Source organism: Streptomyces sp. WAC 01529 (assembly GCF_003945545.1).
Lineage (GTDB): Bacteria > Actinomycetota > Actinomycetes > Streptomycetales > Streptomycetaceae > Streptomyces > Streptomyces anatolicus.
In genome coordinates, this window is record NZ_CP029617.1 from 1,907,533 (window position 1) to 1,965,079 (window position 57,547).

47 protein-coding genes, 1 tRNA gene and 1 pseudogene (2 of these 49 running past the window's edge) are annotated in these 57,547 nt (G+C 70.7%); 20 read left to right on the plus strand and 29 right to left on the minus strand.

Annotation, left to right across the window (positions count from 1 at the left end; translation table 11 throughout):
- Positions 1-605, minus strand: partial view of a M20/M25/M40 family metallo-hydrolase gene (locus tag DMA15_RS08655; RefSeq protein WP_125512149.1) — the start only. Its footprint begins 754 nt before the window's first position; only the first 605 of its 1,359 coding nucleotides appear in the window; its start codon is at positions 603-605; its stop codon lies beyond the left edge, outside the window.
- 143 nt (positions 606-748) lie between these two features.
- Between DMA15_RS08655 and DMA15_RS08660 the strand changes: the two genes are divergently transcribed.
- On the plus strand, positions 749-1,234 hold the full coding sequence (locus DMA15_RS08660) for an RNA-binding S4 domain-containing protein (protein WP_125512151.1): 486 nt from the start codon (positions 749-751) through the stop codon (positions 1,232-1,234).
- A gap of 40 nt (positions 1,235-1,274) precedes the next feature.
- Here the strand turns inward: DMA15_RS08660 and DMA15_RS08665 are convergent, their stop codons facing one another.
- The 3 genes from DMA15_RS08665 to DMA15_RS08675 all read right to left on the minus strand — a co-directional run bounded on the left by DMA15_RS08665 (position 1,275) and on the right by DMA15_RS08675 (position 3,565).
- A complete protein-coding gene (locus DMA15_RS08665; protein ID WP_125512153.1) occupies positions 1,275-1,721 on the minus strand; it encodes a DoxX family protein in 447 nt (148 codons plus the stop codon).
- 137 nt (positions 1,722-1,858) lie between these two features.
- Positions 1,859-2,563: a class I SAM-dependent methyltransferase gene (locus DMA15_RS08670; RefSeq protein ID WP_240659717.1), complete on the minus strand. Its 705-nt coding sequence runs from the start codon at positions 2,561-2,563 to the stop codon at positions 1,859-1,861.
- Positions 2,564-2,620: 57 nt separating this feature from the next.
- Positions 2,621-3,565 (minus strand): acyltransferase domain-containing protein, encoded by a 945-nt coding sequence (locus tag DMA15_RS08675; protein WP_125517472.1) that lies wholly within the window; start codon positions 3,563-3,565, stop codon positions 2,621-2,623.
- Between the two features lie 149 nt (positions 3,566-3,714).
- Between DMA15_RS08675 and DMA15_RS08680 the strand changes: the two genes are divergently transcribed.
- Positions 3,715-3,975 (plus strand): DUF6343 family protein, encoded by a 261-nt coding sequence (locus tag DMA15_RS08680; RefSeq protein ID WP_125517475.1) that lies wholly within the window; start codon positions 3,715-3,717, stop codon positions 3,973-3,975.
- 50 nt (positions 3,976-4,025) lie between these two features.
- On the opposite strand, the gene DMA15_RS08685 is transcribed toward DMA15_RS08680, so the two are convergent.
- Genes DMA15_RS08685 through DMA15_RS08695 form a run of 3 tightly spaced genes read right to left on the minus strand, consistent with a single transcriptional unit; the run spans position 4,026 to position 6,013 of the window.
- Positions 4,026-4,394 carry a tetratricopeptide repeat protein gene (locus DMA15_RS08685; protein WP_125512154.1) on the minus strand — a complete coding sequence of 123 codons (369 nt, stop codon included), beginning with the start codon at positions 4,392-4,394 and terminating at the stop codon, positions 4,026-4,028.
- A gap of 50 nt (positions 4,395-4,444) precedes the next feature.
- Positions 4,445-5,050: a dephospho-CoA kinase gene (gene coaE, locus DMA15_RS08690; protein WP_125512156.1), complete on the minus strand. Its 606-nt coding sequence runs from the start codon at positions 5,048-5,050 to the stop codon at positions 4,445-4,447.
- A 24-nt stretch (positions 5,051-5,074) separates the two neighbouring features.
- Entirely contained in the window at positions 5,075-6,013 is a 939-nt protein-coding gene (locus tag DMA15_RS08695; RefSeq protein ID WP_125512158.1) for a PAC2 family protein, read from the minus strand.
- A gap of 197 nt (positions 6,014-6,210) precedes the next feature.
- Here DMA15_RS08695 and DMA15_RS08700 point away from each other — a divergent pair, with 197 nt between their 5' ends.
- The gene (locus DMA15_RS08700) at positions 6,211-7,173 is read left to right on the plus strand and encodes a right-handed parallel beta-helix repeat-containing protein (RefSeq protein ID WP_125512160.1); all 963 of its coding nucleotides are present in this window, start codon (positions 6,211-6,213) and stop codon (positions 7,171-7,173) included.
- A 150-nt stretch (positions 7,174-7,323) separates the two neighbouring features.
- On the opposite strand, the gene rpsA is transcribed toward DMA15_RS08700, so the two are convergent.
- Positions 7,324-8,838: a 30S ribosomal protein S1 gene (gene rpsA, locus DMA15_RS08705; RefSeq protein ID WP_125512162.1), complete on the minus strand. Its 1,515-nt coding sequence runs from the start codon at positions 8,836-8,838 to the stop codon at positions 7,324-7,326.
- A gap of 382 nt (positions 8,839-9,220) precedes the next feature.
- On the opposite strand from rpsA, the gene DMA15_RS08710 reads away from it, so the two are divergent.
- Together DMA15_RS08710 and DMA15_RS08715 are read left to right on the plus strand one after the other, a co-directional pair.
- Positions 9,221-10,045, plus strand: coding sequence for a class I SAM-dependent methyltransferase (locus DMA15_RS08710; RefSeq protein WP_125512163.1), 825 nt, complete (start codon positions 9,221-9,223; stop codon positions 10,043-10,045).
- A gap of 4 nt (positions 10,046-10,049) precedes the next feature.
- On the plus strand, positions 10,050-12,908 hold the full coding sequence (locus DMA15_RS08715; RefSeq protein ID WP_125512165.1) for an ATP-dependent helicase C-terminal domain-containing protein: 2,859 nt from the start codon (positions 10,050-10,052) through the stop codon (positions 12,906-12,908).
- Here DMA15_RS08715 and DMA15_RS08720 read toward each other — a convergent pair.
- The 5 genes from DMA15_RS08720 to polA form a co-directional block, all read right to left on the minus strand.
- A complete protein-coding gene (locus DMA15_RS08720) occupies positions 12,905-13,930 on the minus strand; it encodes a DUF3068 domain-containing protein (protein WP_125512167.1) in 1,026 nt (341 codons plus the stop codon). The genes DMA15_RS08715 and DMA15_RS08720 overlap by 4 nt on opposite strands.
- Positions 13,931-13,950: 20 nt before the next feature.
- Positions 13,951-14,085 carry an SPW_0924 family protein gene (locus DMA15_RS08725; protein ID WP_125512169.1) on the minus strand — a complete coding sequence of 45 codons (135 nt, stop codon included), beginning with the start codon at positions 14,083-14,085 and terminating at the stop codon, positions 13,951-13,953.
- Between the two features lie 157 nt (positions 14,086-14,242).
- Entirely contained in the window at positions 14,243-16,000 is a 1,758-nt protein-coding gene (locus tag DMA15_RS08730; RefSeq protein WP_125512171.1) for a lytic transglycosylase domain-containing protein, read from the minus strand.
- Positions 16,001-16,180: 180 nt separating this feature from the next.
- Positions 16,181-17,215: a serine hydrolase gene (locus tag DMA15_RS08735; RefSeq protein WP_125512173.1), complete on the minus strand. Its 1,035-nt coding sequence runs from the start codon at positions 17,213-17,215 to the stop codon at positions 16,181-16,183.
- A 407-nt stretch (positions 17,216-17,622) separates the two neighbouring features.
- On the minus strand, positions 17,623-20,376 hold the full coding sequence (polA, locus tag DMA15_RS08740; RefSeq protein WP_125512175.1) for a DNA polymerase I: 2,754 nt from the start codon (positions 20,374-20,376) through the stop codon (positions 17,623-17,625).
- Positions 20,377-20,500: 124 nt separating this feature from the next.
- Between polA and DMA15_RS08745 the strand changes: the two genes are divergently transcribed.
- Entirely contained in the window at positions 20,501-22,780 is a 2,280-nt protein-coding gene (locus DMA15_RS08745; RefSeq protein WP_125512177.1) for an FdhF/YdeP family oxidoreductase, read from the plus strand.
- 50 nt (positions 22,781-22,830) lie between these two features.
- Complete coding sequence (locus DMA15_RS08750) at positions 22,831-23,304, plus strand: hotdog fold thioesterase (protein ID WP_125512178.1); 474 nt, start codon at positions 22,831-22,833, stop codon at positions 23,302-23,304.
- Between the two features lie 273 nt (positions 23,305-23,577).
- Here the strand turns inward: DMA15_RS08750 and DMA15_RS38120 are convergent, their stop codons facing one another.
- Positions 23,578-23,802, minus strand: coding sequence for a hypothetical protein (locus tag DMA15_RS38120; RefSeq protein ID WP_206302690.1), 225 nt, complete (start codon positions 23,800-23,802; stop codon positions 23,578-23,580).
- Positions 23,803-24,305: 503 nt separating this feature from the next.
- On the opposite strand from DMA15_RS38120, the gene DMA15_RS08760 reads away from it, so the two are divergent.
- The 5 genes from DMA15_RS08760 to DMA15_RS08780 all read left to right on the plus strand — a co-directional run bounded on the left by DMA15_RS08760 (position 24,306) and on the right by DMA15_RS08780 (position 30,011).
- Positions 24,306-25,553, plus strand: a complete 1,248-nt coding sequence (locus DMA15_RS08760) for a branched-chain amino acid ABC transporter substrate-binding protein (RefSeq protein WP_125512181.1) — start codon at positions 24,306-24,308, stop codon at positions 25,551-25,553.
- 138 nt (positions 25,554-25,691) lie between these two features.
- The gene (locus DMA15_RS08765; RefSeq protein ID WP_125512183.1) at positions 25,692-26,621 is read left to right on the plus strand and encodes a branched-chain amino acid ABC transporter permease; all 930 of its coding nucleotides are present in this window, start codon (positions 25,692-25,694) and stop codon (positions 26,619-26,621) included.
- A 5-nt stretch (positions 26,622-26,626) separates the two neighbouring features.
- Positions 26,627-28,471, plus strand: coding sequence for a branched-chain amino acid ABC transporter permease (locus DMA15_RS08770; RefSeq protein ID WP_125512185.1), 1,845 nt, complete (start codon positions 26,627-26,629; stop codon positions 28,469-28,471).
- Positions 28,472-28,473: 2 nt separating this feature from the next.
- Complete coding sequence (locus DMA15_RS08775; RefSeq protein ID WP_240659718.1) at positions 28,474-29,295, plus strand: ABC transporter ATP-binding protein; 822 nt, start codon at positions 28,474-28,476, stop codon at positions 29,293-29,295.
- On the plus strand, positions 29,295-30,011 hold the full coding sequence (locus DMA15_RS08780; protein WP_125512186.1) for an ABC transporter ATP-binding protein: 717 nt from the start codon (positions 29,295-29,297) through the stop codon (positions 30,009-30,011). The genes DMA15_RS08775 and DMA15_RS08780 overlap by 1 nt, the downstream gene beginning before the upstream one ends.
- 90 nt (positions 30,012-30,101) lie before the next feature.
- On the opposite strand, the gene DMA15_RS08785 is transcribed toward DMA15_RS08780, so the two are convergent.
- Positions 30,102-30,761, minus strand: a complete 660-nt coding sequence (locus DMA15_RS08785) for a response regulator (protein ID WP_125512188.1) — start codon at positions 30,759-30,761, stop codon at positions 30,102-30,104.
- Positions 30,762-30,852: 91 nt separating this feature from the next.
- Here DMA15_RS08785 and DMA15_RS08790 point away from each other — a divergent pair.
- Together DMA15_RS08790 and DMA15_RS08795 are read left to right on the plus strand one after the other, a co-directional pair.
- A tRNA-Leu gene (locus tag DMA15_RS08790) sits at positions 30,853-30,935 on the plus strand.
- 85 nt (positions 30,936-31,020) lie between these two features.
- A complete protein-coding gene (locus DMA15_RS08795; RefSeq protein WP_125512189.1) occupies positions 31,021-31,809 on the plus strand; it encodes a helix-turn-helix domain-containing protein in 789 nt (262 codons plus the stop codon).
- 15 nt (positions 31,810-31,824) lie between these two features.
- On the opposite strand, the gene pyk is transcribed toward DMA15_RS08795, so the two are convergent.
- Both pyk and DMA15_RS08805 read right to left on the minus strand, forming a co-directional pair.
- Entirely contained in the window at positions 31,825-33,261 is a 1,437-nt protein-coding gene (gene pyk / locus DMA15_RS08800) for a pyruvate kinase (protein WP_125512191.1), read from the minus strand.
- 135 nt (positions 33,262-33,396) lie between these two features.
- Positions 33,397-34,257 carry a helix-turn-helix transcriptional regulator gene (locus DMA15_RS08805; protein ID WP_125512193.1) on the minus strand — a complete coding sequence of 287 codons (861 nt, stop codon included), beginning with the start codon at positions 34,255-34,257 and terminating at the stop codon, positions 33,397-33,399.
- A gap of 171 nt (positions 34,258-34,428) precedes the next feature.
- Here DMA15_RS08805 and DMA15_RS08810 point away from each other — a divergent pair, with 171 nt between their 5' ends.
- Positions 34,429-35,220 (plus strand): glucose 1-dehydrogenase, encoded by a 792-nt coding sequence (locus DMA15_RS08810; protein WP_240660181.1) that lies wholly within the window; start codon positions 34,429-34,431, stop codon positions 35,218-35,220.
- A gap of 39 nt (positions 35,221-35,259) precedes the next feature.
- Here the strand turns inward: DMA15_RS08810 and DMA15_RS08815 are convergent, their stop codons facing one another.
- Complete coding sequence (locus DMA15_RS08815; protein WP_125512197.1) at positions 35,260-35,991, minus strand: SIMPL domain-containing protein; 732 nt, start codon at positions 35,989-35,991, stop codon at positions 35,260-35,262.
- Positions 35,992-36,119: 128 nt separating this feature from the next.
- Here DMA15_RS08815 and DMA15_RS08820 point away from each other — a divergent pair, with 128 nt between their 5' ends.
- The 3 genes from DMA15_RS08820 (at position 36,120) to DMA15_RS08835 (ending at position 42,831) form a co-directional block, all read left to right on the plus strand.
- Entirely contained in the window at positions 36,120-37,937 is a 1,818-nt protein-coding gene (locus tag DMA15_RS08820) for a 5'-nucleotidase C-terminal domain-containing protein (RefSeq protein WP_125512199.1), read from the plus strand.
- An 863-nt stretch (positions 37,938-38,800) separates the two neighbouring features.
- Positions 38,801-40,816 carry a serine/threonine-protein kinase gene (locus tag DMA15_RS08830; protein ID WP_125512200.1) on the plus strand — a complete coding sequence of 672 codons (2,016 nt, stop codon included), beginning with the start codon at positions 38,801-38,803 and terminating at the stop codon, positions 40,814-40,816.
- A 32-nt stretch (positions 40,817-40,848) separates the two neighbouring features.
- Positions 40,849-42,831 (plus strand): serine/threonine-protein kinase, encoded by a 1,983-nt coding sequence (locus tag DMA15_RS08835; RefSeq protein ID WP_125512202.1) that lies wholly within the window; start codon positions 40,849-40,851, stop codon positions 42,829-42,831.
- A gap of 86 nt (positions 42,832-42,917) precedes the next feature.
- On the opposite strand, the gene DMA15_RS37955 is transcribed toward DMA15_RS08835, so the two are convergent.
- Positions 42,918-44,099, minus strand: a complete 1,182-nt coding sequence (locus DMA15_RS37955; RefSeq protein ID WP_125512204.1) for a GDSL-type esterase/lipase family protein — start codon at positions 44,097-44,099, stop codon at positions 42,918-42,920.
- Between the two features lie 104 nt (positions 44,100-44,203).
- Here DMA15_RS37955 and DMA15_RS08845 point away from each other — a divergent pair, with 104 nt between their 5' ends.
- Positions 44,204-44,596, plus strand: coding sequence for a hypothetical protein (locus DMA15_RS08845; protein WP_125512206.1), 393 nt, complete (start codon positions 44,204-44,206; stop codon positions 44,594-44,596).
- 27 nt (positions 44,597-44,623) lie between these two features.
- On the opposite strand, the gene DMA15_RS08850 is transcribed toward DMA15_RS08845, so the two are convergent.
- From DMA15_RS08850 to DMA15_RS08890, 9 genes and pseudogenes are all read right to left on the minus strand, one after another.
- Positions 44,624-46,090, minus strand: coding sequence for a SidA/IucD/PvdA family monooxygenase (locus DMA15_RS08850; RefSeq protein WP_125512208.1), 1,467 nt, complete (start codon positions 46,088-46,090; stop codon positions 44,624-44,626).
- On the minus strand, positions 46,090-47,502 hold the full coding sequence (locus tag DMA15_RS08855; protein WP_125512209.1) for an aminotransferase class V-fold PLP-dependent enzyme: 1,413 nt from the start codon (positions 47,500-47,502) through the stop codon (positions 46,090-46,092). The genes DMA15_RS08850 and DMA15_RS08855 overlap by 1 nt, the downstream gene beginning before the upstream one ends.
- A 137-nt stretch (positions 47,503-47,639) precedes the next feature.
- Complete coding sequence (locus tag DMA15_RS08860; protein ID WP_125512211.1) at positions 47,640-48,233, minus strand: DUF3995 domain-containing protein; 594 nt, start codon at positions 48,231-48,233, stop codon at positions 47,640-47,642.
- Positions 48,230-48,586, minus strand: coding sequence for a DUF6191 domain-containing protein (locus tag DMA15_RS08865; RefSeq protein WP_125512213.1), 357 nt, complete (start codon positions 48,584-48,586; stop codon positions 48,230-48,232). Before DMA15_RS08865 ends, DMA15_RS08860 begins: the two co-directional genes overlap by 4 nt.
- A gap of 147 nt (positions 48,587-48,733) precedes the next feature.
- Complete coding sequence (locus DMA15_RS08870; protein WP_125512215.1) at positions 48,734-49,588, minus strand: NAD(P)H-binding protein; 855 nt, start codon at positions 49,586-49,588, stop codon at positions 48,734-48,736.
- A gap of 157 nt (positions 49,589-49,745) precedes the next feature.
- Positions 49,746-52,285: pseudogene (gene pepN / locus DMA15_RS08875) on the minus strand (aminopeptidase N).
- A 79-nt stretch (positions 52,286-52,364) separates the two neighbouring features.
- Positions 52,365-52,724, minus strand: a complete 360-nt coding sequence (locus DMA15_RS08880) for a chorismate mutase (protein WP_240659719.1) — start codon at positions 52,722-52,724, stop codon at positions 52,365-52,367.
- 11 nt (positions 52,725-52,735) lie between these two features.
- Positions 52,736-53,644 (minus strand): AraC family transcriptional regulator, encoded by a 909-nt coding sequence (locus DMA15_RS08885; RefSeq protein WP_125512217.1) that lies wholly within the window; start codon positions 53,642-53,644, stop codon positions 52,736-52,738.
- Positions 53,645-53,765: 121 nt separating this feature from the next.
- Entirely contained in the window at positions 53,766-54,641 is an 876-nt protein-coding gene (locus DMA15_RS08890; protein ID WP_125512218.1) for an alpha/beta hydrolase, read from the minus strand.
- Between the two features lie 109 nt (positions 54,642-54,750).
- Between DMA15_RS08890 and DMA15_RS08895 the strand changes: the two genes are divergently transcribed.
- Positions 54,751-56,580: a beta-galactosidase gene (locus DMA15_RS08895; protein WP_125512219.1), complete on the plus strand. Its 1,830-nt coding sequence runs from the start codon at positions 54,751-54,753 to the stop codon at positions 56,578-56,580.
- 18 nt (positions 56,581-56,598) lie between these two features.
- Here DMA15_RS08895 and DMA15_RS08900 read toward each other — a convergent pair whose 3' ends face one another.
- A protein-coding gene (locus DMA15_RS08900; protein ID WP_125512221.1) for an endo-alpha-N-acetylgalactosaminidase family protein crosses the window boundary here: on the minus strand, positions 56,599-57,547 show its final stretch. The gene runs 2,156 nt beyond the window's last position; the window shows 949 of its 3,105 coding nt (coding positions 2,157-3,105); its start codon lies beyond the right edge, outside the window — the gene reads right to left on this strand; it ends in the stop codon at positions 56,599-56,601.

Consider the following 57,547-nt stretch of genomic DNA (forward strand, 5'->3'; position numbering starts at 1 on the left):
TCCACCACCAGCTCGCAGGCGCCGCGCAGGCCGGTGGTGAGGGTGGGGGTGCCCGGGCGGAGGTTGCCGAGGTCGGCGATGACCATGGCGTCGCAGGCGAACCGCTCCGGATCGGTGGGCGGATAGTCGTCGAAGACGCTGCCGTACTCCTCCTGCCCCTCGATGACGATCTTGACGCCGACCGGCGGCCGCCCCGCGAAGGCCCGCACCATCCCGAGGTGCGCGATGACGTTGCCCTTGTCGTCCGCGATGCCCCGGGCGCGCAGGCCGCCCTCCACGGGGGTCGGCTCGAAGGGCGGCGATGCCCACAGTGCCTCGTCGCCCGGGGGCTGCACGTCGTAGTGGGCGTAGAGCAGGACGGTCGGCGCGCCGGTCACCGGGGCCGGGATCTCGCCGTAGACCACGGGGGCGGTCCCCGGCAGGTCGAGCCGCTCGACGCGCGGGACACCGGCGTCCCGGAGCAGCCCGGCCACCAGGTCGTGGGCCTGCTCGACCGGCGCGGCCGGGAACCCGGGGAAGGCGATCGAGGGGATCGCGGCGAGCCGTTCGAGATCGGCCCGCAACCCGCCCATCAAACCGTCGACGGTGGCTTCGAAAGACGTCATGGGCAGCACCCCTGGGAGTCGTACGACACGTGCGGACCGGTTTGTTGCGATAGATCCGGATTATCGACGGCGGGGGTCAGCGGATTCCGGACGGCTCGCCGGGAGGCGGGCACGGCGCGCCGGAGCCGGACTATGGTCGGGGCATGGCTTCGGAGACTTCAGGAGGCGGCACGGTCCGCACGGCGGGCGGCGCTCCGGCGGGCGGTGCGTCGGCGGGCGGCGCTCCGGCGGGCAACGCCGGTGCGGGGAACGCCGGCGAGGGCTCGGTGCGTGTCGACAGCTGGATCTGGTCGGTCCGCCTCGTCAAGACGCGCTCGATGGGCGCCGCCGCCTGCAAGGGCGGCCATGTGCGGGTCAACGGCGTGCGCGTCAAGCCCGCGCACGGTGTGCGCGTGGGCGACGAGGTGCGTCTGCGGGAGGCGGGCGGCCGGGAGCGGATCGTCATCGTCAAGCGTGTGATCCGCAAGCGCGTCGGCGCGCCGGTCGCCGTCGAGGCGTATGTCGACAACAGCCCGCCGCCCCCGCCGCGCGAGGCCGTGGCCCCGGCGGGCATCCGCGACCGGGGCGCGGGCCGCCCCACGAAGCGGGACCGCCGCGAGATGGAACGCCTGCGGGGCATGGAGGGCTAGCGAGCCGGGCCCCGGAGGCCGTTCCCCGAGGAGCCGGGTCTCACCCCCGGAGGCGGGCGATCAGCTTCGTCGTCTCGTCGCGCCGCGCCCACGCGATCCAGGCCAGCGGCACGATCAGGATCAGCGGCGTCGCCGCGTTCTCCCCGCCGAACTGGGTGACCGTCACGATGAACGCGCCGGCCATCAGACCGATGAACGCCGTCGCGGCGACCGAGGACAGCAGCGGCACCAACAGCGCGATCGCGCCGAGCAGTTCCAGCGCGCCGATGGTGTACATGCCGGGCGCGCCCCAGCCGAGCTTGTCGAAGGACTCCGCGGCGGTGGGGTGCGCGATCAGCTTGGGCACCCCGCTCGCGACGGCGAAGAACACGCCGAGGAAGACCTGGAGGGTGCGCAGCGCTATGCGGGCGCCGCGGCCACGGGGGCCGGTGCGGGCGGTGGTGGCCGCGGCGACGGTGGCGGGAGCGGTGGCGGCGGGCGCGGTCATGGTGTCTCCTCGGTGAGCGGGGCGCGCGGGCCGGCACCCTGGGGTTCTCCGGTCTGCCGCGCTGCTGTGCTGTCACCGGTATAGACAGGCCCGCGCCACGAAACTCATCGCGTCGCCCCGGCCTTTTCCCGCCCAGTTCAGCCCATGGGCACCGCCCGTACCCAAGTGCCGTCGTCCGTCAGGTACTTGTCGACCTTCAGGCCCGCCTCCGCGAGCGCGTCCTCGAACTGGGACCGGGTGAGCGGCCGGGCGCGGAACGTCTGCGTCCATACGGCGTCCGGGAAGACGTACTCCGCACGGACCTCGTTCACCCCGTCCCCGACGGGCTCCGAGGAGACGATGCGGATGGTGCAGCCGCCGGAATCGACGCGCTCCCTCGGCACGTTCGTGTGGTAATCCTCGCTCTGCCGCTGGATCAGCACGCAGCCGCCGTCCGTGACATGGCTCCGGCAGACCCGCAGCATCCCGCGCCGCACCGCCGCGTCCCCGGTGTGCACGAGGAACGAGGCGAGCATCACCACGGCGAACTTCTCGTCCAGGTCGAGCCGTTCGATCGGGCTCCGCACCGTGCGCACCCCGCCGTCGAGCGCGGCGACCTTCTCCAGCATCTCGGCGGACTCGTCGACGGCCGTCACGCGGAAGCCCCGCTCCAGGAGCGGCCGCGTCACCCGGCCCACCCCGCTGCCCAGTTCGAGGATGTGCGCCCCGGGCGGCACCGCCCCGGCGATGACGTCGGGCTCGTCCCCCACCGCCAGGCGCGCGTACATGTCGACCGCGCAGCCGTCCGGCGTGATCGCGCCGGGTCCCGTCCCCTCGTACCCCTCACGCATCTCCACACTCATGCCCCGCCAACGAAGCGTGACCCGGCGCCGTTCCAGGCCGCGCCCGCGGCTCCCCTCCTACAGCGGGAACCAGCCATGCCCTCCGTACCAGTGGCCGCCCGCCCGCAGATGGTCGCCGATCGCCCTCTCCACCTTGGTGCGCCTGGGCAGTTCGGCGACGGGGAGGTCCGGGTCGCCGAAGACGAACCGGACGGGGTCGCCGTCGTCCGGCTCGTCCCCGTAGCCGTCCGCCAGGCGGAAACGCTCCTGGAAGCGGACGATGTTCGAATCCGTGGGCAGATACTCCCTCAGCTGCGGATCGAGCAGCCAGGAGTGGCAGACAGCTGTCTCATATCGCTCCTCGGGGAAGTGGCGGGCGAAGAACTCCTTCGCCAGTTCGATCGACCGGTCGCAGGCGCGGGGCGTCAGCGGCCCCCGGAAGTCGTTGATGTGGAGGTTCAGACAGGGGTCGCCGGGGCCCGCGGTGTGCCCGGCGGCGGCCGTCGCGCCGCCCATGCGGTCGCCGAGGACGGCGCGCTGGAACTGCAGCCGTCCCAGCTGGTACAGCTCGCCCCGGAAGTGCAGGCCGTTCCAGCCCGGCACGGTCAGGCCGGTGCTGCCCCGCACCTTGCGGTGGACCGCCATGTGCCGCCCGAGGTCGGCGAGGGTGCGGCGCGAGATGTCGTCGGGGATGCCCAGGTCGCGGTGGTGGGCCCGCGCGCTCGGCAGCGCCGCCACATACACGTACACGAAGAAGCAGCGTCCCAGCTCGCCCCACTCCTCGGGGAGCGCCGGGACCCTGCCGCCCCTTCCGACGGTCCCCGTGTCGCGTACGAGCGCGTCGACGCAGCGGTCGAGCAGCCACCGTGCCTCCGGGTCCGCCCAGAGCCGGTCGCGCAGCGCCACGAGACCGTTGATGTCCTCGTGCGGCACGGCGAGGTCGAGCAGTACCTCCGGCAGCTCGTCGGCCTCGGGAAGCCACGCGCGCGTGGGCGGCTCGCCCGCGCGCTCCAGCTCCTCCAGCCAGGCGGCCTGCTCGCCGCCGGCCGCCCTGAGCGCGTCCAGCACGTTCCCACCCTCTTCGTCGTGGATCCCGTCAGGGATCTCGTCGCTGATTTACGTCGGGAATCCGGTCCGGAATCTACCCTGGGAGGAGGAGATGACTTCCGATGATGCGCACAGGCAGTGAACCGTTGACGGCACGCAGTCCCCTGCGGATGCGCTTCTGGTTCAGCGTATGGGGCCTGGTCTGGGCCGCCTTCGGCACGACCGCCTTCGCGCTCACCGGACGGACGGCCTGGGCGGTGGTGTGCGGGGCGCTGCTGCTGGTGGTCGCGGCCGACCTGGCGTGGGTGGTGCACCGCATGCGTCAGGGCCCGCACTTCCAGCCGGGCCGTGATATCCCGCCGTACGACCCGCCGGACCCGCCCTGAATCCGGAACGGGAACCCGGAACGGCGCCCCCGGGCTCGCGTCGGGAGGGGTCAGTCGTCCTTGTCGAAGCGGGCCGCCGCCAGATACTCGGGCTGCGGATCGAGGGCGGCCGCGAGGCGGAAGTGGCGCCGCGCCTGGTCGGGCCGGGCGCCGCGCTCGTAGGTACGGGCGAGGGCGAAGTGCGCGAACGCGTTGTCCGGCTCGCGCTCCAGGACGATGCTGAACTCCAGCTCGGCGGCGCGCAGTTGCGCGGAGGCGAAGAAGGCGCGCGCCCGCAGCAGCCGGGCCGCGGTGTTCTCGGGGTGGGCGGCGATGACCGTGTCGAGCAGCTTCACCGCGCCTCGGGGATCCCGCGCGGCAAGGAGCTGCTCCGCCGCACGGAAGTCGATGACGTGAGTCTCCGGAGTAATTTCGGGCACGCTGGACACCTTCCCTCGCTCCCCTGGGTCAACGCCCCCCGCGCCCGTCCCTATTCCGCGTCCCGGGCCGTGCGCGCCAGCTCCGCCCACACCTCGGCGACCCGCTCACGGAGCCCCTCCAGGGGGCCGTCGTTGTCGATCACGATGTCCGCGATCTCCAGGCGCTGCTCGCGGGTGGCCTGCGCGGCCATACGCGCGCGGGCGTCCTCCTCGCTCATGCCGCGCAGCCGCACCAGGCGGTCCAGCTGGGTCTCGGGGCTCGCGTCGACGACGATCACCACGTCGTACATCGGCGCGAGGCCGTTCTCGGTGAGCAGGGGTACGTCGTGGACGACCACCGCGTCGCCGGACGCGGACTCGGCCAGCTCGGCGGAGCGGGCGCCGACCAGCGGGTGCACGATCGAGTTGAGCGCGGCCAGCTTCTCGGCGTCGGCGAAGACGATCGCACCGAGCCGCGGCCGGTCCAGGGAGCCGTCCGGGGCCAGGATCTCCTGCCCGAAGGCCTCGACGACGGCCGCGAGTCCGGGCGTTCCCGGCGCCACCACCTCGCGCGCGATCCTGTCGGCGTCGATCAGGACGGCACCGGACGCGACAAGCAGTCGCGAGACTTCACTCTTGCCGGCGCCGATTCCGCCGGTCAGGCCCACTGTCAGCATGACCGGCAGCTTAGGGCCCCGCGATCACGCGTCGCCCTCCCGCTCCGCGAGGAAGCGTTCGAATTCCCGGCCGATCTCGTCGGCGGACGGGATGTCGGCCGGCTCGGCGAGCATGTTGCCCCGCTCCTGTGAGCCCGCCGCCGCGTCGTACTGGTGCTCCAGCCCCTGGACGAGCGCGACCAGTTCCTCGTCACCCTCCTGGATCTGCCGGTCGATCTCGGTCTGCGTGCGGTGCGCCTCGGTGCGCAGTCCGTGCGCGACGCCGGGCAGCACCAGACCGGTGGCGGCGGTGATCGCCTCCAGGACCGTGAGGGCCGCGTCCGGGTAGGCGGAGCGCGCGATGTAGTGCGGGACGTGCGCGGCGACGCCCAGCACGTCGTGACCGGCCTCCAGGAGGCGGTACTCGACGAGGGAGGCCGCGCTGCCCGGCACCTGCGCCTCGTCGAAGGGGCTGCGGTGGCCCGGCACCAGGTCGGTGCGGTTGCCGTGCGGCGTGAGGCCGACGGGACGGGTGTGCGGCACGCCCATGGGGATGCCGTGGAAGTTCACCGAGAGGCGCACGCCAAGCCGCTCCACGATCTGCTGGACGGCGACCGCGAACCGCTCCCACTCGACGTCCGGCTCGGGCCCGGAGAGCAGCAGGAAGGGCGCGCCGGTGGCGTCCTGGACGAGGCGGACGTCGAGCGTCGGCACCTCGTAGTCGCTCCAGCGGTCGCGGCGGAAGGTGAGCAGCGGGCGGCGGGCGCGGTAGTCGACGAGCCGGTCGTGGTCGAACCTCGCCACCACCTGCCCGGGAAGGCTGTCCGTGAGCCGTTCGACGATCTGGTCGCCGGTTTCGCCCGCGTCGATGTATCCGTCGAAGTGGTAGAGCATGACCAGTCCGGCCGACTCCTGGGCGAGCGCCATGTCTACGACGGCGAGGCCCTTCGGCTCCCATGCGTACAAACCCTGCGGATCAAGCACTGTTACCGCTCCTCCTCGTGTTCGTAACGGAGAACGCACGCTGGGCCACGGGCATTCCCGCGTTCAAACTCCTTCGCGTCCCGCCTGGTCCATACCTTGACGCGGACATGCCTCGCCTCTACGTTCAGCAACGTTCATATGAACGCCCTGTGTTCACGTACGAGAACCTCTGCTCTCGACGGGAAGGTCACCCCCACATGCGCTCCCGATACGCCCTCCTCGCGGCCCTGTTCACGGCGACGGCCGCTTCCGCCACCCCGGCCGCGACCGCCTCCGCCGTCTCCCCCGCGCGGACCATCGAGGTCTCCACCGCCGCCCAGCTCAAGGCGGCGCTCACCGCCGCCTCCCCCGGCGACACGGTCCACCTCGCCGACGGGACGTACTCCGGGAACTTCAAGACCTCCGTGGCGGCGGGCGCCAACTCCCGCATCACGCTGACCGGTTCCCCGAAGGCGGTGCTCAAGGCCGGCGGCGGCTACGGCCTGCACCTGGACGGGGCCGCCTACTGGACGGTCAAGGGCATCACCGTGACCGGCGGACAGAAGGGCATCATGATCGACTCCGCCCGGGGTGTCGTCGTGGACTCCGTCACGGTCCACGGCCTCGACATGGAGGGCGTCCACTTCCGCAGGTCGAGCCGCGACGGCGTGATCAAGAATTCACGCGTCCACGACACGGGGAACGACGGCCGCGGCATGGGAGAGGGCATCTACGTGGGCAGCGCCAACACGCTCTCCGACAAGAGCGACAACGTACAGATCCTCGGGAACACGATCGGCCCCGGCGTCGGCGGCGAGGCGATCGACCTCAAGGAGGGCACCACCGGCGGCAGGGTCGCGGGCAACACGTTCGACGGGCGGGGCCTGACCGGCAACCACTACGACGACTCGTGGATCGACGTGAAGGGCAACGACTACGTCATCGAGAACAACACCGGCGAGAACACCCTGAACAACGGCTACGAGACCCACACCCAGCAGCCCGGCTGGGGCTGCGGCACGGTCTTCCGCGGCAACAGGTCCACCCTGACGGGCGCGACGGGCGACAAGCGGCTCGCCATCAACGTCACCAACTACAGCGACACCTGTAGGACGACGGTCCACGCAAGCAACACGGTGACGGGCGGCCGGGGCCTGACGAACATCCCGGTAACACCGTAAGAGAGGCGGCACTCGGAGCGCCCCGAAGGGGCGCGGGGAACTGCGCGACCAGCCCCCACCGAACCCGCAGAGGAAAACAGAACCGCGGGCCCGCACCCCCGAAGGAGTGCGGGCCCGCAGCTTTCAGCTACAACCGCCTAGAGGCGAGCCTCAGCTCTGGCCACCCGCGAGCTTCTCGCGAAGCGCGGCAAGCGCCTCGTCCGAAGCCAGGGCGCCGGAGTTGTCGTCCGACTCCGAGGAGTACGAACCGCCGCCGCCACCACCGGTGGACGCGGCCGGAGCGGCGCCGGCCGGAGCCGCCGCACCCTCGGCCTCGGCCTGGGCGTCGGCCTCGCGCGACTTGATGACCTGAGCCTGGTGCTGCTCGAAGCGCGTCTGCGCCTCGGCGTACTGGGTCTCCCAGGCCTCGCGCTGGGTCTCGTAGCCCTCGAGCCAGTCGTTGGTCTCGGGGTCGAAGCCCTCGGGGTAGATGTAGTTGCCCTGGTCGTCGTAGGACGCGGCCATGCCGTACAGGGTCGGGTCGAACTCGACGGCCGACGGGTCGGCGCCGAAGGACTCGTTGGCCTGCTTCAGCGAGAGCGAGATCCGGCGACGCTCGAGGTCGATGTCGATGACCTTGACGAAGATCTCGTCGTTGACCTGGACGACCTGCTCCGGGATCTCCACGTGGCGCTCGGCCAGCTCGGAGATGTGGACCAGGCCCTCGATGCCCTCGTCGACGCGCACGAACGCACCGAACGGAACGAGCTTGGTGACCTTACCGGGAACGACCTGCCCGATCTGGTGCGTGCGGGCGAACTGCTGCCACGGGTCTTCCTGCGTCGCCTTGAGCGAGAGGGAGACACGCTCGCGGTCCATGTCCACGTCGAGAACCTCGACGGTGACTTCCTGGCCGACCTCGACAACCTCGGAGGGGTGGTCGATGTGCTTCCAGGAGAGCTCGGAGACGTGGACGAGACCGTCGACGCCACCGAGGTCCACGAACGCACCGAAGTTGACGATCGAGGAAACGACGCCGGAGCGGACCTGGCCCTTCTGCAGGGTCGTGAGGAAGGTCTGGCGGACCTCGCTCTGGGTCTGCTCGAGCCAGGCACGGCGGGACAGGACCACGTTGTTGCGGTTCTTGTCCAGCTCGATGATCTTGGCCTCGAGCTCCTTGCCCACGTAGGGCTGGAGGTCGCGGACGCGGCGCATCTCGACGAGGGAGGCCGGCAGGAAGCCACGGAGGCCGATGTCGAGGATGAGACCACCCTTGACGACCTCGATGACGGTACCGGTGACGATGCCGTCTTCTTCCTTGATCTTCTCGATCGTGCCCCAGGCACGCTCGTACTGAGCGCGCTTCTTGGACAGGATCAGACGGCCTTCCTTGTCCTCCTTCTGGAGAACCAGGGCCTCGATCTCGTCGCCGACCTTGACGACCTCGTTCGGGTCGACGTCGTGCTTGATCGAGAGCTCGCGGCTCGGAATGACGCCTTCGGTCTTGTAACCGATGTCGAGCAGGACCTCGTCCCGGTCGACCTTCACGATGACGCCGTCGACGATGTCGCCGTCGTTGAAGTACTTGATCGTCTCGTCGATCGCGGCGAGGAAGGCTTCCTCGTTACCGATGTCGTTGACCGCTACCTGCGGGGTGGTGGCGGTGGTCTCGGTGCTGCTCGTCATGTGGGTTAGGGCTCCGGTACGGACATTGAAGTCGTAGGTACTGCAACGCCGGGAGCCGATTTCGCTCTGCAGAAGCCGGACAGCCTAGGAAGCGCGGCTTCCGGCAAGGGAAGGCGCCTCGACAACCGAGGGGACATACAACAGACGCGAGCGCAGCCTGCTATGTCTGAGGAGCGCAGGCTCGCAGCGCAACTTGTAGCATACGGGGGCAGCCGGACAGGGTCAATGCGCGAAGGCGTACACCCGGGGCGGAACGCCGCATACCCGGCACAAAACCTGTCGCCTGAGGCCACACGGGCCGCACCGCGCCCCCTTCGCGCCGAGATTTCGGCGCGATCCGCAGTAGGCGCCGAAGACGCAGAAGATACGGAAGATTACGACGATGGAGCCCATCATCCAAGAGTCCGAACTGCCGCCCGAGCCCGAGGCCACCCGCCGTGACGCGAATGTCACGGAGAGCAGTCGCGCCAACCGCGGCTGGTGGGACCGGAACGCCGACGATTACCAGATCGAGCACGGCACGTTCCTCGGGGACGACCGCTTCGTGTGGGGTCCCGAGGGGCTCGACGAGGTGGAGGCGGAGCTGCTCGGTCCGCCGGAGGACCTCAAGGACAAGGACATCCTGGAGATCGGCGCCGGTGCCGCCCAGTGCTCGCGCTGGCTGGCGTCGCAGGGCGCGCGGCCCGTCGCCCTCGACCTCTCGCACCGCCAGCTCCAGCACGCGCTGCGCATCGGCGGCCCGGTGCCGCTGGTGCAGGCCGACGCGGGGGTGCTGCCCTTCAAGGACGGCTCCTTCGACCTTGCCTGTTCCGCCTATGGGGCGCTGCCCTTCGTCGCCGACCCGGTGCTGGTCCTGAAGGAGGTGCACCGGGTGCTGCGGCCCGGCGGCCGCTTCGTCTTCTCCGCGACGCACCCCATCCGCTGGGCCTTTCCGGACGAGCCCGGTCCGGAGGGGCTCTCCGTGGCGGCCTCCTACTTCGACCGCACTCCTTATGTGGAGCAGGACGAGGAGGGCAACGCCGTCTACGTGGAGCACCACAGGACGATCGGCGACCGGGTGCGGGACATCGTGGCGGGCGGTTTCCGTCTCGTCGACATCGTGGAGCCGGAGTGGCCCGCATGGAACACCCAGGAGTGGGGCGGCTGGTCGCCGCTGCGCGGAAACCTGATCCCGGGGACGGCCATCTACGTCTGCGTACGAGACTGAGCATGTGATCCGTAACCCCGCTCTTGTGGACCTGCCCGTACGTGACGCGCTGCCCGCCCTCCGTTCCGCTCTGGAGGGGCCGGGCAGCGCGGTGCTGTGCGCACCGCCCGGCACGGGCAAGACGACGCTGGTGCCGCTGGCGCTCGCGGGCCTGATCGAGGCGCCGGGCGCCTTCGAGGGCGTACGCCGTGTCGTGGTCGCCGAGCCGCGGCGCATCGCCGCACGGGCCGCCGCGCGGCGGATGGCGTGGCTGCTCGGCGAGAAGGTGGGCGAGAGCGTCGGGTACACCGTGCGCGGGGAGCGTGTGGTGGGACCCCACGCGCGCGTGGAGGTCGTCACGACCGGCGTCCTGCTCCAGCGGCTGCAACGGGACCAGGAGCTGGCCGGTGTGGACGTCGTCGTCATCGACGAGTGCCATGAGCGGCATCTGGACGCGGACACCGTGGCGGCCTTCCTGGTGGACGTGCGGGCGGCGCTCCGGCCCGAGCTGCGGCTCGTGGCCGCGTCCGCGACGACCGACGCGGAGGGGTGGGCGCGGATCCTCGGGGACGCGCCCGTGGTGGAGGCGCGGGGGACCGCGCACCCCGTGGAGGTCGTCTGGGCGCCGCCCGCGCGCGAGGTGCGGCCGCCGCACGGCATGCGAGTCGATCCGGCGCTGCTGACGCATGTGGCGTCGGTGGTGCGGCGGGCGCTGGCCGAGCGGGACGGTGACGTGCTGTGTTTCCTGCCCGGGGTCGGCGAGATCGCGCGGGTGGCCGGGCAGCTGGGCGGCCTCGGGGGCCGCGAGGACGTCGAGGTGCTCCAGGTGCACGGGCGGGCGCCGGCGGCCGTGCAGGACGCGGTCCTCGCGGGGTCGCCGGGGCGGCGGGTCGTGCTGGCCACCTCGGTGGCCGAGTCGTCGTTGACGGTGCCTGGTGTGCGGGTGGTCGTGGACTCGGGCCTCGCGCGGGAGCCGCGGGTGGACCACGCGCGCGGGCTGAGCGCGCTGGCGACGGTGCGCGCCTCGCAGGCGGCGGGCAGGCAGCGTGCCGGGCGGGCCGGGCGTGAGGCTCCGGGGGCCGTGTACCGGTGCTGGTCGGAGGCGGAGAACGGGCGGCTGCCGCGCTTCCCCTCTCCGGAGATCAAGGTGGCGGACCTCGCGGCGTTCGCCTTGCAGGCGGCGTGCTGGGGCGATCCGGACGCCACCGGGCTCGCCCTCCTCGACGCTCCGCCGCTCGGCGCGATGGCGGCGGCGCGGGAGGTCCTGGCGGCGGTCGGGGCGGTGGACGCGGCCACGGGCCGGGTCACGGAACGGGGAAAGCGGATGTCCCGGGTGGGCCTGCACCCGCGCCTGGCGCGGGCCTTGCTGGACGCGGGGCCTCGCGTGGGCGCGCGGCGGGCGGCGGAGGTGGTCGCCCTCCTGAGCGAGGAGCCGCCACGGGAGTACGGGGACGACCTCACGGCGGCGTGGCGCACCGCACGCAGGGGCGGGGACGGCTACGCGACGCGCTGGCGCACGGAGACGCGGCGCTTGGCTTCGGCGGGGGGTTCTTCGGCGGGGGCCTCTCCGGCGGGAGCGGGGGGCGGGGTGGCTTCGGCTGGGGGCTCCTCGGCGGGAGCGGGGGCGGGTTCCTGGACAGGGCGGGGTGCGGATGCGGATGCGCCTTCGGCGCGGGATCTCTCCCACCCACCCGCCCAGTACCCGGCACCGGGCGCACCGTGCGCCGACGCTCCCGGAGACCGGGGTCCCGGGGCGCGGGGGCAGGAGCCTTTGGGTGCCGCGAGTCGGGCGGGTGGGTGGGAAACGCCCCGCCGAGGCCAAAGCACGGGGGCGGAGCGAAACCCCGGGGCGCCGGGGCGGGAGCCTTTGGGTGCGGCTGGGCGGGGGGACGAGTGGGGGTGTGGGGTTGTCGTCGCTCTGGGGTTTCCTGAGCGGGTGGGCCGGGCCGTGGGGGGCGGGACCTATCTCATGGCCAATGGGACCCGCGCCGAGCTGAAGGCAGGCTCCGCGCTGACGGGAGCCGAGTGGATCGCCGTCGCCGTCGCCGACCGCCCCGTCGGCGCCGGCCACGCCCGCGTGCTGCTGGCCGCGCACATCGACGAGGACATCGCGCGGAGCGCCGCCGCCCCACTCCTCTCGGAGCGGGCCGAAGTCGTCTGGTCCGGGGGCGACCTGGTGGCGCGGCACGTCGAACGCCTCGGGGCCATCGAATTGACGGTGCGCCCCTTGAAGAACCCCGACCCCACCCTCGTACGAAAGGGCCTTCTCACGGGGTTGCGCGAGGAAGGTACGGGGTTGCTGAAGTGGTCCCGGGGCGCTCAGGAGCTGCGGGAGCGGCTCGCGTTCCTGCACCGGCATCTGGGGGCGCCCTGGCCCGACGTGTCGGAGGACGCCCTCCACGCGCGCGTGGACGAGTGGCTGGAGCCCGAGCTGTCCAAGGCGCGCCGCCGCGCCGACCTGGCCCGCGTCGACGCCGGCCAGGCCCTCACGCGCCTCCTGCCGTGGGCGACCGGCGAGGCCGCCCGCCTCGACGCGCTCGCCCCGGAGCGGCTCGAGGTACCGAGCGGGTCCAGGATCCGGATCGACTACTCCGACCCCGAACAGCCCGTGCTCGCGGTGAAGTTGCAGGAGATGTTCGGCCTCGCGCAGACACCGCGGATCGCGGGCGGCGGCGTACCCGTCCTCGTCCACCTGCTGTCCCCCGCGGGCCGCCCCGCCGCCGTCACCGCAGACCTGGCCTCCTTCTGGCGCGACGGCTACCGCGCGGTGCGCTCCGAGCTGCGCGGCCGCTACCCCAAGCACCCGTGGCCGGAGGACCCGGCGGCGGCCGAGCCGACCCGGTACACGAAGGCCCGCCAGGCGCGGCGGCGCGACGACGCCTAGGCGCGGGCCGGTTTGGGCTCGGGTTCCGGTTCCGGGTCGTCGTCGTTGGAAGTGGCCGGCCGGGAGCCGTTCGCCCTGCGTGTGCGGGCCTCCAGCCAGAGGGAGAGCGCGAGCAGGAGCATGCCGAGGGCGAGGAAGCCCCAGGGGAGGTAGGAGGTGAGCAGGAGCACCAGGACGCGCTGGGACTTCACCAGGTCGACCGTGCTCTCGATGTAGTCCTCGCGCATCTTCACGTGCCCGGCGAAGACCGTCACCTTGTCGCGTTCGCCGAGGAGCGTGCCGCCGCGCAGTTCGTTCCTCTGGATCTCCTCGCCGTAGACGGGCGCCCCGGTGGTCGGCTCGACCCAGAACTTGCGGACCGTGGTGTACCAGCGGGTGGTGCCGGTCCCGGCGAGGGACTTCGGGGTGATGCCCTTGACCGGCATCGTCTTGGGGAAGGGCACCTTGGTCCAGGGGATGGTCTGCTCGAAGTAGTAGACCTTCACGCCGCGGAAGGTCCGTTCCCCCTTGTAGTGGATGGGTTTGGTGACGCGGGCCTGCGCGTCGAAGTACTCGTAGTCCCGCTTCTCCGTCAGGAAGGGCCACTTGAACTCGATGCCCTGGCGCTTGACGGGGTCCCCGTCGACCGACTCCCCGGGGGCGTGCACCGGCTCCTGGCTGTGCGCGTCGAAGATGTAGCGCTCGGGGATCTTGGAGACCATCTTGCCGTCGGCGTCCTGGACGTAGGAGAGCGCGTCCCAGACGACGACGTCGCGGGAGGAGTCCCCGTCGGCTTTCTCGATCTTCTCCGAGGCCTCCACGTTGCCCTTGAGGGTCTGCACGATGGTGACCTTGTCGATCTTCTTGGCCTTCATGGTGCCGTAGTCGATGAGGGTCGGGTCATCCGCCTCCAGGACCGCCTCCTGGTACTGGTTGGCCGGGACCTTCGCGAGGCGCGGGAAGGCGTACCAGCGCGTGAGCGGGGACATGGCCGTGAAGAACACGGCGAAGGCGAGCAGGACGAGGCCGGCCTTGCGGCGCATCGCGGCGACCCTCCCTCCGTCTAAGGGTGCTCGGGGACTGTGGTGAGGAGCGGCTCGGGTGACGTCTCACCGGCCGGAGCGCCGATCGCGGTGATCGTCAGGGTCAGGGCGAGCGCGACGGCGAGGCCGATCGCGGCGGCGATGAGGGCACGCATGCGGGGCCTCCCGGGTCGGCTCGCTGCCACAGGTGATAGGGCGTCAGGGCGGGCACCGTAGCAACGCGGGGGCGAGATGAGAACACGTCGCACCACACAAGGACCGCCCCTGCGCCGTGGAGGGCGAGGGGCGGTCCTGGGTGAGGGGGCCGGTCGGCTAGTCGGCCTGGGTCGTCGGGGCCGCGGGGGCAGTCGGGACGTCAGGGGTGGTCGGGGTGGTCGGGGTGGAATCGGCCGGGGCCGTCACCTTCAGTTCGACGGTGAGGGTGCCGCCGCCGACCGTGGCGATCCGCAGCAGATACGTGCCCGCGGCGTCGTCGGCGTACAGCTTCGGCAGCTTCAGCAGGCCGTTCGCGTCCGTCTTCAGACCCTTCAGGGCGCGGACGGGGTTGCCGTTCACGTCCTTGAAGTAGGGGCCCTTGTCGTTGGGCGTGGCGTCCGTCGCCGACGTGATCAGGGTCGCGGAGGCCGTGACACCGTCGGCCGCCTCGCCCTTGTACGTCGCCTTGACCTCGACCCGGTCGGCGAACTCCTTGCCCGCCTCGCAGGTCAGCGGCTTGTCGCTGGTCCTGACGAGCGCGTCCGCCTGGGGCGCGGTGACCTTCGCGGTGTAGTCGAGGCCCGTCAGCGTGCGGCCCACGACGGTGGCGCGCACGGCGAACTGGCCCGTCCTCTTGCCCGCCTTGAGCACGGGAGCGGTGGCCTTGCCCGCGGCGGTCGTGGTGATGACGGCGCTCCGCGCGCCGCCCTCGAAACGGGCGTCCGTGTCGCCGACGACCCGGAACTTCACCTTGACCTTGGCCACGCCCGAGCCCGACTTGGACTCCGTACGCACCTCGACGCGCTCGGCGAAGGCGTCGCCCGCCGCCGCGCTCAGCGTGCCGGTACCGGCGTCCTTGAGGCGCGCGACCCGCTCGGTGGGCGTGGGCGGGTCGGGCTTGTCGTCGCCGCCGTTGCCAGGCTTCTCGGACCCGCCGCCGCCCTTGCCGGGTGTGTGGGTGCCGGTCCTGTCCCTGTTGCCGTTGTCGCCCTTGTCGCCCTTGCCGGGCTTGTGCGAGCCGGTGCCGCCCGGCGTCAGGCTCGGGCCCAGGCCCGGGACGCGGCGGTCGCTGCGGTCGTCGGGCAGGACGCCCTTGCCGTCGGGAACCTCGTGGACGCCGTTGCGGTAGTACTCCAGCCACGACAGGACCGTGTTCAGGTACTCCGTCGACTGGTTGTAGCTCAGGATCGCCCGGTGCAGATCGTCCTCGACGGCCAGGTCGCGGTCGTTCGCGCAGAGGTAGTGGCCTGCGGCGAGCGCCGCGTCGTAGATGTTGTTGGGGTCCTTCTTGCCGTCGTCGTTGCCGTCCTGGCCCGAGAAGGCCCACGTCGCCGGGATGAACTGCATGGGGCCGACCGCGCGGTCGTGCGTGGTGTCGCCGTCGTACGCGCCCTTGTCGGTGTCGGTGATCTTCGCGAAGCCGTTGCCGTTGAGGACCGGGCCGAGGATCGGCTTGGGCGTCGTGCCGTTCGCGTCGACGCGGCCGCCGCGGGCGTGGCCCGACTCGACCTTGCCGATGGCGGCGAGCAGCTGCCAGGGGACGTTGCAGCCGGGCTTGGCCTCGGCGAGCGCGGTCTCGGCCTTCTTGTACGCGTCCAGGACGGTGGCCGGGACGCCCGCCTCGGCCTCCTTGTCACCGCCGTTGGGCGCGGCCGGGACGGGGCTCTTCAGAGGCGGCAGGTCCGTGTAGTAGGGCGAGTCGCCGGTCGCGGAGTCGCCTCCGGGCGGGGTGTCCGACGCCCCCGTCGTCTGCCCGTCGCGTGGAACGTCCGTCACGCCCGGGGCCTGCGACGCGGCCAGTGCCGCCACCGCCGCCGCGGCCACCGCGCTGGTCACCGCTCCCCTGCGCAGCCGCCTGCCGATTACCGGCGCCATGACCGAGCCACCCCTCCCCTTTGACTGCTGTGGTGCGCCGACCCCACCTCCGTACGCGCTTGCTTTCGTACGCGCGTGCTCCCCAGTGGGGCGGCTCTGGCGACACTACGACAACTTGCAGCGCCCAGGCACCCGTTCGTGCCCGGTTTTTACCAGTTGGCCGAGACCGCGACAGGGCTGTTACGCCGCGGGGGCGTCGCCCTCCTCCTCCGGTGGCGTGAAGTCGCCTTCGGGCGGGGTGAAATCGCCTTGTGGTGGCGGGGCGTAGTCGCCTTGCGGCGGGGCCGAGCCGTCCGGGGTCTCGCTGATCTCGCTCTGCGGGGTGAGGGCCTGGCCTATGGCCCGGCCCTTGTTGAGGCCGCGGTGCACGGCCTGCGCGACGCGCTCCACGGTGCGTACTCCGTAGGCCATGGTGGGGTTGCCGTGGGTGAGGACGACGATGCGGTATGTGCGGTCGCCGCCGGTGAACACGCCGACGCTGTGTACGCGCCAGCCGTGCGTGGCCCTGGGCAGCCAGCCGTTCTTGAGGTGGGCGCGCAGACCGCGCGGCATGCCCGCGGGCACGCCCCAGCGCTGGTCGCCGCGGACGTCGGCCATCTGCCGGAGCCCGTACGCGCGCGCGGCGGGCTTGAGGACGCCGCGGGCGCCGGTGAGCACGCCGAGCAGGCGCTGCTGGTCGGCGGCCGTGGTGCGGGTCAGGCCCCAATAGCCGTACGAGCCAAGGGTGGTGGCGGTGGTGCCGACGCGGCGCAGGAAACGGGAGAGGTAGGCGTGGCCCAAGTCGTGCCAGAGCCGCCCGGTCGCGTCGTTGTCCGAGCGGGTGATCATGGGGCGGATCCGTCGGCGCTCCCAGGCGGTGAGGCCGCGGCCCCACTCCTGTGCGCGGTGCAGCGCGGCCTCCATCGTCAGGACCTTGGCGACGCTGGCCGCGTCGTAACGGCGGTGGCTCGCGAGGTCGCAGACGAGGCCGGTACGGGTGTCTCGTACGGATACGGAGACGCTGCCGGCCCTGGACGACAGCGCCGCCCGGATGTCCTGGGACATCCGGGCGGCGAGGGTCCAGTCGCTGTCGGCCGTGCAGAGGGCCGCGCCCTGCTGGTCACTGGCGTCGGCGGCGGTCGCCGGTATGGGGCTCAGCGGTATGGGGCCCAGCAGGGCCGTGGTGAGCGCCGCGGCGAGCATGGAGCGGCGGCGCGGTCTCGGGTGAGGGGCCATGCGTTCATCCTGGCGGGGGCGCCTTCGGGGGGCGCGGGGGCGGCGTCCACGCGAGTGAGGGGTCTGGCCGGGGGCCTTGGTGCCGGGTATCTGTGCGGGTGCGCTCGGCTCAGCGCGCTTCCTCGCGTCCCGGTATCCCTGCGGGTGCGTTGTGGTTGCTCGCGCAGTTCCCCGCGCCCCTGTCGGGGCGCCTTCGCATTCGTATTTCTGCGGGTGCGTCGTGGCTGAGCGCGCAGTTCCTCGCGCCCCTGTCGGGGCGCCCCGTAGGGGCGCGGGGAACGGCGCGAGCAACCACCGCGGACCCGCACAGGTACCCAGGACCGAGGACCCGGGCGGCCGCAGCGGGGCCCGCAGGGTCAGAAGGGCCGAACCCCGGCGCACCCCCACCGCCCCCCGGCCCGGGAGGGCTAGTGCGCTGCGGATTCCCAGTCCGCGCCCACCCCCACCGAAACATCCAGCGGCGCCCGCAGGGCCACCGCGCCCGCCATCTCCCGGCGGACCAGCTCCTCCACCTTCGCCCGCTCCCCCGGAGCGATCTCCAGCACGATTTCGTCGTGGACCTGGAGCAGCATGCGCGAGTCGAGCTTCGCCTCGGTCAGCGCACGGTGGACGTTGAGCATCGCGATCTTGACGATGTCCGCCGCCGTGCCCTGGATCGGCGCGTTCAGCGCCATCCGCTCGGCCATCTCGCGCCGCTGGCGGTTGTCGCTGTTGAGGTCGGGGAGATAGCGGCGGCGGCCCAGCATCGTCTCCGTGTACCCCGTGGCGCGCGCCTCGTCGACCGCGCGGCGCAGATAGTCCCGCACCCCGCCGAACCGCTCGAAGTACGTGTCCATCAGCGCACGCGCCTCGCCCGCTTCGATGTTCAGCTGCTGGGAGAGGCCGAACGCCGACAGGCCGTACGCCAAGCCGTACGACATCGCCTTGATCTTGCGCCGCATCTCCGCGTCGACCTTCGAGCGGTCCACGGAGAACACCTGCGAGGCGACCGTGGTGTGCAGGTCCTCACCGGAGGTGAACGCCTCCAGGAGGCCCTCGTCCTCGGAGAGGTGCGCCATCACGCGCAGCTCGATCTGGCTGTAGTCCGCCGTCATCAGCGACTCGAAGCCCTCGCCGACCACGAAGCCGCGGCGGATCGCCCGGCCCTCGTCCGTGCGGACCGGGATGTTCTGGAGGTTGGGCTCGGTCGAGGAGAGACGGCCCGTGGCGGCCACCGTCTGGTTGAACGTGGTGTGGATGCGGCCGTCCGCGGCGATCGACTTGATCAGCCCCTCGACGGTGACGCGCAGCTTCGCCTGCTCGCGGTGGCGGAGCATGATGACCGGCAGTTCGTTCTCCGTCTGGGCCGCGAGCCAGGCCAGCGCGTCGGCGTCCGTGGTGTACCCGGTCTTGGTCTTCTTCGTCTTGGGGAGGTTCAGCTCGCCGAAGAGGACTTCCTGGAGCTGCTTGGGCGAGCCGAGGTTGAACTCGTGCCCCGCCGCGGCGTGCGCCTCCTTCACGGCCTGCTGGACGGCGCCCGCGAACTGCTGCTCCATCGCCTCCAGATGGGCGCGGTCCGCCGCGATGCCGTGCCGCTCCAGGCGCGCCAGGAGCGTGGACGTCGGCAGCTCGACGTCCTTCAGGAGGTCGCTCGCGCCGACCTCGCGCAGCTTCTCGCCGAAGGCCGTGCCCAGGTCGAGGATGGTGCGGGCCTGCGACATGAGGTTGTCGGCCTCGGCGCGGTCGTCGTCCTCCGTGCCGAAGGCGAGCTGGCCGTCCGCGGCGGAGGCGGGCGCCAGCTCACGGCCCAGGTATTCGAGGGAGAGGGCGTCGAGGGCGAAGGAGCGGCGGCCCGGCTTGACCAGGTAGGCGGCCAGGGCGGTGTCCATGGTGACGCCGTCCACGGCCCAGCCGTGCTCGGGGAAGACCCGCATCACCGCCTTGGCGTTGTGCAGGACCTTCGGCTTGGCCGGGTCGGCGATCCAGGCCGCGAACGCGTTCTCGTCGGCCTCGTCCACGCTCGCCGGGTCGAACCAGGCGGCCGCTCCACCGGCCGCGGCGAGCGCGACCTCGGTGACCGTGCCCGAACCGAGCTGCCAGGTGTCGACCGTGGCCATGCCCAGGACCGCCTTGCCGTGCTCGGCGAGCCACGGGGCCAGCTCGCCCGCGCCCAGCACCACGCCGTCCAGCTCGACGCCCGGCTCGGCCGGGGCCTGCTCGGCCTCCTCGGCTCCCGGGTCGACGGCCAGCAGACGCTCGCGCAGCGAGGGGTTACGGATCTCCAGGGTGTCCAGGACCATGGCGAGCGCCGTGCGGTCGTACGGAGCGCGCTCCAGGTCGGCGACCGTCTTGGGCAGCTCGACGTCACGCACCATCTCGGTCAGGCGGCGGTTGAGCTTGACCGACTCCAGGTGCTCGCGGAAGTTCTGCCCGGCCTTGCCCTTGACCTCCTCGGCGCGCTCGACCAGCTCGGCGAACGAACCGAACTGGTTGATCCACTTCGCGGCGGTCTTCTCGCCGACGCCCGGGATGCCGGGGAGGTTGTCCGACGGGTCGCCGCGCAGCGCCGCGAAGTCGGGGTACTGGCTGGGGGTGAGGCCGTACTTCTCCGTGACCTTCTCCGGGGTGAAGCGCGTCAGCTCCGAGACGCCCTTCGTCGGGTAGAGCACGGTCACATGGTCGGTGATCAACTGGAAGGAGTCGCGGTCACCGGTGACGATCAGCACTTCAAAACCGGCCGCCTCCGCCTGCGTGGCGAGCGTCGCGATGACGTCGTCCGCCTCGAAGCCGTCGACCGCGAAGCGCACCGCGTGCATCGCGTCGAGCATCTCGCCGATCAGCTCGACCTGGCCCTTGAACTCGTCCGGGGTCTTGGAGCGATTCGCCTTGTAGTCGGGGAACTCCTGCGAGCGCCACGTCTTGCGCGACACGTCGAACGCCACCGCGAAGTGCGTGGGCGCCTCGTCGCGCAGCGTGTTCGCCAGCATCGACGCGAAGCCGTAGATCGCGTTCGTCGGCTGGCCCGTCGCGGTCGTGAAATTCTCCGCGGGCAGCGCGAAGAACGCCCGATAGGCCAGGGAGTGCCCATCCATGAGGAGCAGGCGCGGGCGCTGCTCGCCACCCGCCCCGCCGGCCTTGGTCGCCGCGGTCTCGGACTTCTTCTTCGCTGCTGTTTCTGCCACGTCCCCGATCCTGCCACGCCCCACTGACAGTCCCGTCCCGCCCGGCCCCTGAGCCGGGCGTTGTCACCGCCGCGTGGGAGTATCGGAGACGTAGCTCACGTACGTGCTCGAAGGGGAGCCGACCATGGCAAGCAAGCCGCCCAAGGGCGATCCGGTCCAGGACGCTCCGCAGGTCGCCGAGGTCAAGCACGCGGCGGCGGGGCTGCCCGCCATCGGCCCCACCCTGCGGATCGCCCAGCAGCAGATGGGCGTGCGCCGCGCCGCGCTCACCCTGCTGCGGGTCAATCAGAAGGACGGCTTCGACTGCCCCGGCTGCGCCTGGCCCGAGCCGGACCACCGCCACAAGGCGGAGTTCTGCGAGAACGGCGCGAAGGCCGTCGCCGAGGAAGCCACCCTGCGCCGCGTCACCCCCGACTTCTTCGCCGCGCACCCGGTCGCCGACCTCGCCACCCGCAGTGGGTACTGGCTCGGCCAGCAGGGCCGCCTCACCCACCCCATGTACCTGGCGGAGGGCGCCGAGCGGTACGAGCCGGTCTCCTGGGAGCGGGCCTTCGACATCGTCGCCGAGGAGATCGCCGCCCTCGGGAGCCCGGACGAGTCCGTCTTCTACACCTCCGGACGCACCAGCAACGAAGCGGCGTTCCTCTACCAGCTCTTCGCCCGCGAGCTGGGCACGAACAACCTCCCCGACTGTTCGAACATGTGCCATGAGTCGTCCGGCTCCGCACTGACCGAGACCCTCGGCATCGGCAAGGGCAGCGTCCTGCTCGAAGACCTCTACAAGTCGGATCTGATCATCGTCGCCGGTCAGAACCCCGGCACGAACCACCCGCGCATGCTCGCCGCCCTGGAGAAGGCCAAGCACAACGGCGCGAAGATCATCACGGTCAATCCGCTGCCCGAAGCGGGCATGGAGCGCTTCAAGGACCCCCAGACCCCGCGCGGCCTGCTCAAGGGCACCGCCCTCACCGACCTCTTCCTCCAGATCCGCCTCGGCGGCGACCAGGCGCTCTTCCGCCTCCTGAACAAGCTGATCCTCCAGACCGAGGGCGCCGTCGACGAGACGTTCGTACGCGAACACACCCATGGGTACGAGGAGTTCACCGCCGCCGCCCAGGACGCCGACTGGGACGACACCCTCAGGGCCACCGGCCTGGACCGCGCCCGCATCGAGGAAGCCCTCGCCATGGTCCTCGCCTCGAAGCGCACCGTCGTGTGCTGGGCGATGGGCCTCACCCAGCACAAACACTCCGTGCCGACCATCCGCGAAGTCGTCAACTTCCTCCTGCTGCGCGGCAACATCGGCCGCCCCGGAGCCGGCGTCTGCCCCGTGCGCGGCCACTCGAACGTGCAGGGCGACCGCACGATGGGCATCTTCGAACGCCCCGCGCCCGCCTTCCTGGAAGCCCTGGAGAAGGAGTTCGGCTTCGCCCCGCCCCGCCACCACGGCCTGGACGTCGTCCGCGCCATCCGCGCCCTGCGCGACGGCGAGGCGAAGGTGTTCTTCGCCATGGGCGGCAATTTCGTGTCGGCCTCCCCCGACACCGAGGTCACCGAGGCCGCCATGCGCAAGGCCCGCCTGACCGTGCACGTCTCCACCAAGCTGAACCGCTCGCACGCCGTGACCGGCGCGCGCGCCCTCATCCTGCCCACCCTCGGCCGCACCGAGCGCGATCTCCAGGCCGGCGGCGAGCAGTTCGTGACCGTCGAGGACTCCATGGGCATGGTGCACGCCTCCCGCGGCCGCCTGAAGCCCGCGAGCGACCAGCTGCTCTCCGAGCCCGCCATCGTCTGCCGCCTCGCCCGCCGCGTCCTCGGCCCCGACTCCCGCACCCCCTGGGAGGAGTTCGAGAAGGACTACGCCACCGTCCGCGACCGCATCGCCCGCGTCATCCCCGGCTTCGAGGACTTCAACGCGCGCGTGGCCCACCCCGGCGGCTTCGCCCTGCCGCACGCCCCGCGCGACGAGCGCCGCTTCCCCACCACCACCGGCAAGGCCAACTTCACGGCCGCCCCCGTGGAGTACCCCACCGTCCCCGAAGGACGGCTGCTGCTCCAGACCCTGCGCTCCCACGACCAGTACAACACCACCATCTACGGCCTCGACGACCGCTACCGCGGCATCAAGAACGGCCGCCGCGTCGTCCTGGTCAACCCCGAGGACGCCGAGGAACTGGGCCTCGCCGACGGCGCGTACACCGACCTGGTCAGCGAGTGGCGGGACGGCGTGGAGCGCCGCGCGCCCGGCTTCCGCGTCGTGCACTACCCCACGGCCAGGGGCTGCGCCGCCGCCTACTACCCGGAGACGAACGTCCTGGTGCCGCTGGACGCGACCGCGGACACCAGCAACACCCCTGCCAGCAAGTCCGTCGTCGTGCGCCTGGAACAATCGACGGTCGACTGAGCGTTCGCTCAGCGACAGGTGACGACGTCGAACGAACGGAGCCGGGCCCCATGGGCGAGCAGCACAGCGTGAAGTTCCCGCAGGAGGTCATCGACGAGTACGCCTCGCTCGGTGTCGACCTGCCCTCCCTGTTCTCGGCGGGCCACCTCGGCACCCGGATGGGCGTCCAGATCCTGGAGGCCTCGGCGGAGCGCGTCGTCGGCACCATGCCCGTCGAGGGCAACACCCAGCCGTACGGCCTGTTGCACGGCGGCGCCTCCGCGGTCCTCGCCGAGACCCTCGGCTCGGTCGGCGCGATGCTGCACGGCGGCATCACCAAGCTCGCCGTCGGCGTCGACCTGAACTGCACCCACCACCGCGGCGCCCGCTCGGGCCTGGTCACCGGCGTGGCCACGCCCGTGCACCGCGGCCGCTCCACGGCCACGTACGAGATCGTGATCAGCGACGAGCAGGGCAAGCGGGTATGCAGCGCGCGCCTGACGTGCATGCTGCGGGACGCGCCCGCGGGCGGCGCCGGAGCCTGATCCGGAGAGGGACCGCACGCACAGGGCCGGAGCCTCTGGCTCCGGTCTAGCCTCGGCGCATGAGGCACCGGATGCGCCGCCGCGACGGCGGGCCGTACGGATGAATGCCGTCGGGCCCGTCGAGCCGGGCGAAAACACCTACGCCCAAGAGGCCGCCGCCCACGAGGCCGCCGCCCCCGAGCCCGCGCCGCCCGCCCGGCGCGGGACGCGCCACCGTCGTACGGCGATCGCCGCCGCCACGGCGGTGGCCCTGGGCGCGGCCGGTCTCGGCCTCTATCTGACCCGCCCCGAGCCGCCGCCCGAGCCGCCCCCGCCCTGGCCGTCGCAGAGCGTGTCGGTGACGTACACGGGCGAGATGTCCCGTCCCCGGGCCGGGGAGCGGGACTTCACCTTCGCCGTCACCTTCACCCAGGCGTCCGGACCCCCGGTCACCGTCCGCCAGGTCGCCCAGCCCTCGGCGTCGCTTTCGGTGCGTACCTCCCCCGGCCCCCCATTCACGGTGAAAACGGGAACACCCCGGAAGTTGATCATCACGATGCACATTCGCGAATGCGGAGAAGTGCCACGGAATGCCGGGCTCCCTTTCCTCGAAGTAACACTGCGTAATGCGCGCGCAAACGAGCGGCAGAGTTACATCCTGGGTCCGGAATACGCGAATGATCTTTCCGCGGCTCTGAGCGCCGCATGCCCACGAACACGCGTGTCATGAGCCAAACGCCTTTACGCTCCTGCCGCTTTGTCCTGGAGATTCTCAGCATGTGGATGCGTCGAGATCCACCGAACAAGGTCATATTCGGTCCCAACCGCCCCCTGCGTTCCAGCCCGGAATACTCCGTGGCATAACAAGAGCGTCACAGCCTTGGTCTGACCACTCCACCTGGAACAAAGGCGCCCTTAGAGTCACGGCCAGTCACCGCGCCCACCGGATTCCTCTCAGTTCGGTTCCGCGCTCGACTCGGCGTTCCAACAAGGGACAGCCGTGCCAGGGGAAAGGACTGATCGTGCGTCAACGTTCGCTCATAGCCATCACCGCCGCACTCACCGCGGGGGCGCTCACCCTCACCGCATGTGGCTCGCGCGACGACAAGGACAAGGAGAGCGCCGAGGGCGGCGGCACCACCGTGGTCATCGGCGTCGACGCGCCGCTCACCGGTGACCTCTCCGCGCTCGGCCTCGGCATCCGCAACTCCGTCGAGCTGGCCATCAAGCAGGCCAACGCCAAGAAGTACGTCGACGGCATCAACTTCAAGATGGAAGCCGCGGACGACCAGGGCCAGCCCTCGTCCGGCCAGACGAACGCCACCAAGTTCGTCGCCAACAAGCAGCTCCTCGGCGCCGTCGGCCCCCTGAACTCCTCCGTCGGCGAGTCCATGCAGAAGGTCTTCGACGACGCCAAACTCGTCCAGGTGTCCCCCGCCAACACCAACCCGGCCATGACCCAGGGCCCGGACTGGAACGGCGGCAAGAAGGTACGCCCGTACAAGGCCTACTTCCGCACCGCCACCACCGACGCGATCCAGGGCCCCTTCGCCGCCCAGTACCTGTACAACACGGCCAAGAAGAAGAAGGTCTTCGTCATCGACGACAAGAAGACCTACGGCGCCGGACTCGCCGCCACCTTCAAGGACGAGTTCACCAAGCTCGGCGGCAAAGTCGCGGGCACCGAACACGTCAACCCGGACACCAAGGACTTCGGCGCCGTCGCCACCAAGATCAAGAACTCCGACGCCGACGTCGTCTACTACGGCGGCGAATACCCCGCCGCGGGCCCCCTCAGCAAGCAGATGAAGAAGGCCGGAGCCAAGATCCCCCTCGCCGGCGGCGACGGAATCTACAGCGCCGACTACATCAAGCTCGCCGGCAAGGACGGCAAGGGCGACTACGCCACCTCCGTCGGCCAGCCCGTCGAGCAGCTGCCCTCCGCCAAGGAATTCATCGCCAACTACAAGAAGGCCGGCTACAAGGAAGCCTACGAAGCCTACGGCGGCTACTCCTACGACTCCGCCTGGGCCATCATCGAGGCCGTCAAAAAGGTCGTCGAGGACAACGACGGCGAGCTGCCCTCCGACGCCCGCGCCAAAATCGTGGACGCCATGCAGGACGTCTCCTTCGACGGCGTGACCGGCAAGGTCTCCTTCGACGAATACGGCGACGCCACCAACAAGCAGCTCACCGTCTACCAGGTCAAGGACACCACCGACCCCGCCAAGGGCTGGAAGCCCGTCAAGTCCGGCACCTACACCGGCTGACCCACCCCCGCAGCACGACACCGCCGCGCGGGGCGCTGCCCGACAGCGCCCCGCGCGGCGTCACATCCGACGCGGCGACGGCCCAGCCGTCGCAGCGGTGCCGTATCCGTCGCATTCGAAGAACTCGGAGGACCTGCGGTGCACGAACTGCCGCAACAGCTGGTCAACGGCCTGCTACTGGGATCCATGTACGGCCTGATCGCCATCGGCTACACAATGGTCTACGGCATCGTCCAGCTCATCAACTTCGCCCACGGCGAGATCTTCATGGTCGGCGGCTTCGGCGCCCTCACCGTCTGGCTCTGGCTACCCGGCTCCACCACCATGTGGGTGGCCATCCCCCTCATGCTCATAGGCGCCGTCATCGTCTCCACCACCATCGCCATCGGAGCCGAACGCTTCGCCTACCGGCCTCTGCGCGGCGCCCCACGGCTCGCCCCGCTCATCACCGCCATCGGCCTGTCCCTCGCACTCCAGCAAGCCGTCTGGGCCTGGTACCCGCACGCCAAGTCCTCCCGGACCTTCCCCGAGATCCCCGGCGACTCCATCCACATCGGCAGCGTCACCATCCAGCCCGGCGACCTCTTCCTCGTCGCCGCCGCGCCGATCTGCATGTTCGCCCTCGGCTGGTTCGTCATGAAGACCCGCGTCGGCCGCGGCATGCAAGCCACCGCGCAAGACCCCGACACAGCCAAACTCATGGGCGTCAACACCGACCGCGTCATCGTCGTCGCCTTCGCCCTCGGCGCCGCCTTCGCCGGCATCGCCGCCGTCGCCTACGGCTTCCGCTACGGCGAAGTCAACTTCCGCATGGGCTTCCTCTGGGGCCTCAAGGCCTTCACCGCCGCCGTCCTCGGCGGCATCGGCAACATCTACGGAGCCATGATCGGCGGACTCGTCCTCGGCGTCGCCGAAGCCATGGCCACCGCCTACATGAACGACATCCCCGGCATGGACAAGCTCGGCGGCCAGTCCTGGGCCGATGTCTGGGCGTTCGTACTCCTCATCGTCGTCCTCCTCGTCAGGCCGCAAGGCCTCCTCGGCGAGCGCGTCGCGGACAGGGCGTGACCACCATGACCACACACACCACAGCGGCCGACAACACCCGCCCGCACAAGGAGAACGCCCCCCAAGGCCTCCTCCCCCTCCCCACCGGCCCCGCCCGCGCCATGGCCACCGGCGGCGGCGCACTCACCGTCGTCTCCGCCTTCCTCGCCTGGACCTGGACCGCCGCCTTCCCCGGCGACCTCACCGTCTACGGCTACCCGGGCGGGCTCCAGTGGCTCGTCCTCATCACCGGCGCCCTCACCACCCTCCTCGGCCTCGCCTCCTACGGCATCAAGGGCGTACGGGCGATCGCCCCCGGCAACGCCGACGCCGCCCTCAAGTACGCGGCCCTCGCCGCCTTCGCCACCGCCTGGTACACGATCCTCGCGATCAGCACCAAACTCGGCGGACTCGCCAACCTGGAACCGGGCGGCTGGATCGTCGCCGTCGCCACCCTCACCGCCCTCACCGGCGCCCTCGCCCTGCCCTTCCAACGGCCCCAGACCTACCCGGTCGACCCCGAGGACACCGGCTGGGAGCAGTTCAAGCACCGCCTGCGCAACGGCCTCATCACCACCAAGGGCGCCTTCGCCGCCGAGCCGCCGCCCACCCCGCGCAAGCTCCCCGACTACGTCGAGATCCTCGCCATCGTCGCGGCCCTCGCCACCGGCCTGCTCGTCTTCACCTACGGGATCGGCACCGAGTACGACGAACTCTTCATCGGGTTCCTCATCTCCGTCGCCCTCGGCTTCGCCGCACTCTCCAAAGCCGGCGTCGTCGCCCAGATCTCCGTCTACACCGCGCGCCACCGCAACATCACCCTCATCGGCGCCTTCCTCGCCGCCGCCGCCTTCCCCTTCACCCAGAACGACGACCAGTACGCCACCATCGGCGTCTACATCCTCATCTTCGCCACCGTCGCCCTGGGCCTGAACATCGTCGTAGGACTCGCGGGCCTCCTCGACCTCGGATACGTCGCCTTCCTCGGCGTCGGCGCCTACGCGGCGTCCATGGTCTCGGGATCCCCCTCCTCCCCCTTCGACGTCCACCTCCCCTTCTGGGCCGCCATCCTCGTCGGCGCGGCCGCCTCCCTCGTCTTCGGCGTCATCATCGGCGCCCCCACCCTGCGACTGCGCGGCGACTACCTCGCCATCGTCACCCTCGGCTTCGGCGAGATCTTCCGCCTCGTCGCCATGAACAGCGACGGCGCCTCCGGACCCGACATCACCAACGGGTCCAACGGCATCTCCTCAATCCCGAACCTGAAGATCTTCGGCTTCGACTTCGGGCTCGAACACAGCATCCTCGGCTTCTCCATCGGCCGCTTCGCCAACTACTTCTTCCTGATGCTGCTCATCACCCTCGTCGTCGTCCTCGTCTTCCGCCGCAGCGGCGACTCCCGCATCGGCCGCGCCTGGGTCGCCATCCGCGAGGACGAGACAGCGGCACTCGCCATGGGCATCAACGGATTCCGCGTCAAACTCATCGCCTTCGCCCTCGGCGCCGCACTCGCCGGACTCGCGGGCACCGTCCAGGCCCACGTCACCTACACCGTGACACCCGAGCAGTACCAGTTCGCCAACACCGTCCCGCCCAACTCCGCGTTCCTCCTCGCGGCCGTCGTCCTCGGCGGCATGGGCACCATCAGCGGACCCCTCGTCGGCGCCGCGCTGCTCTACCTCATCCCCAACAAGCTCGCCTTCCTCGGCGACTACCAGCTCTTCGCCTTCGGCCTCGCCCTCGTGCTCCTCATGCGCTTCCGCCCCGAAGGCCTCATCCCCAACCGCCGCCGCCAACTCGAGTTCCACGAAGCCGAACTCGCACCCGGCGAGACGCCGCCACCCGCAGTCCTCAGCAAGACAGGGGCCTGACCATGACCACCGACACCACCGCACAGGGCCCCGCCCCCACCACCCCCGCCGGAGAGACCGTCCTCGACGCCCGCGGCGTCACCATGCGCTTCGGCGGCCTCACCGCCGTACGATCCGTCGACCTCACCGTCAACACCGGCGAAATCGTCGGCCTCATCGGCCCCAACGGCGCGGGCAAGACCACCTTCTTCAACTGCCTCACCGGCCTCTACGTCCCCACAGAAGGCGAAGTCCGGTACAAGGGCGACATCCTGCCCGCCAAATCCTTCAAGGTCACCGCCGCGGGCATCGCCCGCACCTTCCAGAACATCCGGCTCTTCGCCAACATGACCGTCCTGGAGAACGTCCTCGTCGGCCGCCACACCCGCACCAAGGAAGGCCTCTGGTCAGCCCTCCTCCGCGGCCCCGGCTTCCACCGGGCCGAAGCGGCCTCCAAGGCCCGCGCCATGGAACTCCTGGAATTCGTCGGCCTCGCCGACAAGGCCGAACACCTCTCCAGGAACCTCCCCTACGGCGAACAACGCAAGCTGGAGATCGCCCGAGCCCTCGCCAGCGAACCCGGCCTGCTCCTCCTGGACGAACCCACCGCCGGCATGAACCCCCAGGAGACCCGCGCCACCGAAGAACTCGTCCTCGCCATCCGCGACATGGGCATCGCCGTCCTCGTCATCGAGCACGACATGCGCTTCATCTTCAACCTCTGCGACCGCGTCGCCGTCCTCGTCCAGGGCGAGAAACTCGTCGAAGGATCCAGCGAAACGGTCCAGCAGGACGACCGCGTCATCGCCGCCTACCTCGGCGAACCTTTCGAGGAGAACAACTGATGACCGCACTCCTTGAGGTCGAGGACCTCCGCGTCGCCTACGGCAAGATCGAAGCCGTCAAAGGCATCTCCTTCACCGTCGAGGCGGGCAAAGTCGTCACCCTCATCGGCACCAACGGCGCGGGAAAAACCACCACCCTGCGCACCCTCTCCGGCCTCCTCAAGCCGGTCAGCGGCTCGATCAAATTCAACGGCAAGACGCTGCGCAAATACCGCGCCGACCAAATAGTCTCGCTCGGCCTCGCACACTCCCCCGAAGGCCGCCACATCTTCCCCCGCATGACCATCGAGGACAACCTCCGCCTCGGCGCCTACCTCCGCTCCGACAAAACAGGCATCGAAAAGGACATCACCCGCGCCTACGACCTCTTCCCCATCCTCGGAGAACGCCGCAAACAAGCCGCGGGCACCCTCTCCGGCGGCGAACAACAAATGCTCGCCATGGGCCGCGCCCTCATGTCCCAGCCCAAACTCCTCATGCTCGACGAACCCTCCATGGGCCTCTCGCCGATCATGATGCAGAAAATCATGGCGACCATCGCCGAACTGAAAGCCGGCGGCACGACGATCCTCCTCGTCGAACAGAACGCCCAGGCCGCGCTCTCCCTCGCCGACGAGGGCCACGTCATGGAAGTCGGCAAGATCGTCCTCTCCGGCTCGGGGGGTGACCTCCTCCACGACGAATCCGTGCGGAAGGCGTACCTCGGCGAGGACTGAGCCCCCTTTCCATACGGGACGAGGCCCGCACCCCGACTTCGGGGGTGCGGGCCTCGTCGTACCTACGTACGTACGTATGGGCGCTCCGGGCTAACCCTTCGCCGCCTTCTTCTCCTCGGCGTCCTCGATGACCGCCTCCGCCACCTGCTGCATCGACAGGCGGCGGTCCATCGACGTCTTCTGGATCCACCGGAACGCGGCGGGCTCGGTGAGGCCGTACTCGGTCTGGAGGATCGACTTCGCGCGATCCACCAGCTTCCGCGTCTCCAGGCGCTGGGAGAGGTCCGCGACCTCCTTCTCCAGCGTCTTCAGCTCCGTGAACCGCGAGACGGCCATCTCGATCGCCGGCACGACGTCACTCTTGCTGAACGGCTTCACGAGATACGCCATCGCACCGGCGTCCCGCGCCCTCTCCACGAGGTCGCGCTGCGAGAACGCGGTCAGCATGAGCACCGGGGCGATGGACTCCTCGGCGATCTTCTCCGCCGCGGAGATGCCGTCGAGGACGGGCATCTTCACGTCGAGGATCACCAGGTCCGGCTTGTGCTCGCGGGCCAGCTCGACGGCCTTCTCCCCGTCACCGGCCTCGCCCACGACGCTGTAGCCCTCTTCCTCCAGCATCTCTTTGAGGTCGAGCCGGATCAGGGCCTCGTCCTCGGCGATGACGACGCGGGTCGTCAGCGGCGGCACGTGCGACTTGTCGTCGTCGGACACGTCGTCTGCGGGCTGGGGCGACTCGGGGGCGGTCACGGGGGCTCCTCGTTATGGCAGGTGCGCTGCCCTAGCAGGGTACCTAGCTGCGGTGGCACGCGGTGACCCGGTACACTTCCGGCAGCGCCTGGCCGGGTTGGTGGAACGGTATACACGGAGGTCTCAAACACCTCTGCCTGAGAGGGCTTGCGGGTTCGAATCCCGCACCCGGCACCTTTCAGAAAAGCGGAGGTCCACGTTCTCGTGGATCTCCGCTTTTTGTTACACACGGCCATGTTCAGCGACACAGAGTTGCCGCATGAACTTCCATAGCACTGAAGTACGACAGAAGGCGCTCACACTGCTGCGCGGCGGCGCGAGGAACGCTCAGGTCGCGCGCGAACTGAACGTCCCACTTGGCACCATCGGCTACTGGAAGCACATGGACCGAGCCAAGCGGGGTGAGTGCCCAGGGCGACACGACCCGAAGTGCCCACGCTGTGATGGCCGCGAGCTCGACGAAGCCGCGTACTCGTATCTACTGGGTCTCTATCTCGGCGACGGACACATCATCCGATACTCCGCCCACCGCGTCCCGAGCCTGATGATCGTCTGCGCCGAGGCGTGGCAGGGGCTCATGGATCTCTGCGAAGCAGCGATGCGCACGGTGTTCCCCGACAACTCGGTCTGCCGCGTTCGCCGGACCGGCTGTCGCAACGTGAAGGTCTACTCGAACCACCTGTGGTGCATGTTCCCCCAGCACGGCCCCGGCAAGAAGCACGACCGCAAGATCGCCCTCGAACCCTGGCAGCAGACAATCGTTGACGCCCACCCCTGGGACCTCCTCCGAGGCCTGGTCCACTCCGACGGCTGCCGTATCACGAACTGGACGACCCGCATCGTCGGCGGGGAACGCAAGCGCTACGAATACCCCAGGTACTTCTTCACCAACGTGTCCGACGACATCCGTCAGCTCTACACCGACACCCTCGACCGGCTCGGCATCGAATGGACACACTGCACCCGCCACGGCAACCCGTACAACATCTCCGTCGCCCGCAAAGCCTCCGTAGCCCTCATGGACGCCCACATCGGCCCCAAGCACTGACCCAACCGCCGGAGGCTACTCGTGGTCCCCGCTCTCGCCGATGCGATGCACCCGTACCAGGTTGGTCGAGCCCGAGACCCCCGGCGGGGAGCCCGCCGTGATGACGACCACGTCGCCCTTCTCGCAGCGGCCGATCTTCAGGAGCAGCTCGTCGACCTGGTCGACCATCGCGTCGGTGGATTCGACGTGCGGGCCGAGGAAGGTCTCCACGCCCCAGGTGAGGTTCAGCTGGGAGCGGGTGGCCTTGTCGGGGGTGAAGGCGAGGAGGGGGATGGGTGAGCGGTAGCGGGAGAGGCGGCGGACGGTGTCGCCGGACTGGGTGAAGGCGACGAGGAATTTCGCGCCGAGGAAGTCGCCCATTTCGGCGGCGGCCCGGGCGACGGCGCCGCCTTGGGTGCGGGGCTTGTTCCGCTCGGTGAGGGCCGGGAGGCCTTTCGCGAGGATGTCCTCTTCCGCCGCTTCGACGATGCGGCCCATGGTGCGGACGGTCTCGACGGGGTATTTGCCGACGCTGGTCTCGCCGGAGAGCATGACGGCGTCGGTGCCGTCGATGACGGCGTTGGCGACATCGCTTGCCTCGGCCCTCGTGGGCCGGGAGTTGTCGATCATCGAGTCGAGCATCTGGGTGGCGACGATGACGGGTTTGGCGTTGCGCTTGGCGAGTTTGATGGTGCGCTTCTGGACGATGGGGACTTGTTCGAGGGGCATTTCGACGCCGAGGTCGCCGCGGGCGACCATGATGCCGTCGAAGGCGGCGACGATGTCCTCGATGTTCTCGACCGCCTGGGGCTTTTCGACCTTGGCGATGACGGGCAGGCGGCGGCCCTCTTCGTCCATGATGCGGTGGACGTCTTCGATGTCGCGTCCGCTGCGGACGAAGGAGAGGGCGATGACGTCGAATCCGGTGCCGAGGGCCCAGCGGAGGTCGGCCTCGTCCTTGTCGGAGAGGGCGGGGACGGAGACGGCGACGCCGGGGAGGTTGAGGCCCTTGTGGTCGGAGACCATGCCGCCTTCGACGACGGTGGTGGTGACGCGCGGGCCGTCGACGGCGGTGACCTCGAGGGTGACCTTGCCGTCGTCGACGAGGATGCGTTCGCCGGTGGTGACGTCCTGGGCGAGGCCGCTGTAGGTGGTGCCGCAGTGTTGGCGGTCGCCTTCTACGTCTTTTTCGACGGTGATGGTGAAGGTGTCGCCGCGTTCAAGGAGTACGGGGCCTTCGCGGAAGCGGCCGAGACGGATCTTCGGGCCTTGAAGGTCGGCGAGGATGCCGACGCTGCGGCCGGTCTCTTCGGAGGCCTTGCGCACGCGCTGGTAGCGCTCCTCGTGGTCGGCGTGGGTGCCGTGGCTGAGGTTGAAGCGTGCGACGTCCATACCGGCTTCGACCAGTGCTTTGATCTGGTCGTACGAGTCGGTGGCGGGTCCCAGGGTGCAGACGATTTTTGCTCGGCGCATGGTTCGAGCCTAGGGCTTACCGGTGGGTAGAGAATTGGTTCGTCGTGACTACTCAACAACCTTTGCGTGAAGGGCTATTGACAAGTGTTGAAGTGTGCGGGGCGTCGCTCCGATGAGCGGTTTTCCGGGCGGGGCTCAACCGGGCACGTCCATGCGCTGGGTGCCGACGACCGACAGCAGGCGCAGTGCCTCCTCCGACGGTGAGCCGGGGGCAGCGGAGTAGATGAGGACGCGCTGGTCCCGGTCGGCGATGTCCAGGACGTCGCATCTGAGGGCGACGGTACCGATGAGGTGGTGCTCGAAGGTCGTGCACGGGATGGGCCGGTCGGTCACGTCGTGGGCGGTCCACAGCCGGGCGAACTCCGCGCTGCCGACGCGGAGTTCCTCGATCAGGCCGGTCACTTCCGGGTCGTGGGGGTAGCGGGCCGCGGCCGCGCGCAGGTGCTGGGTGGCGGTGCGTGCGAACTCCTCGGCGCCCGCGACGCCGTACAGCCGTCGGCCGTGCGGGTGCGGGGTGAGGAAGGCGCGCCGGATGAGGTTCCGTTCGCGCGGGGGCAGGGCGGAGAAGTCCTCCATGAGGGCGGCTGCCAGGGGGTTCCAGGCGATGACCTCGTAGGTGGCCGAGAGGACGACCGCCGCGGCGTCCGGGAGCCGGTGCAGTAGGTCGACGATGCTCTGCCGCACTTCTCGGGAGGGTCCGGGCGGTGGGCCGGGGGGAAGTCCGGCGAGGTGGTGGAGGTGGTCGCGCTCGGCGTCCGACAGGCGCAGGGCGCGGACGAGTTGGGTCAGTACCTCGCGGGAGGGGTGGGGGGCGCGGGCCTGTTCGAGGCGTGCGTAGTACTCGGGTGAGATGAAGGCGAGCTGTGCCACCTCCTCGCGGCGCAGGCCGGGGGTGCGGCGGCGTGTGCCGGCGGGTATTCCCACGTCGGCGGGGGTAATGCGGGCGCGTCTGCTGCGCAGGAAGTCGCCCAGTTCTTGTCGTACTCGTCGGTCCACGTGTCCAGTGTGTACTGGTGTGGTGGTGCCCAGCCAGGTACTGCTGGTGCCTGGATGGGCGGGGTGGCGGGGCGCAGGCTCGTCGGCATGGACAACGTCACGGACAACATCTCGAACAGCGACACCCTGCACAGCGACACCCTGGACAACAGCGCCCTGGACGACAACGCCCTGAACGACACGTCGGCCTCGTCCGCCGCGGCTTCGGGCCTGCTCGCCGGGAAGGTGGCCTTCATCAGCGGTGCCGGTCGCGGGATCGGTGCCGCCGCGGCGCGGCTGTTCGCCGAGGAGGGTGCCCGGGTGCTGCTGGCGGCTCGTTCGGAGGATCAGCTCAAGGCGGTGGCCGGGGAGATCCGGGCGTCCGGCGGTGTCGCGGACCATGTGGTGTGCGATCTGGCCGACCCGGTGAGCGTGCGTGCCGCGGTCGGTCGTGCCGTGGAGTTGTACGGTCGGCTCGACGTGGCCTTCAACAACGGTGCGACGGGTCAGCCGCCCGGTCCGCTGGATGAGTTGCCGGAGGCCGATCTCGATCACGTCTACGCCGTCAACCTGAAGGGGCCGTGGGTGGCCATGTCCGCCGAGATCGCCGCCATGCGTGCGACGGCGGGGCGGGGGGCCATCGTCAACACGTCCAGTGTCGGTGCGCTGATGGCCAATCCGCAGCTTCCCGTGTACGGGGCGCTGAAGCGGGCGTTGAACAGTCTGACGGCTTCGGCGGCGGCCACGTATGGGCCTGAGGGCATTCGTGTGAACGCCATCGCGCCCGGCACTACGCTCACCGAGTTGCTGTTCGAGTGGGAGGAGCGGTCTCCGGGCACCGTGGACGCGCTCAATGCGCGGACGCCGCTGGGTCGTGGTGCGGAGCCGCGGGAGATCGCCGAGGCGGCCGCGTGGCTGTTGAGTGACCGTGCCTCGTATGTCACTGGTGAGGTGCTTCGGGTCGACGGGGGCATGCTGGCCTGAGGCCGTTCATACCGTTCATGGGCTCATACGTTCATACATTCATGCCGTCAGCTCTGGCGGGACGAGGGTGAAGCGGGCGTTGACCTGCGCGTAGACGTGCTGGCGCTGCGGTTCGAGGTCGAGGGGGGCCGCTTCCTCCGCGAAGTCGGGTGCGCCTCCGTAGGCGGCGGAGCGCATGCCGCCGGCTGGGCCTCCGTAACCGTATACGGGGGTGTTCTCCGCGCCGACGTCGGCGAGTTCGACGAGGGCGGCGAGGGTGGTGCCGAGGGCTTCGGCGTATTCGCGGGCGCGTTGTACCGCTTCCCGGACGGCTTGCTGGCGGGCCCGGCGGTGGGTGGGTGAGTCGGGGCGCAGGGCCCACCAGGGGCCTTCGACCTGGGTGAGGTCGAGGTCGGCGAGGCGGGTGGTGAGTTCGCCGAGTGCGGTGAAGTCGGTGAGTTCGGCGGTGAGGTGGACGCGGCCGTGGTAGGCGCGGATGCGTTCGCCGCGGCCGTGTTTGGTGAGTTCGGGGGTGATGGAGAGGGTGCCGGTCTCGACTCTGTCGACGGCGTCGCCGTAGCTCTTGATGAGGTCGAGGGCGGTGGTGTTGCGTCGGGTGAGGTCGTTGAGGGCGTCGCGTCGGTCGGTGCCGCGGGCGCTGATGGTGATGCTGATGCGGGCGATCTCGGGGTCGACTTCGAGGTGGGCTTCACCGCGGACGGCGACGCGGGGGGCGTCGGGGGTGCCGTAGGGGGTGTGGGGGGCGGGGGTGGTGCCCTCAATGGTGTTCATGGGCTCACTCTCGCAGCAGGTGGGGGCGGGTGACAGTCATCGGATCGAAACCTGCGGGGTCTGTCGCGGATGTGGTTTTCGGGGCCAGAATCTACGCGCGTTACTACGGTCGACCGAGGAGTACAGAAATGCCGCTGAACCGCAGGAAGTTCCTGGGCACGTCCGCCGCCACCGGTGCTGGTGTGGCGCTCACGGGTGGGGTGGTCGCGCCGTCCGTGGCCGAGGCGAGGAGTGCCGGGGCAGAGGGGAGGCCCGGTGGGCGGGCGAAGCGGTACTCGTTCACCGTGCTGGGGACGACGGATCTGCACGGCAACGTCTTCAACTGGGACTACTTCACGGACAAGGAGTTCGACGACAAGGATCACAACGATGTGGGCCTGGCGAAGATCTCCACGCTGGTGAACGAGGTCCGTGCGGAGAAGGGCCGCCGGAACACGCTGTTGATCGACGCGGGCGACACGATTCAGGGTACGCAGCTGTCGTACTACTACGCGAAGGTGGATCCGATCACCGCCGCGCGCGGTCCGGTGCATCCGATGGCGCAGGCGATGAACGCGATCGGGTACGACGCGGCGGCGCTGGGCAATCATGAGTTCAATTACGGTATTCCGGTGCTGCGGAAGTTCGAGGAGCAGTGTGATTTCCCGCTGCTCGGGGCGAACGCGCTGGATGCGAAGACGCAGCGGCCGGCTTTCCCGCCGTACTTCATGAAGTGTCTGCGGACGCCGCACGGCCGGGATGTGAAGGTGGCGGTGCTCGGGTTGACGAATCCGGGTATCGCGATCTGGGACAAGGCGAACGTGCAGGGGAAGATGACGTTCCCGGGTCTTGAGGAGCAGGCGGCGAAGTGGGTGCCGAGGCTGCGTTCGATGGGCGCGGATGTCGTCATCGTGTCGGCGCATTCGGGGTCGAGTGGTACGTCGTCGTACGGTGATCAGCTGCCGTATGTGGAGAACGCCGCGGGGCTTGTGGCCGAGCAGGTGCCGGGGATCGACGCGATTCTGGTGGGGCACGCGCACACGGAGATCCCGGAGTACTTCGTGGAGAACAAGGCGACCGGCAAGAAGGTCGTGTTGTCGGAGCCGTTGAAGTGGGGGCAGCGGTTGACGCTGTTCGACTTCGATCTGGTGTGGGCGCGGGGCCGCTGGACGGTGGAGAAGGTCGGGGCGAAGGTCCTGAACTCCAATGCGGCGGTGGAGGACGAGAAGATCACGCGGCTGCTCGCCGATGAGCACAAGAAGGTCGTCGCGTACGTCAATCAGGTGATCGGTACGTCGCTGGAGGCGATGAGTACGGCCGAAGGCCCGTACAAGGATGTCGCGATCATCGATCTGATCAATCAGGTGCAGCGGGAGACGGTGGCGGAGGCGCTGAAGGGCGGGGCGTATGCGGCGCTGCCGGTGCTGTCGCAGGCGTCGTGTTTCTCGCGGACGGCGCGGATACCGGCGGGTGAGGTGACGATCCGGGACGCCGCGGGTCTCTATCCGTTCGAGAACACGCTGGAGGCGCGGCTGGTGACGGGTGCGCAGCTCAAGGAGTATCTGGAGTTCTCGGCGCGCTATTACGTGCAGACGCCCGCGGGTGCTCCGGTGGATCCGGCGAAGCTGACGAACGCCGACAAGATCCCGGATTACAACTATGACGCGGTGTATGGGGTGACGTACGAGATCGATGTCGCGAAGCCGGTCGGGTCGCGCATCGTGAAGCTGGCCTTCGAGGGCAAGGACATCGATCCGAAGGCGGAGTTCGTGCTGGCGGTGAACAATTACCGGGCGAGTGGTGGCGGCAATTTCCCGCACATCGCGGGTGCCAAGCAGTTGTGGGCGAATTCGGAGGAGATCCGGAACACGATCATCGGTTGGGTGAAGGCGAAGGGGACGGTGGACCCGGGTGAGTTCGCGTCGGTCGGCTGGAGGCTGACCCGGGACGGTGTGCCGGTGTTCTAGAGATCATTAGCGGTGCGGGTTACGTGGGGTCGTGACGTGTGTCGTGGGCTGCGCCATGCCGGAGGTATGAAGTATCCCCAATCGCTGGCGTCGGGCCCTGGTCTCGGGAGGCCGGCAGGCGCTGGTCTCCAAGGGCCCCGGTGGCGCCCACGCAAGCTCGATGCCAGTCAACTATGCGCCCTGGAGGCAGTGCTGGAGGCCGGTCCGGCCTCATATGGCCGGAGTGACCAGTGCTGGACGCCGCCTCGCATCGGCGAGGTCCAGCCATCCGCACCAGTTGCTCAATTCGGGGGCGGAATGCGGATCCGCTCCTCAGCCAGGCGGCCTGGCCGAATCCGGCCGCGGTCGGGGCGTGCTGTGAAGCGGGGTGAGGCCGCCCCGGCGGCGGTAGCCGTGCACCGTGGCGGCCACCGTCCTGGGCATCCAGTAGGTGTAGCCGTAACCGCCCTTGGCGCACTGATCGGCCAGCAATCATGTGAAGTGTCCGTGGCCCGGCGTGATACGTAGCTCCGGCAGCACCACGCTCGACCGCGACGAAAGCCGCAGGACCGTGCCGTAGAGACCGTCGACGAAGACGGCTTCACGCTGGTCGATGCGGCCCAGCCACCGCCAGTCCGCCCGACCGTCCAGTCCACGTCTGCGAACGCCCAAGTCCCGCCGGCGTCGGATGGCGGGCGGCGCCAACTCCCGGGCAGGTGACAACATTCGCGGCCAGTTCACCCCATCTGAACGGAGGTCCCCCCCGGCTGTGCGGCGACTGGGTGCGGCTCATCGGCGTCCGGCTTGCCGCATACTCCTCGGCCCTCACCGCCCCAGGCCCTGATCCACCGGACACGCCCCGCCCGATCCGCTACGGTCCTGCCGTGGACCCATTGATCACCGAAGATCCGTCTCACATAGGCCCGTACCGTCTGATCGCGCGCCTGGGCGCGGGCGGCATGGGACTGGTCTACCTGGGCCGTTCGGATGTCGGTCGGACCGTCGCGGTCAAGGTCGTGCAGACCGCGTACGCCAAGGACCCCGAATTCCGGCGGCGGTTCGCGCACGAAGTCGCGGCCGCGCGGCGGGTGGGCGGGGCGTGGACGGCGGCGGTACTCGACGCCGACACCGAGGCCCAAGTGCCCTGGGTTGCCACACAGTACGTCGCCGGCCCGTCGCTGCAGGCCGTGGTGGCCGAGGACTTCGGCCCGCTGCCGGAGGCGTCGGTACGCGCCCTCGCGAGCGGTCTGGCGCGGGCTCTGGTCGACATCCATACGGCGGGGCTCATCCACCGTGACCTCAAGCCGGGGAACGTCCTGGTGACGGTGGACGGGCCGCGGGTCATCGACTTCGGCATCGCGCGGGCGCTGGAGACTCTGGCCGAGGGTGCAATGACGCGTACCGGCGCGGTGATCGGTTCGCCCGGGTTCATGTCGCCGGAGCAGGTGCGGGGGCAACGGCTCACGCCTGCCTCCGACATCTTCTGCCTCGGCTCGGTCCTCGCCTACGCCGCCACCGGACGCTCACCCTTCGGCACAACGGACAGCGGGCTGCACGCCCTGATGTTCCGGGTCGCGAAAGAAGAACCCGGCCTCAACGGCATACCGGAACCCCTCCTTGGGCTCGTACGGGAGTGTCTACGGAAGGACCCCGGCGCGCGGCCCGCCGCCCAGGACGTCATGGCTCGCACCGCCACGGACCCGGACGAGCCGTGGCTGCCGGAGAGAGTGCTCAGTCAACTGGGGCGCCACTCCGCACAGTTGCTGGACTTCGCACCCCTCCAGACCCCTGAGCCGACAGCCATCTCCGGCCCAGCTGCCCCGGTTCCGCCCGCCGCACCGGCCGGGGCGCCGGCTGCCACGCCCACGCACCCAAGTCCTCGACCCGCCTGGGAGGCCCGCACGCAGACAGCCACGCACACACCCCCACCGCCGGCCGCACCCGCCCTGCACAACGCACCTACCAGCGCCGCCTCCGCCCCCTCGGCTCCCACTCGGCCTCGTCGGCGTCGACTTGTCGTGGCCGCGGCGTCCGCCACCGCCCTCGCCGTACTCGTGGGCGGCCTCTTCGTGATCCGCCCCTGGGACGGCGACTCCCCGCAGAGCGGCGGTGGCGGGGGCGAGAAGAACAAGACCAGCACCCTGCCCGCGAAGTTCGCCGGCACCTGGCAGGGCGCGTTCGCGGGAGGCCCGTCCACCCCAGACCATCTCGTCCGCCTCAAAGTCACCAAGGGCGGGCGCGGCGACAAGGTCGTCGAGTACTCCCAGCGGTTCGGTGGCCACGTGTGCGTCTACAGCAGCCGCCTCACCTCCGTGTCCGGCAGCACGGTGGTCAAGGTCGGTAAGGGCACTCTGGAGCGCGCCGAGCCGAAGGCCGCCTCCGGCGAATGCGCCGAGGAGCGGCCCGCGATGACCCTCAAGAGCCCGCGCGACGACACCTTCGAGCTGGTGACGGGCGAGGCGTCCTCCATGATCCTCACGAAGGACCGGCTCAGTGATCCGGGCACCAAGGTGCTCGAGCCCTTCCGTGGCTCCTGGAGCGGCGACCTCGGCATGCACTTCGAGGAGGGCTTCGACTACGAGATGGAGCTCGACCTGACGGTCTCCGGGCTGGGAGAACAGGGCGTGGTCTTCCGCAGTAAGGAGGAAGGCAAGATCTGCCACTACGTCACCGAGCCCTTCGCCCTCACCGACGACGACGGGGTACACACGCTGCACACCACCCCAGCGACACTGAGTGACGACGCCAAGTCCGAAAAGGGCTGCCCCGATGCCGGTCCGCTCCTGGACCTCCAACTCAACAACGTTGGCGTGTCGATCGACAGCATCTACGTGGACATGCTCCGCCCGCTCTACGGGGACTCGGGGCACACTGGCTCGCTGTTCAAGCCAACCGACTGATCCGCCGAACCGCCATCGACTAGGGTCCTGCCGTGGACCCATTGATCACCGAAGATCCGTCTCACATAGGCCCGTACCGTCTGATCGCGCGCCTGGGCGCGGGCGGCATGGGACTGGTCTACCTGGGGCGCTCGGATGTCGGTCGGACCGTCGCGGTCAAGGTCGTGCAGACCGCGTACGCCAAAGACCCCGAATTCCGGCGGCGGTTCGCGAACGAAGTCGCGGCCGCGCGGCGGGTGGGCGGGGCGTGGACGGCGGCGGTACTCGACGCCGACACCGAGGCCCAAGTGCCCTGGGTTGCCACACAGTACGTCGCCGGCCCGTCGCTGCAGGCCGTGGTGGCCGAGGACTTCGGCCCGCTGCCCGAGGTTTCGGTATGCGCACTCGCGAGCGGACTCGCCCTCGCGCTGACCGAGATCCATACGGCGGGGCTGATTCACCGTGACCTCAAGCCGGGGAACGTCCTGGTGACGGTGGACGGGCCGCGGGTCATCGACTTCGGCATCGCGCGGGCGCTGGAGACTCTGGCCGAGGGTCCAATGACGCGTACCGGCGCGGTGATCGGTTCGCCCGGGTTCATGTCGCCGGAGCAGGTGCGGGGGCAACGGCTCACGCCTGCCTCCGACATCTTCTGCCTCGGCTCGGTCCTCGCCTACGCCGCCACCGGACGCTCACCCTTCGGCACAACGGACAGCGGGCTGCACGCCCTGATGTTCCGGGTCGCGGAGGAGGAACCAGACCTGGCGGGTGTGCCGGAGTCCCTCCTCGGACTCGTACAGCAGTGCCTGCAGAAGGACCCAGCCCTGCGGCCCACCGCTCAGGATGTGGCCCGCACCGCCACGGACTCCGACGAGCCCTGGCTACCGGGAAGGGTGCTCAGTCAACTGGGGCGCCACTCCGCACAGTTGCTGGACTTCGCACCGCTCCAGACCCCTGACCCGACGGTCATCTCCGTCCCGGCTCCCGCCCTGCTTTCGCCCTCAGCGCCGACTGCCGCGCCCACGTACCAGGATCCTCAACCCGCCTGGCAGACACCCGCACAGACACCCCCACTGCCGCCCGCACCCTCCCTGCACAACGCACCCACCAGCACGGCTCACGACCCTTCAGCCCCAACTGGCCCGCGTCGGCGCCGCATTGTCGTGGCCGCCGCGTCCGCCACCGCCCTCGCCGTACTCGTGGGCGGCCTCTTCGTGATCCGCCCCTGGGACGGCGGGGGCGAGAAGAAGTCCAACATCGTGCCGGCCGGATTCTTCGGTACCTGGACGGGTCCGTTCATTGACGCCGAAGCCACGGCCGGGGACCCCCTCGCTCGCCTCGAAATCACCAAGGGCGGGCGCGGCGACAAGGTCGTCGAGTACTCCCAGCTGATCGATCGGCACGTGTGCGTCTACAGCGGACGCCTCACCTCCGTGTCCGACACGTCCCCATCGATCGAGATAGCCGCAGGCACCCTGGAGCGCGCCGAGCCGAAGGCTGCCGCCGAGGACTGCGATAAGCGGCAGCCCGCGATGTCCCTCGTGAGTCTCGGCGGCAACATCGATCTGACGACGGGCGAGGCGGAGACCCTGACCTTCAAGAAGGATCCGCTGTCCGATCCGGAAAGCAGGCTGATAGACCCCTTCGGAGGCCGGCGGAGCCCCCGAGATCCCGACCAAATCATCCATTACGACGCGTTCGACATGAATCTCACCGGTCCCGGAAAGAACGGCATAGGCATCCGCACCAAGGAGTACGGCAAGACCTGCCGCTACGTCACCGAAGCGTTCTCCCTCGTGGAGAAGTGGAATGACTACAAGAGCGAGGAACTCCGGGAGACCACGCTGCACACCGCCCCGTCGACACTACGGGCGGACGACACCGAGTCCGATCCCGGTTGCCGCAAGGACGGTCCGGTCCTGGAGATCACCCACCTCCCCGGTGTCGATGGCAAGTACGTCAGCGTGGACGTGTACAACTCGCCGGAAGGAGAGACGCTGGAAACGGACGTCAGGATGGACAGATCCACCGACTGATCCGTCCCCCGCAGACCGAGCCGTCCTCATACCGGATCACCGCCGTGGGAATCCTTCCTGTTCGACCCACGGATCTCTGGAGGGGGTCAGGACTTGAGGGTGGTGAGGTCGACGGAGTCGGCGAGGGCCTGGGCGCCGGCGTCGTTGACGTGGAGGCCGTCGCCGCTGTCGTAGTCGTCGTGGATCCGGTCGGGGTCGGCCGGGTCCGCGACGGCGGCGGCGAAGTCGGCGTAGGCGTCGAAGGGGCTTTCGGTGCCGCGGATCCAGTCGTTGACCTCGCGGGCGACGGCCAGGCCTTCGGGGGTGGCGTAGCCCTCGAAGACGGTGTCCTTGTAGGGGCCGACGGTGGTGGCGATGGTGGTGAGGCCGGCGGCGTGGAGGCGGTCGGCGAGGGTGGTGAGGCCGGTGATGAGGTCGGCGGCCGTGGGGATGGGCGCGGTGGCGGGGTAGGCCTCCTGGCCGGGGATGCCGAGGTCGTTGAGGCCGAAGTGGAGCAGTACGTGGGTGGCGCCGGGGACGTCGAGGACGTCGTGTTCGAGGCGGGCGAGGGCGTGTTCGCCGATTTCGTCGGTGAGCAGGCGGTTGGCGGAGAGGCCTTGGTTGACGACCCAGCCGGTGCTTCCGGCGGCGCGCAGGCGCTGGTTGAGCAGGTCGGGGAAGCGGTTGTCGGTGTCGGGGGTGGTGCCGGTGCCTTCGAACCAGGAGTCTCCGAAGGCGACGGTGACGGCGGTGCCTCGGGGGGCGAGGACGTCGGCGCCGGCGATGAAGTGGCGGGTGGCGAGCTCTTCGAGGCCCTGGGTGCCGTCGAGGGTGGGTGTGGTGAGGGCGTTGCCGGGGACGGCGTAGCCGGTGCGCAGGGGGACGGCGGAGTAGGTGGCGGGGCCGGTGTCGTCGGGAAGCCAGAGGGTGAGGGCGAGTTCGTCACCGGCGGTCACGGGGCGTTCGATGGGGTCGGTGAGGGCTTCGCCGCCGGCGGGGATGGTGAAGTCCGCGGTGCCGTCGACGTGCAGGGGGGTGTCGCTGCCGGGTTCGATGCCGCTGCCTCGGGTGCGCAGGGCGAGGTGGGCGCCGCCGATGTGCAGGGGTGTTCTGCCGTAGCGGTTGGTGAGGCGGATGCGCAGGGCGGTGCCGCCGCCGTCGAGACGGATGATCTGGCGGAGGGTCTGGGCGGAGAAGGAGCGGCGTTCGAAGAGGTCGCTCTTCTCGTGGGGGCTGATGACGGCGGAGCGGAAGGCTGCGGTCCAGGAGGCTGTGGTCTCTGTGATCATGGTCGTCTGAACCGGGGCGCGGGGGTGGATATTTCGGCTTACACCCTCTTTCTCGAAGGAATATTCGAGGGTGTCGGGGCGCTTGGGGGTGGACAATTCCGCCCATGGATCAGGAATTCGCCGCCGCGCTCGACCCCGTGCTCCGCGACTTGAGGGCCACCTGTGCGGTGCCTCCCCTCGTCCGGGAGGAGCGGGACGACGTGATCGGGGAGCTTGTCGTGCTCTACGAGCCGGACGGTTCGGGTGCCGGGCTCGTCGCGCGCTTCGGTGGGAGTGCGGCCGAGCGGACGGCGGACTTGGCGGATCAGGCCCAGGACTGGGCGGTCGAGGCGTTGTGCGCGGCGCTGCGGCCCGCCGTGTGGCCGGAGTGCCCCGAGCACCCCGGCTCGCATCCGCTGGAGGCCGGGGTGGTGGCGGGTGCCGCCGTGTGGTCGTGTCCGAGGACGCGGCGGGTGGCTGCCTCGATCGGGCAGCTCGGCGGGCCGGTCAGTTCTTGAGGCGACGGTCAGTTCTTGAGGCACCGGTCAGTTCTTGAGGCGTACGAGGTTTCCGCGCTGTTCGCCGATGCGGCCGGTGGCGCTGGTGTGCTGTTCGGGGGTGCTCAGGCCGAAGCTGGTGAAGGCGGTGCGCCGGGGCAGGGGGTAGGGGGTCTTGCCGGTGAGCGTGTTGAGGATGGTGGCGCTGCGCCAGGCGGCGAGGCCGAGGTCGGGGGCGCCGACGCCGTGGGTGTGGCGTTCGGCGTTCTGGACGTAGATGTTGCTGCCGGTGCCGGTGATGGAGGGGTCGAGCGCGAGGCGGTACTGCTCGTCGATGCGGGGGCGGGCGGAGGAGTCCTTGCGGATGTAGGGGTCGAGGCCGGCGAGGAGTTGGTCGAGGGGGCGTTCGCGGTAGCCGGTGGCGAGGATGACGGCGTCGGTGGTGAGGCGGGTGCGGGTGCCTTGCTGGAGGTGTTCGAGGTGGAGTTCGACGCGGGTGGTGGCGACGCGGCCCGCGGTGCGGACGCGGACGCCGGGGGTGAGGACGGCGTCGGGCCAGCCGCCGTGGAGGGTGCGTCGGTACAGCTCGTCGTGGATGGCGGCGATGGTGTCGGCGTCGATGCCTTTGTGGAGCTGCCACTGGTGGGGGACGAGACCGTCGCGGACGGCTTCGGGCAGGGCGTGGAAGTAGCGGGTGTAGTCGGGGGTGAAGTGTTCGAGGCCGAGCTTGCTGTACTCCATGGGGGCGAAGGCCTCGGTGCGGGCCAGCCAGTGGATCTTCTCGTGTCCGGCGGGGCGGGCGCGCAGCAGGTCGAGGAAGATCTCGGCGCCTGACTGTCCTGAGCCGACGACGGTGATGTGTTCGGCGGCGAGGAGCAGTTCGCGGTGGTGGAGGTAGTCGGCGGAGTGGATGACGGGGACGGTGGGGGCTTCGGCGAGGGGCTTGAGGGGTTCGGGGATGTGGGGGGTGGTGCCGACGCCGAGGGCGATGTTCTTGGTGTAGGTGCGGCCGAGGGCTTCGGCTTCGCCGTCGGTGTCGAGTTGGGTGTAGTCGACTTCGAAGAGGTCGCGTTCGGGGTTCCAGCGGACGGCGTCGACCTGGTGGCCGAAGTGGAGTCCGGGGAGGTTCTCGCTGACCCAGCGGCAGTAGGCGTCGTATTCGGCGCGTTGGATGTGGAAGCGCTCGGCGAAGTAGAAGGGGTAGAGGCGTTCGCGGGTCTTCAGGTAGTTGAGGAAGGTCCAGGGGCTCGCGGGGTCGGCGAGGGTGACGAGGTCGGCGAGGAAGGGGACTTGGAGGGTGGCGCCGTCGATGAGGAGGCCGGGGTGCCAGTGGAAGGCGGGGTGCTGGTCGTAGAAGGCGGTGTCGAGTTCGCCGAGGGGCTGGGCGAGTGCGGCGAGGGAGAGGTTGAAGGGGCCGATGCCGATGCCGACGAGGTCGCGGGGGTCCTCGGGGGTGTTGCGCGGCTGGGCGCCGGGGTGGTCGGGTGTGCCGGGCGTGCCGGGCGTGCCGGTCATCAGGGGGTGGTTCCTTCCGGACGTTCGGGCTGGGGGGTGGCGAGTGCGAGGAGCGCGGCGAGGTCGTCGGCCCGGGTGTGCGGGTTGAGGAGGGTCGCCTTGAGCCATCTGCGGCCGCCGAGGTCGGCGCGGCCGAGGACGGCGGTGCCTGCGGTGAGCAGCTTCCTTCGGGTGTGGGCGAGGTCGGTGTCGTCGGCGTGGACGGGCCGGAACAGGACGGTGCTGATGGCCGGTGTGTCGTACAGCTCGAAGCGTGGGTGGGCTTCGACGAGGGCCGCGAACCGCTGCGCCTGGTCGCAGACTCGGTCGACGAGGTCGCCGATCCCGCGTCGGCCGAGGGCCTTGAGGGTGACGGCGATCTTGAGGATGTCGGGGCGTCGGGTGGTGCGCAGGGAGCGGCCGAGGAGGTCGGGCAGGCCGGCGTCGGTGTCGTCGTCGGCGTTGAGGTAGTCGGCGCGGTGGGTGAGGGCGGCGAGGTCGCGGGGGTCGCGGACGGCGAGGAGGCCGGCCGCGGCGGGCTGCCAGCCGAGTTTGTGCAGGTCGAGGGTGAGGGTGTGGGCGCGGTCGATGCCGCGCAGGAGTTTCCTGCGTACGTCGCTGAAGAGGAGGCCTCCTCCGTAGGCGGCGTCGATGTGCAGGCGGGCGCCGTGGGCGGCGCACAGGTCGGCGATGTCGTCGAGGGGGTCGATGAGTCCGGCGTCGGTGGTTCCCGCGGTGGCGGCGACGAGGATCGTGCCTGGTGGGCCGCCCAGGCTGGTGAGGGCCGCGTCGAGGGCGGCGGGGTCGAGGGTGCCGGTGGGTGCGGGCACGGTGACGGGGTCGGGCAGGCCGAGGAGCCAGGCGGCGCGGGGCAGGGAGTGGTGGGCGTTCGCGCCGACGACGAGGCGCAGGGGGTGGCGGTTGCCTTGGGCGGGCGGGGTCTCGCGGGCGAGGAGCACGGCGAGTTGGTTGGATTCGGTGCCGCCGGTGGTGACGAGGGCGTCCGCGTCGGGGTGGATCTCGGCGGCGATGGCGCGGGTGACGAGGGCTTCGAGCGCGGAGGCGGCGGGGGCCTGGTCCCAGGAGTCCATGGAGGGGTTGAGCGCGGAGGCGGCCAGGTCGGCGGCGGCGGCGACGGCCAGTGGCGGGCAGTGCAGGTGGGCGGCGCACAGGGGGTCGGCGGGGTCGGCGGCGCCCGCGGCGAGGGCATGGACGAGGGTGCGCAGGGCTGCTTCGGGGCCGGTGCCCCGCTCGGGCAGGACGGGTTCGGCGGCGGCGCGCAGGCGGTCGGTGACGGCTTGGGGGCCGTCGGCGGGGAGGGGGCCGCGGCGGGCGGCCGCCCCGTCGCGCAGGGCGTCGAGGGTGACCGCGAGCAACGGCCTGAGGGCGTCGGGGCCTTGGGCGCCCCCGGCGAGGGGCGGCGGGGTGCGCATGGGCGTGTCCTTCGGGTCTGCGCGTACGGGGCCACCAGCCTGTACGCCACTTGGGCGGCGTGCCCGAATACTTCGGCGAACCGAACCCGAAAGTGGTACTGCCGTGCGGAGAAAACGTGTGGGGGTGGGGTGGGGTGCTAGGGCCTGTGCGGCGGATCAGGTCGCGTGTGGGTGGTGGTCACCTTCTGGTGTGGGTGGTGGTCGCCTTCTGGTGTGGGTCGGCGGGCGTCCGGGACCTGGGGCGGCGACGGTTCGCGGGAGCGGAGGGTGGCGAGGCCGAAGGCCAGGCCTCCGGCGATGAACCAGGGGTTCCACAGGGCCAGCGTCCAGGCCCGCTGCCCGGCGCTCACCGAGGCGTCCAGCTGTGCGGTGTCGGTCAGCAGCAGCACCTCGACGCCGATGCCCCGGACCAGCAGGAGCGCGCTGATGCCCCACCCCAGCCCTCTCGCCGCCAGGGCGGGACCGCCCCGCAGCCTGGGTGTGGCGAGCAGCCATGCCAGCGAGGCGCCGAGGAGGCAGAGCGCGCCCACCCCCCACAGACCGGCCAGGACGAACCAGAGCGGCCGCTCGTCGGCGAGGGGTCCCGCGGAGACGCTGAGCGCCGTGTCGCCGCCGAGGGCCCAGTAGAAGTGGAGCCCGGCGAACGCGGTGGCCCAGAGGCACGCGATACGTCCCCACAGTGCGGCGGACTGCTCTGTTCCCGCTCCCGCTTCCTCCGGTCGGCGTCTCACCGTCGCGCCTCACGGCCATCGCGCCTGTCGGCGCCCGAACCGCGGGCTTCCCGCGGCATCACGACGAACGCCACGCCATTGGTCAGGTCGACGCGGGAGCGCGGCGGCGCGCCGTCGCTCTCATCGTCCCGCCGCAGCAGTTCCACCCGCCGCTGCTCCAGCTCCACCGTCTTGTTGCCGTTCACGACCGCCGTGAATTCGTCGAAGGCGATGTTGGAGAGCGATCGCCCTGTGCGCCTGCGCAGCCACGGGATCAGGCCAAGACCCGTGAACCATCGCCACACGCTCTCCACCAGGGCGAACAGGGCCAGCAGACAGGTGAACGCCGGGAACGACATGAGCCAGATCGTCACGGGTGGACCTTCGTCGGCCGCAGCACGGTTGCCATGGGACCACTGTGGTGGACCCGTGGCGCGCGGGGATCCGCCCGGCGCATGATCCGCCTCCCCCGCGCGGCGGAGGCCGGGGGCGGAAGCGGAGGCCGGGGCGGAAGCGGAGGGTCAGGGGCGGAAGTCGTCCTGGTGGTCCCGCGCCCACTGCGCGAACGTGCGGGCGGGCTTGCCGGTGACGGTCTCGACGGTGGTGGTGATCTCCGGTGCGACGCCGACGGATTCGGCGAAGGAGGCGAGGAGGGCGGGGAGCATCTGCGGCGGTACGTGCGGGAAGAGGTCGGGGCCGACTTCCTCGGGGGGTATGTCGATGAAGCGCAGGGTGCGGCCGAGGGCGGCGCCGATGAGGTGGATCTGCTCCTCGGTGGTGAGGGCCTCGGGTCCGGTGAGGCGGTGGACGGCGCCTTGGTGGCCGTCGTCGAGGAAGGTGCGGGCGGCGACGGCCGCTATGTCGGCCTCGTGGATGGGGGCGGTGACGGCGCCGGGGAACGGGCCGCGGACGGTGTCGCCGACGCGGATCTGGGGCGCCCACTGGAGGGAGTTGGTGGCGAAGGCGTTGGGGCGCAGGAAGGTGTGGTCGAGGCCGCTGCGCGCCACGCTCGCCTCGAGTTCGGCGTGCGCGGTGTAGAGGGGGTGGCTGGTGTCGGCGCCGTCCTGGACGATGCCCGAGGAGAGGACGGTGACGTGCTGGACGCCGCCCGCGCGGGCCGCGTCAAGGAGGGCGGGGGTGTGCGCGCCGACGGCCCGGAGGTGCAGGAAGAGGCCGGTGGCGCCGTCGAACAGCGGGGCGAGGTCGGCCGGTTCGGGCGTGTCGCCGGAGAGGTCGAGGCGGGCCGCCTGGGCGGCGGCGGGGAGGCCCGCGCGCTCCGGGGAGCGGATCAGGCCGCGTACGGGGGCTTGTTCGGCGGCGAGTTGGTCGACGAGGGCGCGGCCCACGTTTCCGGTGGCTCCGGTGACGACGATCACGGGGGCTCCTTACGGTCCTGGTGGCGGCCGTGCCGAGGGGTTCCGGCCCGGCTCTTGATCGAGCCTAGGCCGGTACCGCCGGGGCCCGAATCGTCGTTTGGGACCAGGGGCGGGGCCGGGGGGCGTAGGCCTCGGGACCTACGCCCGCGGACCTCCGTCAGCCCTTGCCCGCGCCCTGCCGTACCCGCAACGCCCTGGCCAGGTCGTCGAGTTGGTCGATGAACTTGCGGCGCAGCGCGGGGATGGGGTCCGCGTCGCGCAGGCACCGCTCGCCCAGTCGGAGCGTCTCGGCGGCCACGAGGGGCGCGGGGAAGGCCCATCGGCCCACGACGTCGGCGACGGCGGGCCCGCGCCGGGCGGCGACGGCGACGGCGTCCTCGTAGTAGCGCGGGACGTACTCCTGGAGGAGGTCGGTCTGTTCGGGCTGCCAGAAGCCCTGTGCGGTGGCCTTGAGGAGGTAGTTGGACAGGTCGTCGGAGGCGAACATCGCCTCCCACGCGGCCCTCTTGGCGGCGGCGTCGGGCAGCGAGGCCCGGCAGCGGGCGGCGCCTTCCCGACCGGTGGCGCTGGGGTCCCTGGCCAGTTCGGCGGCGATGGCGGCCTCGTCGGTGGCGTCGAGCACGGCGAGCCGGGCGAGGATGCGCCAGCGCAGCTCGGGGTCGAGTTCGGGCCCGCCGGGCACCGTGCCTTCGGTCAGCCACACCTGGAGGGGGCGGGCTGGGTGGCGACGTCGATGGCGGCGCGGACGGCGGTCAGGCGCAGGCCGGGGTGGGAGCCGTCCTCGGTGCGCCGGATCAGGTCGCGGCAGAGTTCGCCGAGGGCGGCGAGGGCGGCGGGCCGCTCGTCGGGGCCGGTGTAGCGGTCGGCGATGTGGGCGGTGGCGAAGGCGAGTACGCCTTGGACGAGGGCGAGGTCGCTCTCCCCGGGGAGGTGGGTGAGGGCCGCCGTCAGATAGGAGCCGCAGTCGAGTTCGCCGTCGCGGACCATGTCGCGCAGGCTGTTCCACAGGACGGCGCGGGTCAGGGCGTCCGGGACGCCGGAGAGGCCGCGCAGCGCGGTCTCCCGGGAGGTGTCGTCGAGGCGGATCTTGGCGTAGGTGAGGTCCTGGTCGTTGGGGACGATCAGGGCGGGGCGGCCGCCGTCGCGGGGCGGGGCGGTTTCGGTGGCGGGGATGTCGGTCTCGTAGCGCTCGCGCAGGACGAGTCCGGGGCCGCCGGAGAGGTCGCGGTCGTAGACGCCGATGGCGACGCGGTGGGGGCGGCCGCCTCCGTGGGTGTCGGTGTCGCGGTCGAGGGTGAGGGTCCACTCGCGTCCGGCGTGCAGGACCTTCGAGGTGAGGGTGTCGACGCCGGTGGTGCGCAGCCAGGCCTTGGCCCAGGCGTGCACGTCGCGGTCGGTGGCGTGGGCGAGGGAGTCGATGAAGTCGTCGAGGGTGGCGTTGGCGAACTTGTGCCGGGCGATGTGGGTGTTGATGCCGGCGAGGAAGTCCTTCTCGCCGAGCCAGGCGACGAGCTGGCGCAGGGCGCCGGCGCCCTTGGCGTAGGAGATGCCGTCGAAGTTGAGCAGCGCGGACGCGGTGTCGGGGACGGCGTCGGGGTCGGGGGCGACCGGGTGGGTGGAGGGGCGCTGGTCGGCGTCGTATCCCCAGGTCTTGCGGGCGATGCCGAAGGCGGTCCACGGGTCCATGGAGCGGGCGGCCCCGGCGCTCGTCTCGGCGGTGGTCTGGAAGCCCATGTACTCGGCGAAGGACTCGTTGAGCCAGATGTCGTCCCACCACCTGAGGGTGACGAGGTCGCCGAACCACATGTGGGCCATCTCGTGGGCGATGGTCATGGCGCGGGACTGCCGCTCAGTGTCGGTGACGGCGGAGCGGAAGACGTATTCGTCGCGGAAGGTGACGAGCCCGGGGTTCTCCATTGCGCCCTCGTTGAACTCGGGGACGAACGCCTGGTCGTAGGAGTCGAAGGGGTAGGGCTCGTCGAACTTCTCGTGGAAGCGGTCGAAGCAGGCGCGGGTGATGTCGAGGATCTCGTCGGCGTCGGCGTCCATGAAGGGCGCGAGTGAGCGGCGGCAGTGGATGCCGAAGGGCAGCCCACGGTGTTCGGTGCGCACCGAGTGGTAGGGGCCGGCGGCGACGGCGACGAGGTAGGTGGAGATGAGGGGGGTGGTGGCGGCCCGCCAGGTGCCGCCGAGGTGTTCGGTGATGCCGTTGGCGAGGACGGTCCAGCCTTCGGGGGCGGTGACGGTCAGGTCGAAGGCGGCCTTGAGGTCGGGCTGGTCGAAGGCGGGGAAGACGCGCTGCACGTTCTCCATGAACATCTGGCTGTACGTGTACGTCTCGCCGTCGCTGGGGTCGGTGAAGCGGTGCATGCCCTCGCCGGTGCGGGAGTAGCGCATCGCGGCGTCCACGCGCAGTTCGTGTTCGCCCGCGGTGAGCCCGTCGAGCGCGAGGCGGTTGCCGACGAGGGCGGCGGGGTCCAGGGGCTGCCCGTCGAGGGTGGCGGAGCGCAGTTCTGCGGGGTTCAGCTCGACGAAGGTGGCGCCGTCGGCGCGGGCGCTGAACCGGATGGCGGTACGCGAGTCGAAGGTCTCGCCGTCCGGGTCCGTCGCGTGGGTCAGGTCGAGCTCGACGGTGTACCGGTGGACGTCGATGAGCTGGGCTCGGGTCTGCGCTTCGTCGCGCGTCAGTGCGGGCATGGGGCCATGCTGCCCGATGGCGGCGGTCGCGGTGTAGGACGAAGATCTCCGCGCCCCGCCTGTCGGGCCCGGGCTGCCTCTAGGAGGACTTGGCGATCGTCTCGTGGTGGCGGATCACCTCGGCGATGATGAAGGTGAGGAGCTTCTCGGCGAAGGCGGGGTCGAGCTTGGCGTTCTCGGCGAGCTGGCGCAGGCGGGCGATCTGGCGGGCCTCGCGGGCCGGGTCGGCGGGCGGCAGGTGGTGGTTGGCCTTGAGGTGGCCGACCTGCTGGGTGCATTTGAAGCGCTCGGCGAGCATGTGGACGACGGCGGCGTCGATGTTGTCGATGCTGTCGCGCAGACGGGCCAGTTCGGCGCGCACGGCCTCGTCGGAGGCGGGGGACGCGCTCGCGTCGGGGGCGGGGACGCCGTTCGCGTCACTGGTGTGGCTGGTGTTCATGGGCCATGAGCCTACGTTGCCGGTCCGGGGCCGCCCGCCTCGGAGGAGCGCAGGATCGGCGGGTGGTCGGGGTCCGGTATCTGCTGCGACCAGCCGCCGGGGACGGCGCGGCCCTGTTGTTGGCGGAAGCGGACGGGGGCGGTGCCGACGCGGCGGGTGAAGAGGCGGGAGAAGTAGGCGGGGTCGTCGTAGCCGACGCGGCGGGCGACGGCGGCGACGGGCAGTTCGGTGGCGGCGAGGAGTTCCTTGGCGCGGCCGAGGCGGATGCCGAGGAGGTAGTCCTTGGGGCTGCATCCGGCGCCGCGCCGTACGGCGGTGCGCAGTTCGGCGGGGGTCATGCCGTGCCGGGCGGCGTGTTCGGCGACGGACAGGTGCCGGAAGGCGTCGCGGGCCAGGGCCTGGAGGACGGGGTCGCCGTCGGGGGCGATGTCGGCGCGGGCGCGGCGCAGGGCGACGAGCAGTTCGTGGACGGCGGCGCCGGTCTCGACTTCGAGGAGGGGGTTGCCGCGGCGGGCGGCGCGGGCGATGCGGCCGACGGCGGCGCGGGCACCGGCGGCGTCGGAGAGCGGCACGACGGGACGGGCGGGTTCGATGTAGCCGAGTTCGGTGTACGTGGTGGTGGCGGGGCCCGTGAAGTCGACGAAGCACTCGTCCCAGCCGGTGTCGGGGTCGGGCCCGTAGTGGTGGCGCACGCCCGGGGTGAGCCAGATGAGGGCGGGCGCGGTCACCGCCGTACGTCTGCCGTCGGGCCCGCGGAACCAGCCGCCGCCCGCGCTGATGACGACGGCGACGTGGTGGTCGAGGGTGCGGGGCCCGACGGTCGGCAGGAGGCCGTGCTGGAGCCCGACGCCGAGACAGACCAGACCGAGCCGGTGGTGGACCGGGCTGGGAGTGAAATACCGCATCCACGTGTGGTACATCCGCGTGCCCCTTTCGGTGCGGGTTCCCTTGCGGGTTCGGTTCCCCTTGGAGGTGGTGCGGGTTCCCCTTGCGGGCCGGGTTCGACGTGTGGCGTGAGCCTGCGCCCCTCCTCCGCCCTCCTCACCGGATGTGGGCCAGCAACCTGCGCAGGATGGGTTCCGCGTGGGTCCAGAGCAAGGAGCCGCCGGCGGTGGGGAGCAGGTGGCGGGTCGCGTTCGGGAGGGTTCGGGTGAGTGATTCGCCCAGGTCCGGGGAGTGGGTCGGGCTGGTGTCCTTTCCGCCGTACCAGAGGTCGACCGGGACGGTGAGGTCGGCGGGGTCGAACGGCCAGCGGTTCATCGCCAGGGCGGTGTCGCGGGCGTAACCCGCGGGGCCCTGGGTGAATGCCTCGTCCATCGCGCGGCGGAAGGCGTGCTGGAAGACGGGGTCGGTGTAGACCGCCAAGTCCGTGTCGGGGCTCGTCGTGGTGATCAGGTCCCAGAGGGTGTCCGCGCTGCCGAAGTCGGCGAAGGAGGCCTCGGCGGTGTCGGGGTCGGCCGTGACGGCGTCCACCATGCCCCGCACCTGCGGGTTCAGCGAGTGGGCGAAGCGGGGATGGGCCAGTTCGTCGCTGCCGGACACCACGGCGACCGCGTCCACCAGACCATGCGCCGCCAGCGCGAGAGCGAATGGAGCCCCTTGGGAGAACCCGACCACCAGTGGCGTGCCGAGAGCCCGCTCCTGGATGAGGTGCCGGATGTCGGTGGCCCAGTCGGTCAGCGTCCGGCCGGGGGCCGGGTCGGAGGCGCCTAGACCCGGCCGGTCCACGCTGATCAGTCGGACACCCGCCGCGTCGACGACATCGCCGCCGAAGCCGAGCCACCTGCTGGTCGCCGCCCCCGGACAGAACAGGACCGGGGTGCCGTCGGCCGGCCCCCACTCCGCCCAGCCGAGCAGTCGGCCGTCCGGCAGCTTGGTCTCTCCGAGCCGCTCCGGTTCCCTCACGCCGTAGTTCATGATCCCTACCGTCGATCGTTGCGTCCAACCGGACCCGATCTTTGTCCATGGACCCCGCGCCCCGCCAGAGGTGATCGTGAACGGGCGGCAGGTGAACGGGAGGGACGCGATGGACGGGTTCAGGGTCGGCGAGGACGATTTCGAGCTGGACGGGCGGCCGGTGCGGTTGCTGTCGGGGGCGCTGCACTACTTCCGGGTGCACGAGGCGCAGTGGGGGCACCGTCTGGCGATGCTGCGGGCGATGGGGCTCAACTGCGTGGAGACGTACGTGCCGTGGAATCTGCACGAGCCGCGTCCCGGCGCGTTCCGTGATGTGTCGGCGCTCGGCCGTTTCCTGGACGCGGCGTGCGAGGCGGGCCTGTGGGCCATCGTCCGCCCGGGCCCCTACATCTGCGCGGAGTGGGAGAACGGCGGGCTGCCGCACTGGCTGACGGGCGCGCTGGGGACGCGTGTGCGCACCCGCGACACGGAGTACCTGGGGCATGTGGAGCGCTGGTTCCGGCGGGTGCTGCGGGAGGTCGTGCCCCGCCAGTACGGGGTTCCGGAGACAGCCAGCCCGGATACCGGCGGCCCGGACTCAGGAGACCCGGACTCAGGTAGCCCGGCCTCAGACGCCCCGCACGGCGGACCCGTGATCATGGTGCAGGTCGAGAACGAGTACGGCAGTTACGGCTCGGACCAGCTGTACCTGCGCCACCTGGCCGACCTCCTGCGCGCCGAAGGGGTGCGGGTGCCGCTGTTCACCTCGGACGGCCCCGAGGACCACATGCTGACCGGCGGTTCGATCCCGGGCGTCCTGGCGACGGCCAACTTCGGCTCGGGGGCGCGCGCCGGCTTCGGGACGCTGCGGGCGCACCGCCCCGAGGGGCCGCTGATGTGCATGGAGTTCTGGTGCGGCTGGTTCGACCACTGGGGCGCGGAACACGTCGTACGGGACGCCGACGACGCGGCGGCGGCGCTGCGGGAGATCCTGGAGTGCGGGGCGTCGGTGAACATATACATGGCGCACGGCGGGACGAACTTCGCGGGCTGGGCGGGCGCGAACCGCGGTGGCGGCGCTCTGCACGACGGGCCGCTGGAGCCGGACGTCACTTCGTACGACTATGACGCGCCGATCGACGAGACCGGTCGCCCGACGGCGAAGTTCTGGCGCTTCCGTGAGGTCCTGGCTAAGTACGCGTCCGAACCGCCGCCCGAGCCGCCCGCTCCCCCGCCGGTCCTCGGCGCCTCCGCGTCGGCGGCCCTCACCGACTGGTCCCCGCTGGACACGGTCCTGGAGCACCTGGGCACCCCAGAAGCGGAATACGCCGTGCCGCCCACCTTCGAACAGCTCGACGTGGACCGCGGCTTGGTGCGCTACACCGTCTCGGTGCCGGGCCCGCGCGAGCCGTATCCGCTGAGCGTGCGAGGGCTGCGCGATCTGGCGGTGGTGTACGTGGACGGGGAGCGGGCCGGTGTCCTGACCGAGGACGAGCCCGTCCTTGCGGCGCCCGTGACCGGGCACGCGCGCGTGGAGCTGTGGGTGGAGTCGCTGGGCCGGGTCAACTACGGGCCGCGCACGGGCGAGCCGAAGGGGATCACGGGCGGGATCCTGCACGAGCGGCAGTACTTGCACGGGGTACGGGCGCGCGGGCTGCGGCTCGACGCGTTCGACGCGCCGTCGGCGGTACGGGAGGTCCCCGCGACCGGCGCCGCGCGGGGCCGCCCCGGCCTGTACCGGGGCACGGTCGAGATCACCGCCCCCGGCGACGCCACCCTCGAACTCCCGGGCTGGACCAGGGGCTTCGTCTGGCTGAACGGCTTCAACCTGGGCCGCTACTGGTCGATGGGCCCGCAGCGCACGCTGTACGTGCCGGGTCCCGTGCTGCGGGAGGGCGGCAACGAGGTGTGGGTCCTGGAGCTGGAGGGGACGGCCGGGGCAGAGATCACCCTGTCCTGAGGCCGCCCCCCGAGCACCTCAGACCTCGGTCACCTCGAACGCGTCGAGCACGAACTCCGCCGTGCCGTCGTCGCCGGTCTTGCGCAGACCGACCCAGGCCTCCCCCTCGGCGGGCGCCGTGAACTCGTAGGTGAGAGTGGTCGGGTCGGTGGCGACGGGCAGCTCCTTGCGGTCCGTCTCGCGGGGCGCGGGGGTGTCGACCGCGGTGATCCAGGCGTACTGGCCCGCCTTCTCGTTCTCGTAGCGGAAGGAGACGCGGTAGCGCCTGCCCGGCGTGAAGCGGACGGTGTGCGGGACGGTCCGGTAGACGAGGCCGGTGTTCTCGCCGCGCGACTTCAGCGATTCGGTGCCGTCGATGACGTCGTCGATCGCCTTGCCGTTCCAGCCGCGCTGGGTGTACGGGGCGTGGCGCTGGGCGATGTGGGTGCGCGGGTCGGTGGCGCCGCCCGAGTCGCCCTTCACGAAGGGCCCCCAGCCCTGGGGGACGTGCTCGAAGTCCTCGTGTACGAGGGTGCCGCGGGGCCGCTTGACGGGGTGGGCCGCGACGACGCGTACGTTGTCGAAGCGCACGCGCGCGTGGCCCGCCTCGGCGCGCAGCGTCAGCTCGGCGGTGCCGCCGCCCTCGGGGACGGTGAAGTACGTGAACATGCGCTGGAAGCGGGTGCCGTGCTTGCGGTCGGCGGCGACGTAGTTGACCGCGGTGGACGTCTCCGTGTGGTTGGCCGCGGTGACGCCGTCGGCGGTGCGCACCTCCAGGGAGGCCCTGCGCCGCTCCCCCGCCTTCTCGCCGACCTCGACCTGCACGGAGGCGGCGTACGTGCCGGCCTTGAGGCGGGCGAGGCGCTGTCCCACGGAGGCGGCGGCGCCCGCGCCGATGACCAGCTCGTGGTCGCCGAGCGCGCTGAGCCGCACGGTGGCGGGCCCGCTGACCTTCCAGCCCTTCAGGGAGCCGGAGTGGAAGCCGGGG

What these genes read in the sequence shown, in the direction of transcription:
- DMA15_RS08660 (WP_125512151.1), top strand. Translation starts at nt 749, where the DNA reads ATGGCTTCGGAGACTTCAGGAGGCGGCACGGTCCGCACGGCGGGCGGC.
- DMA15_RS08665 (WP_125512153.1), bottom strand. Translation starts at nt 1,721, where the DNA reads ATGACCGCGCCCGCCGCCACCGCTCCCGCCACCGTCGCCGCGGCCACC.
- DMA15_RS08670 (WP_240659717.1), bottom strand. Translation starts at nt 2,563, where the DNA reads ATGAGTGTGGAGATGCGTGAGGGGTACGAGGGGACGGGACCCGGCGCG.
- DMA15_RS08680 (WP_125517475.1), top strand. Translation starts at nt 3,715, where the DNA reads ATGCGCACAGGCAGTGAACCGTTGACGGCACGCAGTCCCCTGCGGATG.
- coaE (WP_125512156.1), bottom strand. Translation starts at nt 5,050, where the DNA reads ATGCTGACAGTGGGCCTGACCGGCGGAATCGGCGCCGGCAAGAGTGAA.
- DMA15_RS08700 (WP_125512160.1), top strand. Translation starts at nt 6,211, where the DNA reads ATGCGCTCCCGATACGCCCTCCTCGCGGCCCTGTTCACGGCGACGGCC.
- rpsA (WP_125512162.1), bottom strand. Translation starts at nt 8,838, where the DNA reads ATGACGAGCAGCACCGAGACCACCGCCACCACCCCGCAGGTAGCGGTC.
- DMA15_RS08710 (WP_125512163.1), top strand. Translation starts at nt 9,221, where the DNA reads ATGGAGCCCATCATCCAAGAGTCCGAACTGCCGCCCGAGCCCGAGGCC.
- DMA15_RS08720 (WP_125512167.1), bottom strand. Translation starts at nt 13,930, where the DNA reads ATGCGCCGCAAGGCCGGCCTCGTCCTGCTCGCCTTCGCCGTGTTCTTC.
- DMA15_RS08725 (WP_125512169.1), bottom strand. Translation starts at nt 14,085, where the DNA reads ATGCGTGCCCTCATCGCCGCCGCGATCGGCCTCGCCGTCGCGCTCGCC.
- DMA15_RS08730 (WP_125512171.1), bottom strand. Translation starts at nt 16,000, where the DNA reads ATGGCGCCGGTAATCGGCAGGCGGCTGCGCAGGGGAGCGGTGACCAGC.
- DMA15_RS08735 (WP_125512173.1), bottom strand. Translation starts at nt 17,215, where the DNA reads ATGGCCCCTCACCCGAGACCGCGCCGCCGCTCCATGCTCGCCGCGGCG.
- DMA15_RS08745 (WP_125512177.1), top strand. Translation starts at nt 20,501, where the DNA reads ATGGCAAGCAAGCCGCCCAAGGGCGATCCGGTCCAGGACGCTCCGCAG.
- DMA15_RS08750 (WP_125512178.1), top strand. Translation starts at nt 22,831, where the DNA reads ATGGGCGAGCAGCACAGCGTGAAGTTCCCGCAGGAGGTCATCGACGAG.
- DMA15_RS08770 (WP_125512185.1), top strand. Translation starts at nt 26,627, where the DNA reads ATGACCACACACACCACAGCGGCCGACAACACCCGCCCGCACAAGGAG.
- DMA15_RS08775 (WP_240659718.1), top strand. Translation starts at nt 28,474, where the DNA reads ATGACCACCGACACCACCGCACAGGGCCCCGCCCCCACCACCCCCGCC.
- DMA15_RS08780 (WP_125512186.1), top strand. Translation starts at nt 29,295, where the DNA reads ATGACCGCACTCCTTGAGGTCGAGGACCTCCGCGTCGCCTACGGCAAG.
- DMA15_RS08795 (WP_125512189.1), top strand. Translation starts at nt 31,021, where the DNA reads ATGAACTTCCATAGCACTGAAGTACGACAGAAGGCGCTCACACTGCTG.
- pyk (WP_125512191.1), bottom strand. Translation starts at nt 33,261, where the DNA reads ATGCGCCGAGCAAAAATCGTCTGCACCCTGGGACCCGCCACCGACTCG.
- DMA15_RS08815 (WP_125512197.1), bottom strand. Translation starts at nt 35,991, where the DNA reads ATGAACACCATTGAGGGCACCACCCCCGCCCCCCACACCCCCTACGGC.
- DMA15_RS08820 (WP_125512199.1), top strand. Translation starts at nt 36,120, where the DNA reads ATGCCGCTGAACCGCAGGAAGTTCCTGGGCACGTCCGCCGCCACCGGT.
- DMA15_RS37955 (WP_125512204.1), bottom strand. Translation starts at nt 44,099, where the DNA reads ATGATCACAGAGACCACAGCCTCCTGGACCGCAGCCTTCCGCTCCGCC.
- DMA15_RS08845 (WP_125512206.1), top strand. Translation starts at nt 44,204, where the DNA reads ATGGATCAGGAATTCGCCGCCGCGCTCGACCCCGTGCTCCGCGACTTG.
- DMA15_RS08850 (WP_125512208.1), bottom strand. Translation starts at nt 46,090, where the DNA reads ATGACCGGCACGCCCGGCACGCCCGGCACACCCGACCACCCCGGCGCC.
- DMA15_RS08855 (WP_125512209.1), bottom strand. Translation starts at nt 47,502, where the DNA reads ATGCGCACCCCGCCGCCCCTCGCCGGGGGCGCCCAAGGCCCCGACGCC.
- DMA15_RS08880 (WP_240659719.1), bottom strand. Translation starts at nt 52,724, where the DNA reads ATGAACACCAGCCACACCAGTGACGCGAACGGCGTCCCCGCCCCCGAC.
- DMA15_RS08885 (WP_125512217.1), bottom strand. Translation starts at nt 53,644, where the DNA reads ATGTACCACACGTGGATGCGGTATTTCACTCCCAGCCCGGTCCACCAC.
- DMA15_RS08890 (WP_125512218.1), bottom strand. Translation starts at nt 54,641, where the DNA reads ATGAACTACGGCGTGAGGGAACCGGAGCGGCTCGGAGAGACCAAGCTG.
- DMA15_RS08895 (WP_125512219.1), top strand. Translation starts at nt 54,751, where the DNA reads ATGGACGGGTTCAGGGTCGGCGAGGACGATTTCGAGCTGGACGGGCGG.